The sequence below is a fragment of the Variovorax sp. UC122_21 genome, assembly GCF_044056785.1.
In the GTDB taxonomy this organism is placed as follows: Bacteria; Pseudomonadota; Gammaproteobacteria; order Burkholderiales; family Burkholderiaceae_C; genus Variovorax.
Genome location: NZ_CP172004.1, coordinates 561,188 through 617,391 on the forward strand (window position 1 = coordinate 561,188; position 56,204 = coordinate 617,391).

Below are 56,204 nucleotides of genomic sequence, written 5' to 3' on the forward strand. Positions count from 1 at the left end.
AGCACGCCCGAGCAGTTCGCGAGCGCCTACCGCGCCGAGTTCGACGTCATCACGCGGCGCATGCGCGAACTGAGCATCGAGGCGCAGTGAGCGCCGCGGCTCAGCGCTTGCCGGAGCGGCGCGCGGCCTGCGCCCTGTGGCGCCGCTCGGCCAGCGCGATCGGGATCAGCGCCCAGGCCTTGGCGCCATCGAGCGGCGCCACCGGCACCAGGTTGAGCAGCGCGAACACGAGGTTGAAGTAGCCGAGGAAGGCGATCACCGGGCCGAGGCCGCGCACGCTCGCGAGCGGCGTGGTGGCGGCCAGCGCGATCAGCGGCAGCGCCACCGCGAGCTGCGCGGCAACACCGCCCCAGGCGACGATGGCCTCGTCCTTGTGGCTGTAGGGCTCCTCGTAGTCGCACACGCCATGGATCACGCCGAGGTAGATCGCGAACGGCCGGTAGCCCATGCGGCGGGCGAAGCCCGCGTGGCCGGCCTCGTGCAGGAAGATGATGCCGAAGTAGGAGACGATGGTGACGACCGCGAGCAGCGGCGTACGGATGCACAGCAGGAACAGGCCCAGGCCGAGCAGAAGGGCGGACCAGTGGATGTAGACCCGGGCGCCGAAGACCCGGAGCCTGCGAATCCGCGTGTAGCCGTTCATGGAGGGAGGTCCCGGGTGCGTGACGGTCCGGGCGCGGGCGTGGCCGCCTGCTGCCGGAAGTCCCTGGGCGCGAGTCCCGTCCATTGCAGGAAGGCGCGCGAAAAGCTCTTCTCGTTGCGAAAGCCCGCCGCCAGCGCGACCTGCTTGATCGGCCGGTGGGTGCGCCGCAGCAGGTCGACCGCGAGCTCGTGGCGCACCTCGTTCTTGAGCGCCTGCAGCGAGCTGCCTTCCTCCTGCAGCTGGCGGTGCAGGGTGCGGCTCGACACGTTGAGCAGCGTGGCCAGCGCCTCGGCGGTGGTGGTCTCGGCGGCGCGCGAGCGCAGCAGCTCGCGCACGCGCTGGCCCAGCAGCCGGTCGCGCCGGTACTGCAGGATCGTGAGCGGCAGCGCGCGCTTGAGCATGGTGCGCAGCGCGCGCTCGTCGCGCTGCAGCGGCAGCGCGAGGTAGCGCTCGTCGAAGGCGATGCTCGCGCGCGCGGCGTCGAAGCGCACCTCGGGCGTGAACATCGCCGCGTAGGCGTCGCGGTGCGGCGGCGCGGGAAAGGGAAAGCCGGCCTGCCGCAGCGAGATGCGCGAGTCGATGGCCCAGCACATGTAGCCGTGCATGAAGCGCAGGCTGGTCACGAGGCAGAACTCGCGGAAGGCCGGGTCGAGCGGGCGGTTCTCGCCGATGCGCAGCGTGGCCACGCCGCCCGTCACCTCGAGCGCGAGGCCGATGTCCTCGGTCAGCAGCCGGTGGTGGCGGCACCAGCGCTTGATCGCCACGCCGAGGTCGGGCGAGGTCAGCGAGGCGCGGCACAGCATGCCGTAGCTGCCCCAGGGCAGGCGGCGCGAGAACCAGCCCAGCGCCTCGTCGTCGAGCTCCTGCATCGCGTGGCCCGACAGCGCCTCGAACTGTGCCGCCGTCACGCGCGCGCCGGGCCGCGCGAGCTCGCGCGGCGTGATCTGTGCCGCCTTCAGCGCCTCGGACGGGTCCTGGCCGTAGCGCTCGTAGCCCTTGACGATGGCTCGCACGAAGGCCATCGGCGTGACCGCGCGGGCGGGGCGGAGGAAGGAGGGGGAGGACATGGCGAGGCGGAGCCGGCGTGGCGCAAATTCCAACCATTGTGGCGCCAATTGCGGCGCCGCGAGGCGTAAGCTGGCGCCTTTCCAGCGCGTCGTGGCGCGGGCAGCCCCACGCGCCGGCCCCCTTCAGAGGAGACAACACCCATGCACGATCCCGGCCTGAACTTCGACCTGGGCGAGACCATCGACTCGCTGCGCAGCGCGATCCAGGACTTCGCCGCGAATGAAATCGCGCCCCGCGCCGCCGACATCGACCGCGAGAACCTGTTCCCGCACGACCTCTGGAAGAAGCTCGGCGACCTCGGCCTGCACGGCATGACCGTGAAGGAGGAGTACGGCGGCACCGAGCTCGGCTACCTCGCGCACATCGTGGCGATGGAAGAGGTGTCGCGCGCCTCGGCCTCGGTCGGCCTGTCGTACGGCGCGCACTCGAACCTGTGCGTGAACCAGATCCACCGCAACGGCAGCGAGGCACAGAAGAAGAAGTACCTGCCCAAGCTGGTGAGCGGCGAGCACGTGGGCGCGCTGGCCATGAGCGAGCCCAATGCCGGCTCCGACGTGGTCAGCATGAAGCTCAAGGCCGAGAAGAAGGACGGCTACTACGTGCTCAACGGCGGCAAGATGTGGATCACCAACGGCGGCGACGCCGACACGCTGGTGATCTACGGCAAGACCGAGCCCGAGATGGGCGCGCGCGGCATGACCGCCTTCATCGTCGAGAAGGGCTTCAAGGGTTTCTCGGCCGGCACCAAGCTCGACAAGCTCGGCATGCGCGGCTCCAACACCTTCCCGCTGTTCTTCGACAACTGCGAGGTGCCCGAGGAGAACGTGCTCGGCGGCGAGGGCCAGGGCGCGAAGGTGCTGATGAGCGGCCTCGACTACGAGCGCGCCGTGCTCTCGGGCGGCCCGCTGGGCATCATGGCGGCCTGCATGGATGCGGTGCTGCCCTTCATCCACGAGCGCAAGCAGTTCGGCCAGAGCATCGGCGAGTTCCAGCTCATGCAGGGCAAGATCGCCGACATGTACTCGACCTGGCAGGCCACGCGCGCCTATGTGTACGCCGTGGGCAAGGCCTGCGACCGCAACGACCATGCGCGCACCTTCCGCAAGGACGCGGCCGGCGCGATCCTCTACTCGGCCGAGAAGGCTACCTGGATGGCCGGCGAGGCGATCCAGGCGCTCGGCGGCGTGGGCTACACCAAGGAATTCCCGGTCGAGCGGCTGTGGCGCGACGCCAAGCTCTACGAGATCGGCGCGGGCACCAGCGAGATCCGGCGCATGCTGATCGGGCGCGAGCTGTTCGCCGAGACCGCATAAGCCGCCGTTCCCTCTCCCCGCGGGAGGGCGCAGACCAGGAGACAAGGACATCAACATGACTGCAGCACTGACCGAGAGCTACGGCAAGGGCGCCACCGACGTCCCCCTCATCGAACAGACCATCGGCGACTTCTTCGACGACATGGTCGAGCGGCAACCCGATCGCGAGGCGCTCGTGAGCCGCCACGAAGGCCTGCGCTTCAGCTACCGCGAGCTGCAGGCCGAGTCGGACCGGCTCGCCAGCGCGCTGCTGAAGCTGGGGCTCGCGCCGGGCGACCGCGTGGGCATCTGGTCGCACAACAACGCGCCTTGGGTGCTGATGCAGATCGCCACCGCCAAGGTCGGCCTGATCCTCGTCAACATCAATCCCGCCTACCGCACCGCCGAGCTCGAGTACGCGCTCAACAAGGTCGGCTGCAAGGCACTGGTGACGATGGCGCAATTCAAGACCAGCGACTACCTCGGCATGCTGCAGGAGCTCGGCCCGAAGCGGTTGCCGCAACTGGCCCACACCTTCTGGATCGACAAGGCCGGCGAGGGCGCCGAGGTGCCCGGAATGCGGCGCTTCTCGGCGCTGCTGGCCAGCGGCGACGTGGCCGATCCCCAGGTGGCCGCGGTGCAGAAGACGCTGAAGGCCGCCGACCCGATCAACATCCAGTTCACCAGCGGCACCACGGGCTTCCCCAAGGGCGCGACGCTGACGCACCGCAACATCCTCAACAACGGCTTCTTCATCGGCGAGTGCATGAAGCTCGGGCCGGACGACAGGCTGTGCATCCCGGTGCCGCTGTACCACTGCTTCGGCATGGTGCTCGGCAACCTGGCCTGCCTCACGCACGGCTCGGCCATCGTCTATCCGAACGACGGCTTCGATCCGCTGACCGTGCTCGAGACGGTGCAGGCCGAGAAGTGCACCGGCCTGCATGGCGTGCCCACGATGTTCATCGCCGAGCTCGACCATCCGCGCTTCAAGGAGTTCGACCTCTCGACCCTGCGCACCGGCATCATGGCCGGCTCGCCATGCCCGATCGAGGTGATGAAGCGCGTGGTCAGCGAGATGCACCTCGAGCAGATCACCATCGCCTACGGCATGACCGAGACCAGCCCCGTGAGCTGCCAGAGCAGCACCGACACGCCGCTCGACCGCCGCGTGTCGACCGTGGGCACGGTGCAGCCGCACCTCGAGGTGAAGATCGTCGACCCCGAGACCGGCGAGACCATGCCGCCGGGCCAGTCGGGCGAGCTCTGCACGCGCGGCTATTCGGTGATGCACGGCTACTGGGACGACGAACCCAAGACGCGCGAGGCCATCGATGCCGAGCACTGGATGCATACCGGCGACCTCGCGACCATGGACGCCGAGGGCTACGTCAACATCGTGGGCCGCATCAAGGACATGGTGATCCGCGGCGGCGAGAACATCTATCCGCGCGAGATCGAGGAGTTCCTCTACCGCCATCCCAAGGTGCAGGACGTGCAGGTGGTGGGCCTGCCCGACCGCAAGTACGGCGAGGAGCTCTGCGCCTGGATCATCGCCAAGCCCGGCCAGAGCGTCACCGAGGAAGAGGTGCGCGAGTTCTGCAAGGGCCAGATCGCGCATTACAAGGTGCCGAAGTACATCCGCTTCGTGCCGGCCTTCCCGATGACCGTGACCGGCAAGATCCAGAAGTTCAAGATCCGCGACGAGATGAAGGCCGAGCTCGGCCTGGACGAAGCGCGGACTGCATGAATACGGGGTCCGGACGCAGAGGACGCGAAGGTTTCGCGAAGGACGCAAAAGGACAGCCAAATCTTTTGATTGAATTCTTTCGCGCCTTTTGCGAAACCTTCGCGTCCTCTGCGTCCTGCCCCCGAATTTGATTTCACCATGACCCAACTCGAAACCAAACTCAACGCCCGCTCGGCCGACTTCCAGGCCAATGCCGCCGCCATGCGCGCGCTGGTCGACGACCTGCAGTCGCAGTTCGCCGCGGTTGCGCAAGGCGGCGGCGAGGCCGCGCGCGCCAAGCACACGGCGCGCGGCAAGCTGCTGCCGCGCGAGCGCGTGGCCGAGCTGCTCGATCCGGGCACGCCCTTCCTCGAGCTGTCGCCGCTGGCCGCGCACGGCATGTACAAGGGCGACGCGCCCGGCGCCGGCATCATCGCGGGCATCGGCCGGGTCAATGGCGTCGACTGCATGGTGGTGTGCAACGACGCCACCGTGAAGGGCGGCACCTACTACCCGATGACGGTGAAGAAGCACCTGCGCGCGCAGGAGATCGCCGAGCAGAACCGGCTGCCCTGCATCTACCTGGTCGACTCGGGCGGCGCCAACCTGCCGAACCAGGACGAGGTGTTCCCCGATCGCGAGCACTTCGGCCGCATCTTCTACAACCAGGCCAACATGAGCGCCCAGGGCATCGGCCAGATCGCCGTGGTCATGGGCTCGTGCACCGCGGGCGGCGCCTACGTGCCGGCGATGAGCGACGAATCGATCATCGTGAAGAACCAGGGCACCATCTTCCTGGGCGGCCCGCCGCTGGTGAAGGCGGCCACCGGCGAGGTGGTGACGGCCGAGGACCTGGGCGGCGGCGACGTGCACACGCGGCTGTCGGGCGTGGCCGATCACCTGGCGCAGAACGACCTGCATGCGCTGGCGCTGGCGCGCTCGGCGGTGGCCAACCTGAACCTGTCCAGATCCGTTCGCACTGAGCTTGTCGAAGTGCCGGGACAGGCTTCGACAAGCTCAGCCCGAACGGGTGGAGTGCGCGAGCCCGCGTTCCCGCGCGAGGAGCTCTACGGCGTGATCCCCACCGACACGCGCAAGCCCTTCGACGTGCGCGAGATCATCGCGCGCGTGGTCGACGGCAGCGAGTTCCACGAGTTCAAGGCCCGCTTCGGCGCCACCCTGGTCTGCGGCTTCGCCGAGATCGAGGGCATGCCGGTGGGCATCGTCGCCAACAACGGCATCCTGTTCTCCGAGTCGGCGCAGAAGGGCGCGCACTTCATCGAGCTGTGCTGCCAGCGCAAGACGCCGCTGGTGTTCCTGCAGAACATCACCGGCTTCATGGTGGGCCGCAAGTACGAGAACGAAGGCATCGCGCGCCACGGCGCCAAGATGGTGACGGCCGTGGCCACCGCCAACGTGCCGAAGTTCACCATCATCATCGGCGGCAGCTTCGGCGCCGGCAACTACGGCATGTGCGGTCGGGCCTACAGCCCGCGCTTCCTCTGGATGTGGCCCAACGCGCGCATCAGCGTGATGGGCGGCGAGCAGGCCGCGAGCGTGCTCGCGACCGTGCGGCGCGACGGCATCGAGGCCAAGGGCGGCCAGTGGAGCGCCGACGAGGAAGAGGCCTTCAAGGCGCCGATCCGCCAGCAGTACGAGGACCAGGGGCACCCCTACTACGCCACCGCGCGGCTGTGGGACGACGGCATCATCGATCCGGCCGACACGCGCCGCGTGCTCGCGCTGGGCCTGGCGGCCGCGCGCAATGCGCCGATCCCCGAGCCGAAGTTCGGCATCTTCCGCATGTGAGGAGGAACGCGGCATGAGCGACTTCACCAAGCTGAGCCTCACGATCGACGGCGCCGTCCGCGCGCATCTGGCTCGACCAGCCCGAGTCCCGCAACGCCTTCGACGACGTGGTCATCGCCGAGCTGACGCGCGCCTTCACCGAGGCCGGCGCGGCACCGCAGGTCAAGGCCATCGTGCTGGGCGCCAACGGCCCGGCGTTTTGCGCCGGCGCCAACCTCAACTGGATGCGCCGCATGGCCGACTACAGCCGCGACGAGAACATCGCCGACGCCGGCAAGCTCGCCGCCATGCTGCGCACCATCGCCGAGTGCCCGAAGCCGACCATCGCGCGCGTGCAGGGCGACGTCTACGCGGGCGGCATGGGGCTGGTCGCGGCCTGCGACATGGCCGTGAGCGTGGACAGCGCCTGGTACTGCCTGAGCGAGGTCAGGATCGGCCTGGTGCCCGCCACCATCAGCCCCTACGTGCTGCGTGCCATGGGCACGCGCGCCTCGCAGCGCTACTTCCTCACGGCCGAGCGCTTCGGCGCCGCCGAGGCGTACCGCATCGGCTTCGTGCACGAGGTGGTCGGGGCCGATGCGCTCGATGCCAAGGTCGACGAGCTGCTGAAGGCGCTGACCGGCGCGAGCCCGGCCGCCGTGCGCGCCTGCAAGCAGCTGGTGGCCGACGTGGCGGGCCGCGAGATCGACGACGCGCTGATCGCGAAGACGGTCGAAGGCATCGCCGACATCCGCGCCAGCGACGAGGGCCGCGAGGGCGTGCAGGCCTTCCTGCAGAAGCGCAAGCCGTCCTGGCTTGCGGGCGCGTCGTCCTGACCGGCCCCTTCATCCCATGACCGCGCTCGACATGCCCCAACTGCTCGCCCTGGCCGCCGCCATCGGCTGGGCCAGCGGCGTGCGGCTGTACCTGGTGGTGCTGCTCACGGGCCTGGTCGGCTACCTCGGCTGGGTGCCGCTGCCGGGCGGGCTGCAATTGCTCGCGCATCCGGTGGTGATCGCGGCCAGCGGCTTCATGGTGTTCGTCGAGTTCTTCGCCGACAAGATCCCGGGCCTCGATTCGCTCTGGGACGTGGTCCACACCGCGATCCGCATTCCGGCCGGCGCCGCGCTCGCGGCCAGCGTGTTCGGTGTCGACCATGGCGCGATGGCGCTGGTGGCGGCGCTGCTCGGCGGCGGCTTCGCGGCCACCGCGCATGCGGCCAAGGCCACCACGCGTGCGGCCATCAACACCTCGCCCGAGCCGTTCTCGAACGTGGGCGCCTCGCTGGTGGAAGACACCATGGTGCCCGCGGGCCTGTGGCTGGCCGTGGCGCATCCCTTCGTCTTCCTCGTGCTGTTCGTGCTCGTGCTGGTCGCGAGCGTGTGGCTGATCCGCAAGAGCTGGCGCTTCCTCAGGGCGCTGTTCTCCCGCGTCGCCCGCATCTTCAGCGGCCGGCCCGATCCGGGCGTCGTGCCCGCGTTTCAACTGAAAAAGAATCCTCCGGGAGACTCGTCCAATGTTTAAGAAGATCCTGATTGCGAACCGTGGCGAGATCGCCTGCCGCGTGGCCGCCACCGCGCGCCGCATGGCGATCCGCACGGTCGCCGTGTACTCCGATGCCGACGCGCATGCCAACCACGTGCGCGCCTGCGACGAGTCGGTGCACCTGGGCGGCAGCGCGCCGAAGGACAGCTACCTGCGCTGGGAGAAGATCCTCGAGGCTGCCAAGGCCACGGGCGCCGAGGCGGTGCACCCGGGCTACGGCTTCCTCAGCGAGAACGAGGAGTTCGCGCAGGCCTGCGCCGACGCCGGCCTGGTCTTCATCGGCCCGCCGCCCTCGGCGATCAAGGCCATGGGCCTGAAAGCCGAGTCGAAGCAGCTGATGGAGAAGGCCGGCGTGCCGCTGGTGCCCGGCTACCACGGCCACGACCAGGACCCGGCGCTGCTGCAGCGCGAGGCCGACCGCATCGGCTACCCGGTGCTGATCAAGGCCAGCGCGGGCGGTGGCGGCAAGGGCATGCGCGCGGTCGACAAGGCGGCCGATTTCGAGGCCGCGCTGGCCTCGTGCAAGCGCGAGGCCATCAACAGCTTCGGCGACGACGCGGTGCTGATCGAGAAGTACGTGCAGCGCCCGCGCCACATCGAGATCCAGGTCTTCGGCGACAGCCACGGCAACTACGTCTACCTGTTCGAGCGCGACTGCTCGGTGCAGCGGCGCCACCAGAAGGTGCTCGAGGAAGCGCCCGCGCCCGGCATGACCGAGGCGATGCGCCAGCAGATGGGCGAGGCCGCGGTGGCCGCGGCGCGTGCCGTGGACTACGTGGGCGCGGGCACGGTGGAGTTCATCGTGGAGCAGCGCGAGGGCGGGGAGATGAACTTCTTCTTCATGGAGATGAACACCCGCCTGCAGGTCGAACACCCGGTGACGGAAGCCATCACCGGCCTCGACCTCGTCGAGTGGCAGCTGCGCGTCGCCGCGGGCGGCACGCTGCCCGCGCAACAGTCCGAACTGCGGATCCACGGCCATGCGATCGAGGCGCGCATCTGCGCCGAGAACCCCGACAACAACTTCCTGCCGGCCACCGGCACTCTGCGCATCTACCGCAAGCCGCAGGCCACGGCCTTCCAGCGCAGCCGCGTGCGCATCGACGACGGCGTGCGTGAGGGCGGCGAGATCTCGCCCTTCTACGACTCGATGATCGCCAAGCTGATCGTGCACGGTGCCACGCGCGACGAGGCGCTCGCGCGGCTCGACGCGGCACTGGCGCAGACCCACATCGTGGGCGTGGCGACCAACGTGCAGTTCCTGCGCGGCGTGCTGGCCACCGAGTCGTTCTCGAAGGCCAACCTCGACACCGCGCTGATCGAGCGCGAGCGCGCCGTGCTGTTCGACCGCGAGACCCTGGGCCTGCCGCTGGCGGCGGCCGCGGCCGTGGCGCGCACAGCGCTCGCCGCGGCGCCGGCCGGCAGCGTCGATCCCTTCGCGCGCCGCGACGGCTGGCGCGCGCTCGGCGAGTACACGCGCCGCTTCGACTTCGAATTCCGCGGTGCCGAACAGAGCGCGCTGCTGACCTACAAGCGCGACGGCAGCCTGTGGCTCGAGGCCGGCGGCGTGGCCGGACCGCTGGTCGTCGGCCGCCTGCCCACGGGCGAGATCGAGCTCGAGTTCGCGGGCCAGCGCCAGACGCTCGACGTCTACCTCGACGACGCCACCGCGCACGTGTTCGCCGCGGCCGGCGCGACCCGCATCACCGCCATCGACCGCCTCGCCCATGCCGGCGACACGCAGGCCGAGGGCGGCCGCCTCACGGCGCCGATGCCGGGCAAGGTCGTGTCCTTCGCGGTCAAGGCCGGCGACAAGGTCAGCCGCGGCCAGCCGCTGGCGGTGATGGAGGCGATGAAGATGGAGCACACCATCGCCGCGCCGGCCGACGGCACGGTCGAGGAGCTGCTGTTCGCGCCGGGCGAGCAGGTGGCCGAGGGCGACGAGCTGCTGCGCATGGCCGCAGCGGCCTGAGAAGGAGTGAATGAACCTGCTGCGCGCCCCGATCTCGCATCTGCGGTCCTCGCCGTACGTGAGTACGGCTCCGGTCCTCGACGCGACCTCGGAGCGCTCGCGACGGTTCCTTCACACCTTCTGAATCCGCGGCCCCGGTCACGGGGCTTGCAAGCTGTTACCAGGTGGCGGCGCTGGTTTTAACCCCGGCGCCGCCCACAGGCCGTATCACCGCGATGCCCACTTCCCTTGAAGGATTCTTCATGACGCATCGCCAGCCGCAGCCTTCCTCGTTCTCTCCCTTCCAGCGCCCCGGCGCACGTCCGCGCATGCTGCTGCTCGCGCTGGCCGCGGCCCTGACGCTCAGCGCCTGCGAGCGGCGCGACGCGGCCGCGGAAGTCGATGCCGCCGCGGCCCGGCCCTCGGGCAACTACGCGGCCGGCGGCGCGATGGAGTCCAGTCGCATGCGCATGGCCGAGCCCGCGCCGCCCGCGCCCGTCGCGATGTCGCTCGACCAGCAGGCCGGGAAGCAGGCGGGCGAGAGCGCGCCGCTGCAGCGCTACCTCGCGATCCGCCAGGACCTCAACGTCGAGGTGGCGCCCGACCAGCTCGCCGAATCCTGGGGCAAGGTGCGCGACCTCTGCGGCACCCTGCGCTGCGAGCTGCTGTCGTCCTCGCTGCTGCGCGAGACGCCGCAGCAGGCCGGCAATGCCACCCTCGAGATGCGCGTGGAGCCGGCCGACGTCGAGAAGCTGCTGGCCGGCCTCGCGGGCGTGGCGAAGGTGGTGGCGCACAACACCACCAGCGAGGACAAGACCGCCGAGGTGATCGACGTCGAGGCGCGCATCAGGAACCGCACCGAGTTCCGCGACAGCCTGCGCGTCATGCTGCGCGACACCACCACCAAGCGCACCATGGCCGACCTGCTGCAGATCCAGCGCACGCTGGCCGACACCCAGGCCGAGCTCGATGCCTCGGCGACGCAGCGCAAGGTGCTGCAGCAGCAGACCAGCAAGCAGCACATCCAGATCCAGTTCACCACCGTGCGCGCGCTGGTCGGCGGCGGCGAGAGCTACAACCCGATGACGCAGGCCCTGCGCAACGCGGGCCGCGTGCTGGCCGAGAGCGTGGGCAGCCTGATCACCTTCGTGGCGGCGGTGTTGCCGTGGCTGCTGTTGCTGGTGCCCGTGCTGTGGGGCGTGCGCCGGCTGTGGCTGCGCCGGCGCCAGGCCAGGGCCGCCTGAGGCGGCGGCACCGGCGCGAGGGAAGCGAGGGTGGGCGGGCGGCCGTTCAGCCGACCACCACTTCGCTGATCTGCATCACCGGCGCGATGTCGGTGTAGTTCCTCACATCGCCGAGGATCTCCTTGGCATGCGGGCCGAAGGCGCCCTGGAAGGCCTCGACGGAATCGCAGAACACGTGGCACATCCCGACGTAGGTGGGCTTGGCGCCGGGCGCGCCGCCGGCCAGGCCCTTGTCGATGGTGTAGGACTTGCAGGCGTCGCCCATGCGCGCCTTCAGCAGGGGCATGTGCTTGTCGCGGTAGTAATCGTGGTCGAAGCGGGCGCCTTCGGTGTAGGGGTACATCACACTGACTTTGATCATGGGTAGGGTCTCCGGATTGAACGATCGAGCATAGGAGATGGCGCCAGGGCACACAAGGCGTGGGCTGTCGCCCCCGGCGCTCGTGCGGCGATCTCTTAGACGAACGGAGCGACAGACCGATGACACCCGAACTGCAGGCCCTGAAGGACAAGACCCTCGCGAGCATGGTCGACTACATGCGCAACGACGAGGAGGACGCGGACCACGATCCCGAATTCGACCCCGGCTACACGCAGGCCGAGGTCGACCGCTGCACCGAGATCGTCGACGAGTACCTCGCGACGCTGGCGGCGATCGACGAGGCCTCGGAGGCGAAGCGCGACGCCGCGATCCTCGCGGCCGTCGAGCGCGTGGTGCTGCAGCTCAACCGCCTCAACGAGGACAGCGAGGGCAGCCTGATCGAGACCGACCAGCGCGAGGACCTGTGCGAGCTGATCATCGCGGCCGCGGGCCATGCGGGCCTGGAGACCGAGGGCGAGGACATCACCGAGGAATGGCGCGAGTGGTGAGGAGGGCCGCCTCGGCGACCGCCGCCGCCGCTTGGGGCCTCTAAGATTCGCTCCATGCGAATCACCGTCTACCTCACCGACAACCGTCCCGACCCCTGGATCGAAGGCCTGAAGGCCGAACTGCCCGACGCAGAGATCGAAGCCTGGCGCCCCGGCGCGCCGCAGGCCGACCATGCGGTCGTGTGGGCGCCGCCGCAGCAGTTCATCGACGAGCAGCCCGCGCTGCGCGGCATCTTCAACATCGGCGCCGGCGTCGACGCGCTGCTCAAGCTCCGCATTCCAACCGGCACGCGCATCGTGCGGCTCGACGACGCGGGCATGTCGGTGCAGATGGCCGAATACGTGTGCCACACGCTGATTCGCCACTTCCGCGAGTTCGATGCTTACGAGGCCGATGCGCGCGAAGGCAAGTGGAGCTACCGCCGCCCGAAGGCGCGCAGCGACTTCCCGGTCGGCATCATGGGCCTGGGCGTGCTCGGCGAACGGGTCGCGAAGGCGGTCGCGCAGTTCGAGTTCCCGGTGCTGGGCTGGAGCCGCTCGCCCAAGCAGATCGAGGGCGTGCGCGTGTTCAGCGGCGAGGCGCAGTTCGACGAGTTCCTGTCGTCCACGCGCGTGCTGGTCAACCTGCTGCCGCTGACCGAGGCCACGCGCGGCATCCTCAACCGCGAGACGCTCGGCAAGCTGCGGCCCGAGGGCTACCTGATCAGCATCGCGCGCGGCGCGCACCTGGTCGAGGACGACCTCATTCCATTGATCGACGGCGGCCAGCTCGCGGGCGCCACGCTCGACGTGTTCCAGGTCGAGCCGCTGCCGGCCGAGCATGCCTTCTGGCGCCATCCCAAGATCGTCGTGACGCCGCACGGCTCGGCGCGCACGCTGCGCGAGGAGTCGATCGCGCAGATCGCCGGCAAGATCCGCGCGATGGAGCAGGGGCTGCCGGTCGCGGGCGTGGTCGATCCGGTGCGCGGCTACTGAGCGCCGTTCAGTCGACGCGGATGTTCTTCGCCTTCACGATGCGGCTGTAGATCTCCGCGTCGCGCCGCAGCGCCGCCGCCATCTCGGCCTGCGTGAGGCCCAGCGGCTCGCTGTTGAGCTCGCGGATGCGCTTCGCCAGATCGGGGTCCTTGCTGGCCTCGATCATCACGGCGTTGAAGCGCTGCTGGATCGCGGCCGGCGTCGCGGCCGGCGCCCACAGGCCGTGCCACGAGGTCATCGTGAGGCCCGGCACCACCTCGGCGAGCGTGGGCACCTCGGGCATGGCCGGATGCCGGCTCGGGCCCGAATAGGCCAGCGCCTGCACGCGACCGCTGCTGATCAGCGGATAGCCGGTGGCGATCGGCTCCATCACCGTGTCGACCTGGCCGCCGATCACGTCGGCCACCGGGCTCGCGCGGTAGGGCACGTGCAGCATGTCGGTGCCGGTCTCGTCCTCGAGCCATTCCACGATCAGGTGCGAGGGGCTGCCCGCGCCGTAGGAGGCATGCGAGATCGAGCCGGGCTTGGCCTTCGCGGCGGCCAGCAGTTCCTTGATCGACTTCGCGGGCAGCTTCGGGCTCGCGATCAGCACCAGTCCCTGCCGCATCGTGGTGGCGACCGGCACCAGGTCCTTCTGCGGATCGAAGGGCAGCTTGGCGTAGATGTAGGGGTTGATCGTGAACGCGGTCGAGAGGTTGTAGAGGAAGGTGTAGCCGTCGGGCGGCGCCTTGGCCACGGTGTCGGAGGCGAGGTTGCCGGCCGTGCCCGGCTTGTTGTCGATCACCACCGGCACGCCGAGCTGCTTGCCCATGTAGTCGCCGTAGAGCCGCGCGAAGATGTCCGGCGGCGTGCCGGGCGCGAAGCCCACCACGATGCGGATCGGCTTGTTGGGCCAGGCCGTGCCCTGGGCCAGGGCGAGACTGCAGGCCAGGGCAAGGAAGAGGCCGGCCAGCCATTGGAATCGGGTACGCATGTCTGTCTCCTGTCGCGGGAGGTCCCGCCTTTTTTTTCGAACCGATCAATCGACCTGCGCGCCCGAGCGCTGCACCGCCTCGCCCCACTTGGCGATCTCGGTGCGCGCGAAGGCGTCGAGCTGGTCGGCGTTCATCTCGGCCTGCTCGATGCCCTGCTGCGCGAGCTTCTCGCGCACCTCGGGCTGGGCCAGCACCTGGCGCGTGGCCTCGCGCAGCCGGTCGCGCTGCGCGGCGGGCATGCCGGCGGGCGCGTACAACATGAACCAGGCGACGAGGTCGAAGTCCTTCACGCCCTGCTCCATCAGCGTGGGCACCTCGGGCGCGGCGGCGCTGCGCTTCGCGCCCGAGGCGCCGATCGCGCGCAGCTTGCCCGCGCGCACCTGCGGCAGCACCGCGGCCGGGTGATAGAACATGAACTGCACGTTGCCGGCCATCAGCTCGGTCATGGCCTGCGCGCCGTCGCGGTAGGGCACGTGCATGAAGCTCTTGCCGAGCCGAACGTTGAGCAGCTCGCCGGCCAGGTGGCCCGAGGTGCCGTTGCCGGCCGAGGCGAAGTTCACGTTGCCGCTCGCGCTGCCCAGGTCGGCCACGCGCTTCCACGTCGAGCCGGCGGGCACCACCAGCAGCGTGGGCGTGGCGCCGATGAAGCCCAGCGGCACGAAGTCGCGCAGCGGCTGGTAGCTCAGCCGCTTGTAGAGCGAGGGGTTGATGGCGTGCGTGCCCACCGTGCCCAGCAGAAGGGTCTGGCCGTCGGCGCCGGCGCGCGCGACCTGCTCGCTGCCGATGGCGCCGCCCGCGCCGGGCTTGTTCTCGACGATCGCGCCGGTGCCGAGCTGGCGGCCCAGCGCATCGGCCAGGATGCGGCCGACGATGTCGGTCGAGGTGCCGGCACCGAAGGGCACGACGATCTTCAGCGGCCGCGCGGCGCCCGGCGCCTGCGCGAGCGCCGCGCCCGTGGCCAGCAGCGCGCCGGCCAGCAGCAGGCGGCGCTTCATGCCGCGCTCCCGAAACCGGCGGGCAACTCGCCCTCGTACTGCAGCTCGCGCGTGGCCTGGTAGGACAGCGCGAAGCCGCTCGGCGTCTCGGCCTCCTCGGCCAGGTGCGCGATCAGCCCCGCGGTGCGCGCGAGGATCGGCACGCCGCGCAGCGAGGCCACCGGGAAGCCCACGCCCAGCAGCACGGCCGGGATCGCGGCCGAGACGTTCATGCGCAGCTCGCGGCCCACGATGGCGGGGATGGCGCGTTCGAGCGCCTGCGCGATCTGCACGTAGCGCAGGTCGGCGCCGGCCTCGGTCGCGACCTCGATCAGCCGGTCCACGCGCGGATCGTTGGCCTTGTGCAGCGGATGGCCGTAGCCGGGGATGGCCTGGCGGCCTTCCTTCAGCGCGCGGAGGGTGTCGGCCGCCACGGCGTCGAGCGCCTCGCCCGCGTCGACGCGCGCCGCCACGCCGGCGAACAGCCGGCCCGCGGTCTCCGAGGCGCCGAGGATCACCGAGCCGCATCCCAGGATGCCCGCGGCCACCGCGCCCTGCAGCGCATCGGGCGCGGCCGCGAAGGTCATGCGGCTGGCCTGCACGCTGGGCACCAGGCCGTGCTCGGCGATCGCCACCAGCGTGGCGTCGAGCACCGCGCTGCAGGCGGCGTCGGGGCGCCGGCCGGTGAGCAGCAGGAAGAAGTAGTCCGAGAACGAGACGCGGCCGATCAGGTCGCGGCAGAGGTCCTGGCCGCGCACGACGATGGTGTGTTCGTCCGAGGTGCAGATGGCGGTGCGCGGGACGGTGGATTTGCCGATTTTCATGAGAGGGCGTTCGAGGTGGCGGGTTGCAGATGGAAGTCGTAGTGCGCGGACCAGTACGGCCGCTCGAGCGCGCGGCCGTCGGGCGCGCGGCCCGGCGCATGGGCCTCGAAGTCGACGACGAGGCTGGGCCGCACGCCGAACACCGCGTCGGAGTCGATGTAGGGGCTGCCCGCGACGAACAGGTGCGTGGTCACCGGCACATGGCCCTCGGCCGCCACCTTCATGTGGATGTGGCCGGGCCGGTTCGGATGGCGGCCCATGCCGTCGAGCATGCGGCCCACCGGGCCGTCGACCGGCACCGGGTAGTACGAGGGCTTGATCGACCAGAACCAGTAGCGGCCCTCGGCGTCGGTGCGGATGCGCGCGCGCGCCGCCATGCCCGCGCCCTCGACCTGCATGTCGTAGACGCCCTCGCCGTCGCCCGACCAGACGTCGAGCAGCGCGTTCGCGAGCGGCTCGCCGCGCGTGTCGCTGACGCGGCCGCTGTAGAAGGCCGGTTCGCCGCACACGCCCGGCGCGATGTCGGCGCCCAGCGGCAGCTCGGGCGCGCCGTCCCAGTAGTAGGGGCCCTGCACGGTGGCCTCGGTGGTCTCGGTCGCGGGCAGCGCCTCGCCGTTCTTGCCGGCGCGCGCGGCGGCGCGCAGCTGGTCGAGCATCACCACCATCATCGAGGCGCCCAGCGTGTCCGACAGCAGGATGAACTCCTGGCGCCTGTCGTCGCAGGCCTGGCCGACGGCGGTGAGGAACTCGATGCCGGCCATCCATTCGGCGGGCTGCAGGTCGACCTCGCGGATGAAGGCGTGCAGGTGCTCGATCAGCGACTGCATGATGCGCGCGAAGCGCGGGTCGGCCGCGCCTTCCAGGCGCTGCAGCGCGGCCCGGGTCAGTTCGTCGGCGTTCGATGGGGTCATGGGGCTTTGTCTCCGTTCTCTTCTTCTGGGGTGGGAATGCGTCAGCGCTGCCGCAGGCGTCGGCGTATGGGTTCGACGATCGCCGCGTTGTCGGCGCCCAGCACCGGCGGTGCCGTGACCTCGAGCGCGCGCTCGCCGTCGAAGCTCACGGGCGAGCGGATGGTGCGCCAGTCACCGCCCTCGGGATGGGGCGCGCTGACCTCGAGCTGCAGGTGGCGCGCCTGCGGGTCCTCCATGGCCTCGCGCGTGTCGTACATGGGCGCATGCGGCACGTCCTCGGCCTCGAGCCGCGCGCACCAGTCGGCGCGCGTGCGTGCGCGGAACAGGCCGTCGAGCAGCGCGATCAGGTCGTTCTGGTGCGCGATGCGGCCCTCGCGCGTGGCGAAGCGCGCGTCCTGGAACAGGTCGGGCCGCTCGATCGCGTTGGCCAGGCCCTGCCAGAACTTCTCGGGCGAGGACATGTGCAGCGCGATCCACAGGCCGTCGGCGCACTCGAGCACGTACGACTGCGAGACGCTGGGCCGGCTGAACGGACCCATGATCTCGTTCTCGGAGAAGTAGTGGGTGAAGGCGTCGAGGTTGAAGTGGCACATGGCCTCGAGCATCGAGACCTCGACCTTGCGGCCCTGGCCGGTGCGCCCGCGCTCGACCAGCGCGCCGAGCACGCCGTAGGCCGCGTAGAAGCCGGTCATCGCGTCGGCCACGGCCGGGCCCACCACGCGCGGATTGGCCGGGTTCACCAAGAGCTTGAGGAAGGCGCTGGCCGCCTGCGCCACCGTGTCGTAGGCCGGGCGCGCCGCGGCCGGGCCGGTCTGGCCGAAGCCGCTGATGGCGCAGTAGATCAGCCGTGGATTGAGTTCGCGCAGCCGCGTCTCGCCCGCGCCCAGCCGCTCGGCCGCGCCGGGGCGGAAGTTCTGGATGTAGACGTCCGAATCCTTCACCAGTTCGTCGAACACCGCCGCGTCCTCGGCCAGCTTGGGGTTGAGCGTGACGCTGCGCTTGTTGCGGTTGTAGGTCTGGAAGTGCGGGCTGTAGAGCCCGCCGCGGAACGAACGGAACGGATCGCCGCTGCCGGGCTGCTCCACCTTGACCACCTCGGCGCCGAGGTCGGCCAGGAACATGCCGGCCGCCGGTCCCGTGATGAACGTGCCTTGCTCCAGCACCTTGATGCCGCTGAGGACCTTGTGCACTCGTGTGTCTCCTGCTGTCGTGTCGTGTCATGCCCTCGCGGGATGGGAGCGAACTCTATGCAGGCGGCCCGATTTTTAACAATGATGGTTTTGCATGGATACCATCGACGGCATCGATCGTTCGACGCAACGGAAGGCCTCCATGGAACTGCGGCACCTGCGCTACTTCAGCGCCCTGGCCGGCTCGCTCAACTTCACGCGCGCGGCCGAGCGGCTGCATGTCACGCAGTCCACGCTGTCGCACCAGATCAAGCAGCTCGAGGAGGAGCTCGGCCGGCCGCTGTTCGACCGCATCGGCAAGCGCGTGGCGCTGACCGAGGCCGGCGAGGCCTTCCTGCACCACGCCACGCGCGCGCTGCAGGAGATCGACCGCGGCCTCGGCGCGCTGCGCGAGGACCCGCAGGAGGCGGCCGGCGAGCTGCGCATCGGTTCGACCCACACCTTCAACCTCGGCTTCATTCCTGACTGCATCGCGGGCTTCCAGCAGCGCTATCCGCGCGTGCGCGTGATCGTCGACGAACTCGCGGCCGACCTGATCGGCCAGCGGCTGCAGCAGGGCACGCTCGACCTCGGCATCGCCTACCGGCCGGCCCAGCCCGGGCCGCTGCAGTTCGAGCCGCTCTACAACGAGGAGATGGTGCTGGTGGTGGCGCACGACCATCCGCTGGCGCGGCGCAAGCGGCTGCGCATGGTCGAGCTGCACCGGCTGCCGATGGCGCTCTTGCCCGCGAGCTTCGCCACGCGGCAGATGCTCGACGAGTGCTTCCGCTCCTGCGGCGCCGAGCCGCAGGTGGTGGCCGAGATCAACACGCTGGCGCCGATCATGGGACTGGTGGCGAAGACGCGGCTCGCGGCCATCGTCTCGGCCAATGCGGTGCTGCCGAACTCGGGGCTCGCGACCGTGCGGCTCGAGAGCCCGACGCCGGTGCGCACGCCCGGCATGCTGTGGGCGCCGAAGGCGCGCGAGGCCGCACCCACGCGCGCCTTCGCGGCCATCGTGCGCAAGATGGCGTTCCGCACCAGCATGCTCGAGCGCAGCGACGGTTAGTCCAGATGCGAAGGAGGCTGGCACCATTTGCAACCGCTCTGGCGCGCATTGCTACCTTCCGCGCCTTGTGTACCAAGCAGGCCGGGCCCATCTGCCGGACAATGGATTTTGCTTTTCCATCCTCCCGCGACACCAGAGACAAGCCATGAAACTCCCCACCCGCGTCCAGATCGTCGACGTCGGCCCGCGCGACGGGCTGCAGAACGAGAAGCAGCCGGTTTCGGCCGAGACCAAGATCGGCCTGGTGCACCGGCTGCAGGACGCCGGCCTCGAGGAGATCGAGGTCACCAGCTTCGTGAGCCCGAAGTGGGTGCCGCAGATGGCCGACAACGCCGAGGTGATGCACGGCATCCAGCGCAAGGCCGGCGTGCGCTATTCGGTGCTCACGCCCAACCTCAAGGGCTTCGAGGCCGCCATCGCCGCGCCGCGCGAGGAATGGCCCGACGAGATCGTGGTGTTCGGCGCCGCCAGCGAGGCCTTCAGCCAGAAGAACATCAACTGCTCGATCGCCGAGAGCATCGAGCGCTTCGCGCCCGTGGTGGCCGCGGCGCTCGACAAGGGCATCCGCGTGCGCGGCGCGATGTCGTGCACGGTCGGCTGCCCCTACGAAGGCGAGATCGCCCCGGCCAAGGTCGGCTACCTCGCGCAGCTGATGAAGGGCATCGGCGTGCAGCGCGTCGACGTGGCCGACACCATCGGCGTGGGCACGCCGCGCAAGGTGCAGGCGGCGATGGAGGCCACGCTGGCCCACTTCGGCGTTGATGCCATCTCGGGCCACTTCCACGACACCTACGGGCAGGCGCTGGTCAACACGCTGGCGGCGCTCGAGCTGGGCGTGTGGAACTTCCAGTCGTCCTCGGCCGGCCTCGGCGGCTGCCCCTATGCCAAGGGCGCGACCGGCAACGTGGCGACCGAGGACGTGGTCTACATGCTGCACGGCATGGGCATCGAGACCGGCATCGACCTCGACAAGCTGATCGACGCCGGCGTCTACATCAGTGAGGCGCTGGGCCGCGAGCCGAACTCGCGCGCTTCGAAGGCGATCCGCACCAAGCGCGCGGGCTGAGCGTCTTCAGCGCCCGAAGGCGCGCAGACCGAGCAGCACCACCACCGCCACGGCCAGCAGCACCGTGGTGCATTGCCAGAACAGCACCGGCCGGCGCTCGATCAGCGCCGGCATTCGCGCGCGCAGGAACTCGGTGCCCGGTGACTGCAGGTCGTGCGCGAACTCCGACACCGCCTGCTGCCGTTTCGCGGGCTGCGGATGCAGCGCCTTCTGCAGCACCGCGTCGACCCAGGCCGGCAGCTCGGGCCGGAACTGGCGCAGCGGCACGTAGCGCAGGCGGTTGACATCGGCCTGCGTGCGGATGCGCGAAGCCTGCAGTCCGTAAGGCAGTTGCCCGCTCAGCATGCGGTAGGCGATCACGGCCAGCGAGAACAGGTCGGAGCGCGCCGTGCCGCCCTGGCCCGTGAAGTACTCGGGCGCGGTGTACTGCGGCGTGCCCTCGATCGCGAGCGCGCGCGGTTCGCCGCCGCCGTCGCGGAGCCCGGTCACGTGGGTGGCGCCGAGGTCGATCAGCTTGACCGTGCCCGCGCGGTCGATCATCGCGTTCTCGGGCCGCAGGTCCTGGTGCAGCATCTCCTTGCCGTGCATCGCCTGCAGGCCGCGCGCGAGCTGCGCGACGATGGCGCGCACGCTGTCGAGCGAGGGCCGCGGGTGGTCGACCATCCACTGCGCGAGCGTCTGGCCCTCCACGTATTCCATCGCCACGAACAGGTGGCCGCGCGCACGTTCCAGCGGCCAGGCCTTGAGCACGTGCGGGCTGTCGATGCGCCGCGCCACCCATTCCTCGAGCACGAAGCGGTCGAGGTAGGTGGCATCCTCGCGCAGGTCCACCGAGGGCAGCTTCAGCACCGCGGGGCGGCCGCTGGCGTCGTCGGTGGCGAGGTAGACGTGGCTGCGCGAACTCAGGTGGATCTCGCGCACCAGCGTGAAGCCCTCGAAGCGGTCGCGCGGCGCGAGCACCGGCGGCAGCGCCAGCCCTTCGCGCTCGAGCGCCGGCGCCGGCGCGTCGGGCGCGGGCAGCTCGTCGATGCGCAGCAGCTGCACGGTGGCATCGTCCTGGCCGCCGCGCGCGCGGGCGATCTGCACCAGGCGCTGCGCGGCCGCGTCGAGGTCGCCGGCGCAGCGCACCAGTGCGTCGTTCACGGCGGCGGCATCGAGGTGCGCATGCGCGCCGTCGGTGGCCAGCAGGTAGACCTCGCCGGCCTCGGCCTCCCAGCAGCGATAGTCGATCTCGACGTTCGGGCCCGCGCCCAGCGCGCGGCCCAGGTACGACTCCACCGACGAGACATGCACGCGGTGGTCGTCGGTGAGCTGCTCGAGCGCGCTCGCGTGCACGCGGTAGATGCGCGCGTCGCCCACGTGCAGCAGGTGCAGCTCGCGGCCCTTGAGGATCAGCGCGCTGAAGGTGCAGACGTAGCCGCTGTCCTTGTCGAAGCGCGCGTCGCTGCGCATGGTCTGCGCGTGCAGCCAGGAGTTGGTGGCGCCCAGCACGCGCTGCGCCGCGCGGCGCACCGACCAGGCGTCGGAGGTGGCGTAGTAGTCCTCGAGGAAGCCGCGCACGGCGGCCGCGCTCGCGACCTGGCTCACGCGGCTCGAGCCGATGCCGTCGGCCAGCGCGAGCGCGATGCCCTTGGCGGCGCGCTGCGCGCCCTCGGGCAGCATCGCGCCATGGAAGTCCTGGTTGACCGCCGACCCGACGCCCGCCAGCGAGTGCTGGCCCAGCGTGACGCGCGGCGCCTGGCGCCCGGCGGCCATGGGCGCGCGATCAACCGGCGACGCGCTTGGGCGCCGTCTTGTAGTGCGTGGCGTAGAGCGTGAGGCCGACGAAGCTCAGGCCGCCGACCAGGTTGCCGATCACCGTGGGCAGTTCGTTCCAGATCAGGTAGTCCATCAGCGTGAACTTGCCGCCGAGCATCAGGCCGGTGGGGAACAGGAACATGTTGACGATCGAATGTTCGAAGCCCATGTAGAAGAAGATCATCACGGGCATCCACATGCCGATCGCCTTGCCCGAGACGGTGGTCGACATCATGGCCGCGACCACGCCGGTCGACACCATCCAGTTGCACATCACGCCGCGGATGAACAGCGTCAGCATGCCGGCCGCGCCGTGCGCGGAATAGCCGAGCGTGCGGCCCTCGCCGATGTGGCCGAGCCGCTCGCCGATGGCGTTGGGCGCCTCGCTGAAGCCGAAGGTGAAGATGATCGCCATGAACACCGCGACCGTGAGCGCGCCCGCGAAGTTGCCGACGAACACCAGGCCCCAGTTGCGCATCACGCCGCCCCAGGTGGCGCCGGGGCGCTTGTCGAGCACCGCGAGCGGCGCCAAGGTGAAGACGCCGGTCAGCAGGTCGAAGCCCAGCAGGTACAGCATGATGAAACCGACCGGGAACAGCATCGCACCGACCAGCGCATTGCCGGTGTTGACCGTGATGCTGACCGCGAAGGCCGCCGCCAGCGCGAGGATGGCGCCGGCCATGAACGAGCGGATCAGCGTGTCGCGCGTGGACATCAGCAGCTTGGATTCGCCGGCATCGACCATCTTGGTGACGAACTCGGCGGGGGCTAGATAGGCCATGGGGATCCTTGGGAAGAAATGGAATGCCGGGGAAGGGGGGCAGCGCGGCTCAGGCCAGCGCGACGAGCACGCGGCCCTCGTGCTCGCGCACCGCATGCGCGCGCACCGAGTGCTCGGGCGCCTCGAGGCATTCGCCGCTGCGCAGGTCGAAGTGGTTCTTGTAGAGCGGCGAGGCGACCACGACGCGGTCGCCGAGGCTGCCGACCAGCCCGCGCGAGAGCACGCTGGCGCCGGCCTTCGGGTCGACGTTGTCGATGGCGTAGAGCGTGGCCTCCTGGCCGACGCGGAAGATCGCCACGTGCACGCCCTCGACCAGCGCGCACACGCCGGTGTCGGGCAGGATGTCGGTGGCCGCGCACACGGCGGTCCAGTGCAGGTCTTGCTGGGTCATGGGGATTCCTCTTGGGTGGTCGTGCTTCAGGCCATCGAGACGTCGGCGGCCTCGGCGCGTTCCTCGGCGCGCGCCGGCCGCTTCTGGCCGCGCTCGCTCACGAACACGATGTGCTCGTCGGGCTTGTCGCTGTTGACGAAGGAGCGGAAGCGCTGGCGCGTGGCCGGGTCGTTGACGGCGGTCTTCCACTCGCACTGGTAGGTGTCGACCACGGCCTGCATCTGGGTCTCGAGCTCGGCGTGGAGGCCCAGCGTGTCCTGCAGCAGCACGCCCTTGAGGTAGTCGAGGCCGCCCTCGAGACTCTCGCGCCAGGTGCTGGTGCGCTGCAGCCGGTCGGCGGTGCGCACGTAGAACATCAGGAAGCGGTCGATCAGGCGGATCAGCTCGGCCTTCGACAGGTCGCTCGCGAGCAGCTCGGCATGGCGCGGCTTCATGCCGCCGTTGCCGCAGACGTAGAGGTTCCAGCCCTTGTCGGTGGCGATCACGCCCACGTCCTTGCCCTGTGCCTCGGCGCATTCGCGCGTGCAGCCCGAGACGCCGAACTTGATCTTGTGCGGCGCGCGCAGGCCCTTGTAGCGGTTCTCGAGCTCGACCGCGAGGCCCACGCTGTCGTCCACGCCGTAGCGGCACCAGGTCGAACCGACGCAGCTCTTCACCGTGCGCAGCGACTTGCCGTAGGCATGGCCCGACTCGAAGCCGGCCGCGATCAGTTCCTCCCAGATCGCGGGCAGCTGCTCGACGCGCGCGCCGAACATGTCCACGCGCGCGCCGCCGGTGATCTTGGTGTAGAGGCCGTACTTCTTCGCCACCTGGCCGACCGCGATCAGCCCGTCGGGCGTGACCTCGCCGCCCGGCATGCGCGGCACCACCGAGTAGGTGCCGTCCTTCTGGATGTTGCCGAGGAAGTAGTCGTTGCTGTCCTGCAGCGCGGCCAGGTCCTTCTTGAGCACGAACTCGTTCCAGCACGAGGCGAAGATGCTCGCGGCCACGGGCTTGCAGATGTCGCAGCCCAGGCCCTTGCCGTGCTTGGCGAGCAGGTCGGCGAAGCTGCGGATCTCGCCCACGCGGATCAGGTGGTAGAGCTCCTGGCGCGAATAGGGGAAGTGCTCGCAGAGGTGGTTGTTGACGGCCATGCCGCGCCTGGCCATCTCCATCTTCATGACCTGCGTGACCAGCGGCACGCAGCCGCCGCAGGTGGCGCCGGCCTTGGTGCAGGCCTTCATCGCGGCCGGGGTGCAGGCGCCCTGGCCCACGGCCTCGCAGATCTGCCCCTTGCTGACGTCGTTGCACGAGCAGATCTGCGCGCTGTCGGGCAGGGCCTCGACGCCCAGGCCCGGCTTGGCCTTGCCGTCGCTCGAGGGCAGGATCAGGAACTCGGGATCCTCGGGCAGCGCGATGCCGTTGAGCGCCATCTGCAGCAGGGTGCCGTATTCGGCGGCGTCGCCCACCAGCACCGCGCCGAGCAGCAGCTTGCCGTCCTCGCTGACGACGATCTTCTTGTAGACCTTCTTGCGCTCGTCGATGAACTGGTAGGCGCGCGACTTCGGCGTCTTGCCGTGCGCGTCGCCGATGCTCGCCACGTCCACGCCCATCAGCTTGAGCTTGGTGCTCATGTCGGCGCCGGTGAAGGCGGCCTCGTGCTCGCCCGCGATGTGGCGTGCCGCCACGCGCGCCATGTCGTAGCCGGGCGCGACCAGGCCGAAGGTCTGTTCGTTCCACGAGGCGCATTCGCCGATCGCGTAGACGTTGCGGTCGCTGGTGCGGCAGTGGTCGTCGACCGCCACGCCGCCGCGCGGGCCCACGGCCAGCAGGCACTGGCGCGCGAGCTCGTCGCGCGGGCGGATGCCGGCCGAGAACACGATCATGTCGGTCTCGAGGTAGCTGCCGTCGGCGAACACCATGCGGTGGCGCGCGGCGGCGCCGTCGACGATCTCCACCGTGTTGCGGCCGGTGTGCACGTGCAGGCCCAGCGCCTCGATGCTCTCGCGCAGCGCGCGGCCGCCGCCTTCGTCGACCTGCACCGCCATCAACCGCGGCGCGAACTCCACCACATGGGTCTCCAGGCCCATGTCGCGCAGCGCCTTCGCGCATTCGAGGCCGAGCAGGCCGCCGCCCACCACCACGCCGCTGCGCGAGCGCGCGCCGCATTCCTTCATCGCCTCGAGGTCCTCGATGGTGCGGTAGACGAAGCAGTGGGGCCGGTCGCGCCCGGGCACCGCGGGCACGAAGGGGAAGGAGCCGGTGGCCAGCACGAGCTTGTCGTAGGCCACGACTTCGCCGTCGGCCGTGGTGACGGTGTTGTTGCGCCGCTCGACGGCCACCGCGCGCGCCGCGAGGCGCAGCGTGAAGCCGCTGCGCTCGAAGAAGCCGGGCTCGACCAGCGAGAGGTCTTCGGCCGTCTTGCCCGAGAAGAATTCGGACAGGTGCACCCGGTCGTAGGCCGGCCGGGGCTCCTCGCACAGGACGGTGACTTCCGCGCCGGGAATGCCGAGCGCGTGGAGCTGCTCGAGGAACTTGTGGCCGACCATGCCGTGGCCGATGACTGCGATTTTCATGCTGAGGTCCTGCGGGGGCAGCCGGTCCTCGGAGGCAGGCCACCAGGGCTGTCGGAGGGACAGCGGCAGGAGGCCTCCGCGACGGAACGGATGCGAATAATCGGATGGACAAACGAATCCGGCGGCTCATCGCCATCGGCTCGCTCGAACCCCGCCGTCGTTAGCGGAGGCACTGCGGACCCACCCAGTGCCGGGAGGTCCGCGTTGGGGTCGAGCAATATCCATGCCGCCGAAAAAGACCGGTCGGAGCCCGCGCGCGCACCGCAATCGCACCGAAAGCGGCGCGGCGGCGGTGCGGCGCTGTCCGCATTGGTGCGGTGCCGGAAAGGGTGGCCGCGCGGCCGTGACGCCGGGGCCGGGGCTTTTTCGTATGCTCGGGTGCCTGCAACGCGGGGCGCACGCCCCCACGAACCTCCGAAGACCCAAGCCATGTGCGGCTCCGAACTCCATTCCCTTCCCGACGGTGTCCAGCGCGTCGCGCGCGTGCTCCAGGACGCCGGCCATCCGCATGCGCCGCGCATGCTCGACGACGCCTGCCGCACCGCGCAGCAGGCGGCCGACGCGCTCGGCATCGCGGTCGGCCAGATCGCCAAGAGCATCATCTTCCGGCGCAAGAGCGACGAGGTCGCGGTGCTCGTCATCACCTCGGGCGACAAGCGCGTCGACGAGAAGAAGGTCGACGCGATCGTCGGCAAGACCGGCCGCGCCGACGCCGACTTCGTGAAGGCGCGCACCGGCTTCACCATCGGCGGCGTATCGCCCGTGGGCCATGTCACGAAGCCGGTGGTGCTGATCGACCGCGAGCTTTTCCGCTTCGAGGAGATCTGGGCCGCCGCGGGCCATCCGCATGCGGTGTTCCAGCTGCGCCCGCACGACCTCGAGACGCTCACGGGCGCGCCGGTGGCCGACGTGGTGGTGGCCGCGGCGTGAACGTCGCCGAAGCGCGGGCCCTGGCCGACCGCGCCGCCGAGCTGCGCGAGCGGGTTGAGCCGGTGCCCTCGCCCTGCAGCTCGGTGTGCCGCATGGACCGGCTCAGCGGCTTCTGCGAGGGCTGCCTGCGCACCATCCCCGAGATCGCGGGCTGGAGCCGCATGGAGGACGACGAGCGGCGGCAGGTCTGGCGCGCGATAGAGTGGCGGGCCCGGGCCGGCATCTGGCGGGCGCCGGCCATCGGAGACATCGACGCATGAAGCACATCGACTTCTACCTGGACTTCATCTCGCCCTATGCCTACCTCGCGTTCGAGCAGCTGCCGCAGGCGCTCGAGGGCCTGAGCTACAGCGTGGACTACCGGCCGGTGCTGCTGGGCGCGGTGCTCAAGGCGCACGGCCAGCTCGGGCCGGCCGAGATTCCCGCCAAGCGCGGCTGGACCTACCGCCACGTGCTGTGGCTGGGCCACCAGCACGGCATCGAGATCGCGATGCCGGCCTCGCATCCCTACAACCCGCTCGCGCACCTGCGGCTCGCGCTCTCCACCTGCGACGACGGCCGCGTGAGCCGGCTGGTGGCCGAGACCGTCTTTCGCCACGTCTGGCGCGGCGGCCTCGAGGCGGTCGATCCCGCGCGGCTGGCCGCGCTCACCGCGCAACTGCAACCGCGTCGCGATGCCGGCAGCGACGAGAACAAGGCCCTGCTCCAGCGCAACACCGCGGACGCGATCGCGCTCGGCGTGTTCGGCACGCCGGCCTATGCGGTCGACGGCCGGCTGTTCTGGGGCTTCGACGGCCTCGCGATGCTGCGCGCCTACCTCGCGGGCGATGCCTGGTTCGACGGCCCGCAATGGGCCGAGGCAGACCAGCGTCCGGCCCTGCTGCGCAGCAGCAAAAACTGAGCATCGTCGGCCGCCAGGCTGCATTTCTTACAGGCTGAAACGTGCGTCGAGGGTTTCACCTTAATCCGTAAGCGCCCGTTCAGTTTCGCGAAAGGCTCGGGTCAGTCGCGCCTCCAAGAATGCCCCACGGTCCCGAATTCGGGCGCCGCATGAACGCATACACAGGAGACGATCAATGGCAGCCACACTAGATTCACGGGGAGTGCCGCATCCGGCCCCCCGGCCCATGTCGGCGGAGGAGAAGAAGGTCATCTTCGCTTCTTCGCTGGGAACCGTGTTCGAGTGGTACGACTTCTACCTCTACGGTTCGCTCGCGGCGATCATCGCGAAGCAGTTCTTCAGCGGCCTCGATGCGGGCGCGGCCTTCATCTTCGCGCTGCTGGCCTTCGCGGCCGGCTTCCTGGTGCGTCCGTTCGGCGCCATCGTGTTCGGCCGGCTCGGCGACATGATCGGGCGCAAGTACACCTTCCTGGTCACGATCCTGATCATGGGCCTGTCGACCTTCATCGTCGGCCTGCTGCCCAGCTACGCGACCATCGGCGTCGCGGCGCCGGTGATCCTGATCGCGCTGCGCATGCTGCAGGGCCTCGCGCTCGGCGGCGAGTACGGCGGTGCCGCCACCTACGTGGCCGAGCACGCGCCGCACGGCAAGCGCGGTGCTTACACCTCGTGGATCCAGACCACGGCCACGCTCGGCCTGTTCCTGAGCCTGATCGTGATCCTGGGCGTGCGCGAAGGCCTGGGCGAAGCGGTGTTCAACGACTGGGGCTGGCGCATTCCGTTCCTGGTCTCGATCCTGCTGCTGGGCATCTCGGTGTGGATCCGCCTGTCGCTGTCGGAATCGCCGGCGTTCCAGCGCATGAAGGCCGAGGGCAAGACCTCGAAGGCGCCGCTGGCCGAATCCTTCGGCGAGTGGAAGAACCTGAAGATCGTGATCCTGGCGCTCGTGGGCCTGACCGCGGGCCAGGCCGTGGTCTGGTACTCGGGCCAGTTCTACGCGCTCTTCTTCCTGACCGCGCAGCTCAAGGTCGATGCGACCACCGCCAACCTGATGATTGCCGCCGCGCTGCTGCTCGGCACCCCGTTCTTCGTGGTCTTCGGCACGCTGTCGGACAAGATCGGCCGCAAGCCGATCATCATGGCCGGCTGCCTGCTGGCCGTGGTGACCTACTTCCCGGTCTTCAAGATGCTGACCGAGGCCGCCAACCCCGACCTCGCCCGCGCCCAGGCCACGGCCGGCGTGACCGTGACCGCCGACCCCGCGACCTGCTCGTTCCAGGGCAACCCGGTGGCACGCGAGATCGACTTCCGCAGCTCCTGCGACATCGCCAAGCGCTACCTGGTGCAGAACTCGGTGAGCTATGAGAACGTGGCCGGCGCGCCGGGTTCGAAGGCCATCGTGAAGATCGGCGACAAGACGGTGGAAGCACCGATCGGCAACGTCGTGAACCTCAAGTTCGACGAGACCTCCGCCAAGGAGATCGCCGCCTTCAAGAAGGGCGTGGCCGAGGACCTGAAGATCGCTGGCTACCCGGCCAAGGCCGACCCCGCGAAGATGAACAAGGTGCTGACGGTGCTGCTGCTGTTCTGGCTGGTGCTGCTGGTGACCATGGTCTACGGGCCGATCGCCGCGATGCTGGTCGAGCTGTTCCCCACGCGCATCCGCTACACCTCGATGAGCCTGCCGTACCACATCGGCAACGGCTGGTTCGGCGGCCTGCTGCCGACCACCGCCTTCGCCATCGTGGCCTCCACCGGCAACATGTACAACGGCCTCTGGTACCCGATCATCATCGCGGGCATCACGCTGGTGATCGGCACGCTGTTCATCCGCGAGACCAAGGACGTGGACATCTACGCCCACGACTGAGCGCCACGGCGCCGATGAGAGGAGGGCGCCGCGCGCCCTCCGTTCAACAAAGAGGCTTCATGCCGACCCTCGGCATGAGGCCTTTTTCTTGAACCCAGCACTACCCCTCTCAGGAGACAGAACCCATGTGGAAAATCGCAGTCGGCTTCGCCATCTTCGCGGCCATCGCGCTGTACGTGATCTCGAAGGCCGGCGACAAGGTCGACATGTCGGGCGAGAAGCACGGCGTGGAAGTGCACGAGCCGGCGCCTGCCGCGCCGGCTGCGGCCGCGAGCGCGCCGAAGTAAGCCGCGATGCCCTGCGGCCGCCGCCGGGCCGCCCCAAGGCGGCCGCGCCTCCCCCTCGGGGGGGTGGAGTTACACGCCGCGCAGCGGCGTGAAAAGTCGGGGGGCTCTCATCGCTTGAAGCGGCCGTCGCTCACGATGGAGAGGTCGACGTATTCGATGCCGGTGTGATCGGTCGGCGAGAACGAGATGTCGAGCCCGCCGCCCGGGTCGTACTGGAAGGCATTGAGCGTGGCCAGCAGCCGCGCGCGCGTGGGCTTCGGTCCGGTGCGGCGCAGCGCCTCCACCAGCACCTTGGTCGCCACGAAGCCTTCGAGCAGCGCGGGCGACAGTTCCTCCTGCCCCTTGGCCTTGGCGAGCGCCAGGGCCTCCTTGATCAGCGGATTGCCGAACGAGCGCTCGTAGGGGAACACCTGCGTGACGATCACGCCGCGGCTCGCGCCACCGAGGTCCTTGATGAAGCCCGAGGCCGCGTTGTTCGACAGCGTGACCACCTGCGCGGCCGAGCCCGCGGCGCGCAGCGCCTTCACGCCGTCGGACACCGAGGTGCCCGAGCCGATCCACAGCACGGCCTGCGCATTGGCCTCGACGAGCTTCGGCACGATGGCCGCGAAGTCGGGCTTGTTGCGGTCGGCCAGCGCGATCACCACCGGCTTGAGGTTGGCCTTCTCGAAGCCACGGTTCGCGCCCTCGAGGCCGTCCTTGCCGAAGGAGTCGTCGGCCTGCACCACCGCGATGCGCTGGATGCCCGTGGTCTGCAGGTGCACTACCGCCTTCTCGGCCTCGCGCTGGTAGGTGGAGCGCACGTTGAAGATGTTCTTCTGCACCGGCTTGTGCAGCGCCATCGCGCCGGTCGAGGGGCCGACCAGCGGCACGCCGTGCTTGTCGAGCAGCGGGATCACCGCGAGCGTGTTGGGCGTGCCGCGGTTGAGCAGCAGCGCGACCACCTTCTTTTCCTCGATCAGGATGCGCGAGTTCTCGAGCGAGCGCTTGGCATCGAGGCCGTCGTCCATGCGGATGACCTCGATCTGCTCGCCGTTGATGCCGCCCTGGGCATTCACCTGGTCGATGACCAACTGCGAGCCCATGATCGTCTCCTTCACGCTGGCCGCCACCGGTCCCGACAGGTCGGCCGACTGGCCGATCACGATCTGGGCCGAGGTGCCGGTCGCCGCGAGCGCGATCAGCAACGCAGCGGCGCGCAGGCGCGGGATGCTTTTCTTCTTCTTCATCGACAAAACCTTTCCCGTCGGGATTCGTGCCCATGTCAGCAAATGCAATTATGTGTAGCTAGACGTGACATGCGATTCCTCGTGCAAACCCTGTAAAACCGTTGTTTGCAAAAGCAAAAAGCCGGGCGCTGGGCCCGGCTTCGTCGAGAGGGAAAGGCGGCGCTTCAGCGCTTGAAGCGGCCCTCGCTGATGATCGAGAGGTCGGCGAAATCGATGCCGCTGTGGTCCTGCGGCGTGTAGCTGATCTCGAGGCCGCCGAGGTCGTAGTCGCGCAGGCCGTCGAGCGCGGCCACCACGCGGGCGCGCGTGGGCTTGGGGCCGGCGCGGCGCAGCGCCTCCACCAGCACCTTGGCCGAGGCGAAGCCCTCGAGCGCCGCGGGCGAGAGCTCGTTCTGTCCCTTGGCCTTCGCGAGCGCGATCGCCTCCTTCACCATCGGATAGCTGATCGAGCGCTCGCTCGGGAACACCTGCGTGACCACCACGCCGCGGCTGGCGTCGCCGAGCTGCTTGATGAAGCCCGAGGAGGCGTTGTTCGACAGCGTGACCACCTGCGCCGCCGAGCCGGCCGCGCGCAGCGCCTTGATGCCGTCGACCACCGCGCTGCCCGAGCCGATCCACAGCACCGCCTGCGCATTGGCCTGGACGATGGCGGGCACGATGGCCGCGTAGTCGGGCTTGTCGCGGTCGGCCGGCACGGTGGCCGCGGGCTGGGCCTTGGCCTTGCCGAAGCCGGTCATCGCGCCCTCGAGCGCATCGGCGCCGAAGGAGTCGGTCACGTGCACGACCGCGATGCGCACCATGCCGATGGTCAGCAGGTGCTGCACCGCCTTCTCGGCCTCGCGCTGGTAGGTGGCGCGCACGTTGAACACGTTCCGCTGCACCGGCTTGTGCAGCACCATCGCGCCGGTGGAGGGCCCGATCAGCGCCACGCCGTGCTTGTCGAGCCAGGGAATGATGGCTTGCGAATGCGGTGTGCCGCGGCTCATGAAGAGCGCGAGCACCTTCCTGTCCTCGATCAGCGCGCGGCCGTTCTCGCCCGCGCGCTTGACGTCGAAGCCGTCGTCGAGCCGGACCACCTCGATCTTCTCGCCGTGCACGCCGCCCTGCGCATTGGCGGCATCGATCACGAGCTGCGCGCCGCCGATGGTCTCGTTGACGCTGGCGGCCACCGGGCCCGTCATGCCGGCGGTCTGGCCGATCAGGATCTGCGCCTGCGCGGGCAGCAGAACCAGCGCGCCGAGCGCGATCAGTGCCGCGCGCAGGCGGCCGTGCTTGTTCGTCATGTGTGCTCGTCCCTTCTTTTGCGATGGCGCTGCCACCGTTGCAAACCAACGCCTTATTTGTTTCTAAAAGTATTAAATTCACCATTCGGACAAACCCCTGCGCGGCCACCGTCCTTACAGCGGGGTGCACCGGCGCGTCATGGACCACTCCCTAGAATGTTTGCCCCACCCCCAAGGCACTCATGACACAGGGCTCCATCCGCATCCGTGGCGCACGCCAGCACAACCTCCAGAATCTCGACCTCGACATCCGCACCGGCGAGATGACCGTGGTCACCGGGCCCAGCGGCTCGGGCAAGTCGAGCCTCGTGTTCGACACCCTGTACGCCGAGGGCCAGCGGCGCTACGTCGAAACCTTCTCCGCCTACGCCCGCCAGTTCCTCGACCGCATGGACAAGCCGGCGGTCGACAAGGTCGAGGGCGTGCCGCCCGCGATCGCCATCGACCAGACCAACCCGGTGCGCTCCTCGCGCTCCACGGTCGGCACGATGACCGAGCTCAACGACCACCTGAAGCTGCTCTACGCACGCGCGGCCGACCTGTTCGACCGCGAGACCGCGCTGCCGGTGCGCCACGATTCGCCCGACAGCATCTATGCGCAGATCGTCGAGCGCGCCGCGGCCGCGGGCGATCCGCGGCTGGTCGTGACCTTCCCGGTCGAGCTGCCCGCGAGCACCACGGCCGACGAGGTCACGCAGTGGCTGTCGGCCAGCGGCTTCACGCGCGTGCAGGCCGAGCGCGAGGTGGCCACGCCCACCGGGCCGCGCAAGGTGCTCGACGTGGTGGCCGACCGCTTCCGCGTCTCGAGCGCCGAGCGCTCGCGCGTGGTGGAGGCGATCGAGGTCGCGCTCAAGCGCGGCAGCGGGCGCGTGACGGTGCATGCGACCGGGGCCGAGGAGAACGCTCCGACGGACGTGTGGAAGTTCTCCACGGGCCTGCACTGCCCCGAGAGCGACATCCGCTACGGCGACCCGATCCCCTCGATGTTCTCGTTCAACTCGGCCGTCGGCGCCTGCGACAGCTGCCGCGGCTTCGGCCGCGTGATCGGCGTCGACCTCGGCCTCGTGATCCCGAACGACAAGCTCACCCTGCGCGCGGGCGCGGTCAAGACCATCCAGACCCCGGCCTGGAAGGAGGCGCAGGACGACCTCATGCGCCATGCCGAGGCCGCCGGCATTCCGCGCGACACGCCATGGAACAAGCTCACCGCCGAGCAGAAGCACTGGGTGATCGAGGGCACGCCCAACTACAAGGAGGGCAACTGGAACAAGCAGTGGTACGGCATCCGCCGCTTCTTCGGCTACCTCGAGAGCAAGGCCTACAAGATGCACATCCGCGTGCTCTTGTCGAAGTACCGCAGCTACACGCCGTGCCCCACCTGCGCGGGCGCGCGGCTCAAGCTCGAAAGCCTGCTGTGGCGCATCGGCAGCAAGGAAGACGCCGACGCGGTGCTGCCGCCCGAGAAGCGCTTCATGCCCATCGGCGTGAAGTGGACGCGCGCGCAGCTCGAGGCGCTGCCGGGCCTGTGCCTGCATGACCTGATGCTGCTGCCGATCGAGCGGCTGCGCCAGCTGTTCGACCGAATGACGGCCGGCGGCACCGCCACGGCCGGCGAGACGCAGCGCTCGAGCGCGGCCGGCGAGGTCCAGGCGCTCAAGCTGCTGTTCGAGGAGATCACGACCCGGCTGCGCTACCTGCACGACGTCGGCATCGGCTACCTCACGCTCGACCGCCAGAGCCGCACGCTCAGCGGCGGCGAGGTGCAGCGCATCAACCTCACGACCGCGCTCGGCACCTCGCTGGTCAACACGCTGTTCGTGCTCGACGAGCCCAGCATCGGGCTGCATCCGCGCGACATGAACCGCATCACCGAGGCCATGCTGCGGCTGCGCGACGCGGGCAACACGCTGGTGGTGGTCGAGCACGACCCGGCCGTGATGCTCGCGGCCGACCGCGTGATCGACATGGGCCCGGGCCCCGGCGCGCGCGGCGGCCAGATCGTGTTCGACGGCAGCACCGACGCGCTGCGCGACGCCGACACGCTGACCGGCCAGTACCTGGGCGGGCGCAAGAAGATCGGCATGGGCTTCAAGCGGCTGGTCAGCGAGAACACGCACCGGCTCATCCTCGAGGGCGTGCGCGAGCACAACCTCAAGGACATCAGCGTCGAGTTCCCGCTTGCGCGCCTGGTCTGCGTGACCGGCGTCAGCGGCTCGGGCAAGTCGACGCTGGTGCAGGACGTGCTCGCGCCCGCGCTGATGCGCCACTTCGGCAAGGCCACCGAGACGCCCGGCGCGCACGACCGCCTGCTCGGCGCCGACCACCTCGGCGACGTGGTGTTCGTCGACCAGTCGCCGATCGGCAAGACCGCGCGTTCCAACCCCGCGAGCTACGTCGGCGCCTGGGACGCGATCCGCGAGATCTTCGCCACCGCGCCGATCTCGCGCCAGCGCGGCTACACCGCGAGCAAGTTCAGCTTCAATTCGGGCGACGGCCGCTGCCCCACCTGCGGCGGCTCGGGCTTCGAGCACGTCGAGATGCAGTTCCTCTCCGACGTCTACCTGCGCTGCCCCGACTGCGACGGCAAGCGCTACCGGCCCGAGATCCTCGAGGTGCGCATCGAGCGCCACGGCAAGAGCTTCAACGTGGCCGACATCCTCGAGCTGACCGTGGCCGAGGCCGCGGCGCTGTTCGATGCCGACCGCGACGTGCTGCGCGTCCTGCAGCCGATCTCCGACGTGGGCCTCGACTACGTCAAGCTGGGCCAGCCCGTGCCCACGCTGTCGGGCGGCGAGGCGCAGCGCCTGAAGCTCGCGGGCTTCCTGGCCGAGGCCGCCAAGGGCGCGACCTCGAGCAAGCAGGCAGTGGCGCGCAAGGGCACGCTGTTCCTGTTCGACGAGCCCACCACCGGCCTGCACTTCGACGACATCGCGCGGCTCATGCGCGCGCTGCGCAAGCTGCTCGACGCCGGCCATTCGCTGATCGTGATCGAGCACAACCTCGACGTGATCCGCGCCAGCGACTGGTGCATCGACCTCGGCCCCGAAGGCGGCGAGGGCGGCGGCCAGGTGGTGGCCGAGGGCACGCCCGAGCAGCTGCGCGAGAACCGCGCCTCGCTCACGGGCGCCGCGCTGGCCGACTACGAGCTCGCGATCGGCCCGGGCGCCTACAAGGTGGCCGAGCGCGCGGCGCGCCGCTACATCGCGCAGGCCAAGAAGGCGCCGGGCGCCGACGCGGTCGAGATCGTGAACGCGCGCGAGCACAACCTCAAGAACCTCAGCGTCAACATCCCGCGCGGCAAGTTCAGCGTGGTCACGGGCGTGAGCGGTTCGGGCAAGTCCACGCTGGCTTTCGACATCCTGTTCAACGAAGGCCAGCGCCGCTACCTCGAATCGCTCAACGCGTATGCGCGCAGCATCGTGCAGCCCGCGGGCCGGCCCGAGGTCGATGCCGTCTACGGCATTCCGCCCACGGTGGCGATCGAGCAGCGCCTGTCGCGCGGCGGCCGCAAGAGCACGGTGGGCACCACCACCGAGGTCTGGCATTTCCTGCGCCTCTTGTTCGTGAAGCTCGGCGTGCAGCACTGCGTGAAGGACGGCGCGGCCGTGCAGCCGCAGACGCCCGACAGCATCGCCGCGCAGCTGATGCGCAACTTCAAGGGCCAGCACATCGGCCTGCTCGCGCCGCTGGTGAGCAACCGCAAGGGCGTCTACACCGAGCTGGCCGACTGGGCGCGGCCGCGCGGCTTCACGCACCTGCGCGTGGACGGCGACTTCCTGCCGACCGCGGGCTTCCCGCGCATCGACCGCTTCAAGGAACACAGCATCGAGCTGCCCGTGGCCAGCCTCGACGTGCTGCCCACGAACGAGAACCAGCTGCGCGAGGCGCTCACGAAGGCGCTCGAGCACGGCAAGGGCGTGGTGCACGTGCTCAGCGAGATGGACGGCCTGCGCGCCGCCATGATGGCCGGCGTGACGGCCGCCGGCATCGGCCGCGTCAGCGTGTTCTCGACCCTGCGCGCCTGCCCGGTCTGCAGCACCAGTTACGCCGAGCTCGACCCGCGCCTGTTCAGCTACAACAGCAAGCACGGCTGGTGCCCCGACTGCGTGGGCACCGGCGTCAAGCTCAGCAAGGAACAGCGCAAGATCTTCGACGACTCGGTGATGGCCGACGACCAGAAGGGACGCGAGCAGACCTTCGCCGAGCCCGACGCCGAGGACGTGGGCGACGTGGCCTGCCCGACCTGCAAGGGCACGCGGCTCAACCCCACAGCGCGCGCGGTGCTGTTCGGCGGCGGCGCGGTCCACGCGCATGCCGGCACGCCGGGCTGGGGCGAGGGCGGCATCGGCATCACCGAGCTCGCGCGCATGAGCGTGACCGACATCCGCACCTGGTTCGAGAACCTCTCGCTCGCGGGCCGCGAGGCCGAGATCGCGCGCGACCTGGTGCCCGAGATCAAGAGCCGGCTCGAATTCCTCGAGGAGGTGGGCCTGGGCTACCTCACGCTCGACCGCGGCGCGCCCACGCTCAGCGGCGGCGAGGCGCAGCGCATCCGGCTCGCGGCGCAGCTCGGCAGCAACCTGCAGGGCGTGTGCTACGTGCTCGACGAGCCGACCATCGGCCTGCATGCGCGCGACAACCGCATCCTGCTCGACGCGCTGCACAAGCTCGGCGACAAGGGCAACACGCTGGTGGTGGTGGAGCACGATGAGGACACGATCCGCCGCGCCGACCACATCATCGACATCGGCCCGAGCGCCGGCAAGCGCGGCGGCCGCCTGGTGGCGCAGGGCGCGGTGGCCGACATCGAGCAGGCGGCCGAGTCGCAGACCGGCCGCTACCTGCGCGACGCGATCAAGCATCCGCTGCAGGCGCGCCGGCTGATTCCCTCGCCCGACCCGAAGGCGCCCGACAACGGCCAGTGGCTCACGGTGCGCGGCGCCGACATGCACAACCTGCAGGACGTGACGGTCACCGTGCCGCTGCAGCGGCTGGTGGTGGTCACCGGCGTGAGCGGCTCGGGCAAGTCCACGCTCGCGCGCGACGTGCTGCTGGCCAACGTGCAGGCCGTGGTGCAGCAGCGCAGCACCAAGGCCGGCCGCGACGCCGATGCCGCGGGCAAGCGACCGGCCTGGGCCGGCTGCAAGGGCGTCGAGGGCTACCAGAGCGTGGACCGCGTGCTCGAGGTCGACCAGACCCCGATCGGCAAGACGCCGCGCAGCTGCCCCGCGACCTACATCGGCTTCTGGGACACCATCCGCAAGCTGTTCGCCGACACCCTCGAGGCCAAGGCCCGCGGCTACGGCCCGGCGCGCTTCAGCTTCAACACCGGCGAGGGCCGCTGCCCGGCCTGCGACGGCGCGGGCGTGCGCACCATCGAGATGAGCTTCCTGCCCGACGTGAAGGTGCCCTGCGAGGTCTGCCACGGCGCGCGCTTCAACCCCGAGACGCTGGCCGTGAGCTGGCGCGGCAAGAGCATCGGCGACGTGCTGCAGATGGAGGTGGACGAGGCGGTCGAGTTCTTCGCGAGCATGCCCAACATCAGCCATCCGCTGCAGCTGCTCAAGGACGTGGGGCTCGGCTACCTGACGCTGGGCCAGCCCTCGCCCACGCTGTCGGGCGGCGAGGCGCAGCGCATCAAGCTGGTGACCGAACTGAGCAAGGTGCGCGACGACATCACGCGCCGCGGCCAGAAGGCGCCGCACACGCTCTACGTGCTCGACGAGCCGACCGTGGGCCTGCACATGGCCGACGTCGAGAAGCTGATCCACGTGCTGCACCGGCTGGTGAACGGCGGCCACAGCGTGGTGGTGATCGAGCACGACCTCGACCTGATCGCCGAGGCCGACTGGATCGTCGACCTCGGGCCCGAGGGCGGCAACGGCGGCGGGCGCGTGGTGGCGGCTGCTGCGCCCGAGGAAGTGGTGCGACTGGGCACGCACACGGGCGTGGCGCTGGCACCCGTGCTGGCGCGCTGAAATCCCGAACCGGTCGGGCTGAGCTTGTCGAAGCCTCGCGCGGCGCTTCGACAGGCTCAGCGTGAACGGGTGGAAGGTGTTTCGCGCTTGCTGTCGCCCAACGCCGGACGGTAGCCCCGAACCGTCGGGCGCGGGCGCTTGCCCCTGCGCTCGACGCGGTCGGGGCCTCGGGCCTCGCCGCGGCCGCGCGCGCGGCGCAGAATGGACTCGAACCCTTGGCGCAGGCGCACATCCTGGACCCGCCATGGTGGAACGGATCGGGTGCGGCGCCGGCCGGGGCTCGCAAGGAGTCCTGCCATGACCCGCTTCATCGATGTCCACAGCCTGGTCCGCCTGGTCGATGAGACCGGCGTGCCGCAGTTCCTCACGGCCCTGGCCGACGCGCTGCGCGACGATTTCCTGCGCTGGCGCGAGTTCGACAAGAAGGCCCGCGTGGCCAGCCATTCGCACCTCGGCGTGATCGAGCTGATGCCGGTGGCCGACGACGGCGCCTATGCCTTCAAGTACGTCAACGGCCATCCGCACAACACCGCGGTCGGGCTGCCCACCGTCATGGCCTTCGGCGTGCTCGCCGAGGTCGACACCGGCTACCCGGTGCTGCTGTCAGAGCTCACCCTGACCACCGCATTGCGCACGGCAGCCACCTCCGCCATGGCGGCGCGCGCGCTGGCGCGGCCCGGTTCGCGCAGCCTCGCGCTGATCGGCAACGGCTCGCAGAGCGAGTTCCAGGCGCTGGCCTTCCATGCGCTGCTGGGCATCGAGGAGGTGCGCGTGTTCGACATCGACCCGCATGCCACCGACAAGCTGGTGCGCCATCTCTCGGCCTGCTCGTCGATGGAGATCGTGCGCGCGCGTTCGGTGGCCGAGGCGGTGCGCGGCGCCGACATCGTGACCACCGTCACCGCCCACCAGGGCCATGCGACGGTGCTCGAGCCCGGAATGATCGAACCGGGCATGCACATCAACGCGGTGGGCGGCGATTCGCCCGGCAAGACCGAGCTCGACCCCGGCGTGCTGCGCGGCGCGCGCGTGTTCGTGGAGTACGAGCCGCAGACCCGCGTCGAGGGCGAGATCCAGCAGCTGGCGGCCGACTTCCCGGTGCACGAGCTCTGGAAGGTGCTGCTCGGCGAGGTGCCGGGCCGCGAGCGGCCGGACCAGGTCACGGTGTTCGATTCGGTCGGCTTCGCGCTCGAGGACTACACCGCGCTGCGCTACATCCATCAGCTCGCGATCGAGCGCGGCGTGGGCCGGCAGATCGCGCTGGTGCCCGAGCTCGACGATCCCAAGGACCTGTTCGGGCTCACGGCCGCGGGCCGGCGCCGGGCCGTGCTGCGGCGTGCGGCATGATGGGCGGCTGTCCAGCCACGGCGCCCGCCGCCGACCCCGTTCCATGCTCACCATCTACAACGACCGGCACACACTCCACCAAGGCAAAGTCGAGATGTTCCGCGGCGAGCTCGTGCCGTGCTTCGAGGTGCCGGCGCGCGCCGACCACGTCAAGGCCGAGATCGAGCGCCGCGCGCTCGGCCCGCTGCTCGCGCCCGATGCGCTGCCCGACGCGCTGCTCGCCAAGGTGCATGCGCCGCGCTACCTCGACTTCATCGCCGGCGCCTGGGGCGAGTGGGTGGCGCTCGATCCCGCCAATGCCGAACGCGACGCGCTGCCCTCGTACTGGCCCACGCGCGGCATGCGCACCGACGTGCTGCCCGCGAGCTTCCCCGCGCGCCTGGGCCTGTTCGGCTTCGATGCGGGCACGCCGCTGACGGCCGGCAGCTGGGCCGCCGCGCGGCACGGCGCGGCCAGCGCCTTCACCGCGGCGCAGCGCGTCGTCGGCGGCGAGCGCGCCGCCTTCGCGCTGACCCGGCCGCCGGGCCACCATGCGGGCGCCGACTTCTTCGGCGGCTACTGCTTCCTCAACAACGCCGCCGTGGCCGCGCAGGCGCTGCGCGACGCGGGCATCGAACGCGTGGCCGTGCTCGACGTCGACTACCACCACGGCAACGGCACCCAGGCCATCTTCTACGCGCGCGACGACGTGCATTTCGCGAGCCTGCATGCCGATCCCGTCACCGACTATCCCTACTACCTCGGCCATGCCGACGAGCGCGGCGCCGGCGCGGGGCTGGGCTTCAACCACAACCTGCCGCTGCCGCGCGGCACCGACTTCGCGGGCTGGCGCGCGGTGCTGACGAGCGCGCTCGCGCGCATCGCCGAGGTGAAGGCCGGCGCGCTCGTGGTCTCGCTCGGCGTCGACACCTTCGAGGGCGATCCGATCTCGGGCTTCAGGCTGCGCAGCGACGACTACCTGCGCATGGGCGAGGACCTCGCGCGCGCGGGCCTGCCGACGGTGTTCGTGTTCGAGGGCGGCTATGCGGTGGCCGAGGTGGGCGTCAACGCGGTGAACGTGCTCGAGGGCTTCGAGCAGGCCTGAATGTCCTTGCGGCCTTGAGGAAATCAGGGCTGCCCCGGTTGTCTGGTGCCGATCGGCGGGGCCCAATCGCGCTCTTTCAAATCCAGCCGGGACCCCAGCCGCCATGCTCCGCCGCCACATCTTCCTCCGCACCGCCGCGCTCGCCGCCTGCGGTTTCGCCGCGCCCCTGGCCGCCTTCGCGCAGCAGGCCTTTCCGGCCAAGCCGGTCAAGCTGGTGATCGCCTTCCCCGCGGGCGGCCCCACCGACATCACCATGCGCCAGCTCGCCGACAACGCGAGCCGCATCCTCGGCCAGCCCGTGATCGTCGACAACAAGCCCGGCGCCGGCGGCACCCTGCCTGCGCAGGCGCTGCAGACCTCGCAGGCCGACGGCTACACCATCGCCCAGATCCCGCTCGGCGTGTTCCGCCTCGGCTACACCACCAAGATCAACTGGGATCCGCTCAAGGACATCAACTATGTCATCAACGTGACCGGCTATGCCTTCGGCATCGTCGTGCCCGCGAACAGCCCGTTCAAGACCTGGGCCGACTTCGTCGCCTATGCCAAGGCCAACCCCGGCAAGCTGACCTACGGCTCCACCGGCACCCTGACCAGCCCGCACCTGACCACCGAGCTGGTCGCGCAGAAGGCCGGCATCGAGCTACAGCACGTGCCCTACAAGGGCAGCGCCGACCTGATGCTCGCCGTGGTGAGCGGCCAGCTCATGGCCGCCGCCGACAGCACCGGCTTCGCGCCGCAGGTCGAGGCCGGCAAGCTGCGCGTGCTCAACACCTGGGGCGAGAAGCGCCTGGCCAAGTTCCCCGACGCGCCCACGCTCAAGGAGCTGGGCTACGACATCGTGCAGAACTCGCCCTTCGGCATCGGCGCGCCCGAGGGCACGCCGCCCGAGGTCGTGAAGAAGCTGCACGACGCCTTCAAGCAGGCGATGGAGGAGCCGAGCTACGTCGCCGCGCTCGGGCGCTACGACATGCTGCCCGACTACATGAGCTCGGCGCAGTACACGAAGTTTGCACAGGACACGGTGGCGCGGGAGAAGGTGCTGATCGAGAAGCTGGGGTTGGCGAAGGAGAAGTGAGGCGGGCTCCCTGCTTCTTTGTCAAACATGTTTAAAAGTTGAAGCTTTTTAAACATGACAAGGCGCACATGCATAAGAATCGGCGGTTTCCTATACACGTCCGGCCTTCCGAATGGCATTCGATCGCCTGCAACCCTTCAATGCGCTGCCTTTGCTGCCGCCCGCGATCGAGCTCGAAAGCAAGGCGGTGCTCAAGCAGGCGATCTCCGCCAACCGGGTCCTGGCCAACCTTCGAGGGCTCGCCGCGCAGATTCCGAACCAGGACGTGCTGATCAGCAGCATCGTTCTGCAGGAGGCCCGGCTTTCGTCCGAGATCGAGAACATCGTCACCACCAACGATGAGCTGTATCGCGCGGACGCCGATGCCGATGGCAAGGCCGATGCGCACACCAAGGAAGTCCTGCGCTATCGCGAGGCGCTGTACCTCGGGCTCGAGGCCCTGAAGACGCGCCCGCTGGCCACCAACCTCTTCATCGAGATCGCACAGCGGATCAAGCAGATCGAGTTCGGCGTACGCGCCATTCCCGGCACCGCATTGAAGAACAACGTGGGCGAGGTGATCTACACGCCGCCGGTCGGCGAAGCCGTGATCCGGGAAAAGCTCGCGAACCTGGAGGGCTTCATCCACGGCGACGACGATCTCGACCCCTTGCTGAAGATGGCAGTGATGCACTACCAGTTCGAGGCCATCCATCCCTTTGCGGACGGCAACGGCCGAACGGGGCGCATCCTGAACCTGCTGTTCTTGGTCGACAAGGGATTGCTGGACAGCCCGGTGCTCTTCCTGTCGCGCTACTTCATCGCGAACCGGGCCGGCTACTACGATGGCCTGCGCCGGGTGACCGAGTCGCGGGACTGGGAGAACTGGCTGCTCTTCATGCTGCGGGCGGTGGAGAGCACGGCCCAGCAGACCTTCGATCAGGTGATGCGGATCCGGGCGCTGATGGAGAGGGTCCGGGAGCGGGTGCAGCGGGAGGCGCCGAACGTCTACAGCAAGGACCTGATCGAGGTGATCTTCCGTCACCCATACACCAAGATCCAGTTCGTGGTCGACGCCGGCATCGCCAAGCGGCAGACGGCATCGGGCTATCTTCAGGTGCTGGCCAGGCTGGGCGTGCTGCGCGAAAGCCGCCACGGCCGCGAAAAGTACTATGTCAACGACGCGCTTTTCGACGAACTCGTGGCGTGAGACATGTCGATGTCATCGACATATCGCGAAGACGTGTCGATTTTCGATAGATTTTTAAACATGACTGGCATGGGCATGGCGCTCACTGGCTGATCGCAAACAACTCCCCCACCAGCCGCTCCCCCAGCTCCCCGCGCACCGGCTCCCCCCAAACACCAGCCGGAACACGATCGGCGCGATCAGGTGATCGATCACCTGTTCGGCCGTCGGCGTGGCCTCGCCGCGCGCACGGGCCTGCTCGACCAGGGCCAGCGCCTCGCGGCGGCGGTTGCGCAGGCAGTCGGTGTCCTCGTCGCCGTTGGCCAGCGCGGCCGCGGCCTTCAGCAGCGAGGTGTTGCACGGCTTGGCCAGGTGCTCGATGAGTTCGCGCGCCCAGGCCGCGAGGTCGGCGCGCAGCGTGCCGGTGTCCGGCAGCGGGCGGTCGGGGTCGAGGCGGTGGGTGGCGGTCTCGGCCAGCAGGCCGGAAAGATCGCCCCAGCGGCGGTAGATGCTGGAGGCGCTGACGCCCGCGCGCTCGGCCACGGCCGGCACGGTGACGCGCTCTCGGCCCTGTTCGGCGACCAGTTCCTCGAGCGCGGCGCGCACCTGCGCCTGCACCTGCGCACTGCGCCCGCCGGGGCGCTTGGCTGAAGACGAAGGAACGGCGGACGGGACGGCGGTGTTCATGGTGAATCGACTTTAACGCAAAGATATTTGCTTTAACAGCGGGAGAGGCCTAGAATCGCAAACGCAAAGATTTGTGCGTTAAGAGTCGTTCCGCGCCAAGGAGTTCACCGTGTCCCAATGCCCCGACCTCGCAAGCCGCCCCGGCACCGCCGCCGCTCCCGTCCGCGCGGCGCCGCGGCGCATGCCCGCCGCACTGGCCTTCCCGCTGCTGGCGGCGGTGCTGTTCGCCTTCTTCTTCGCGGCGGCCGCGCCCTCGCCGCTGTTCGTGGTGTTCCAGCACGCCTGGGGCTTCTCGTCCTCGATGCTGACGGTGGCGTTCGCGATCTACGCCATCGCGCTGCTGATCTCGTTGCTGGTCGCCGGCTCGCTGTCCGACCACATCGGCCGCCGCCCGGTGGTGCTCGCGGCGCTGGTGCTGCAGGCGGTGGCGATGGGGCTGTTCCTGCTGGCGGGCGACATCGGCGGGCTGATCCTCGCGCGCGTGGTGCAGGGCGTGGCGACCGGCATCGCGAGCGGCGCGCTGAGCGCGGCCGTGGTCGAGGCGGCACCGGCCGCGAAGAAGCGGCTGGGCGCGCTGATCACCAGCGTGTCGCCGCTCGCGGGCCTGGCGCTGGGCGCGCTGCTCACGGGCATGGCGGTGCGCTGGACCGGGCAGCCGGTGACGTGGGTGTTCGGCGTGCTGGCGCTGGTGTTCGCGCTCGGCGCGGCGCTGGTGCTGTGGATGCCCGAGACGGTGACGCCGCGCGCCGGCGCATTGGCCTCGCTGGTGCCGCGGGTGTCGATCCCCGCGCGGGCGCGCGCCGAGTTCGCGCGCGGGCTGCCGGTGTTCATCGCGGTGTGGGCGCTGGGCGGGCTGTTCCTGTCGCTCGCGCCTTCGCTGATGCACCACGTGTTCAGCATCGACAGCGGCGTGGTCAACGGCCTCACGATCGCGGTGCTGTCGGGCGTGGGTGCCGCGGCGCCCACGCTGCTGGGCCGTCTCGCGGCGCCGCGCCCGGCGATCCTCGGCATGGCCAGCCTGGCGCTCGGGCTGGTGCTGCTGCTGGCGGCGCTCGCCACGCGTTCGCTGGCGCTGTTCTTCGTCGGCACGGCGGTGGCCGGCATCGGCTTCGGCGGCGCCTTCTCGGCGCTGGTGCAGACGCTCGCGCCGCTGGCCCAGTCGCACGAACGCGGCGAGTTGTTCGCGGCGATCTTCGTGGTGAGCTACTTGGCCTTCAGCCTGCCGGCGATGCTCGCGGGCTTCCTGGTCGCGCCGCTGGGGCTGCTCGCGACGGTCGAGGGCTACGCGGGCGTGCTGCTGCTGGTGGCGGCGGTGGGCACCTGGAACCAATGGGCGCCGCTGCGCCGGCGTGCCGCGCCTTAATTCGGTCGCGCCGCGAGGATCGCGGCCACCGCTTCGCCGAAGCCCGCGCCACGCTCGCCGCGCGTCACGTAGTGCGGCAGGAACTCCAGCTGCGGCACGAAGCGCGCGACGTTCGCCACGCCGATGCTGTGCGCGAAGCTGCGGAACATCAGCTGGTCGTTGGTCGAGTCGCCCACGTAGGCCCAGCGCGCGATCTCGTCGTCGAGCCGGCGGCCCCAGAGTTCGCGCACGATCCAGCGCGCGCCCTCGAGCTTGTCGTTGCCGCCGTACCAGCCGTTGACGTGGATGCTGCTCACGGTGGCATGCATGCCCTCGCCGCGCATCAGCGCCACCACGCGCGCGATGGTGGCGTCGTCGAGCCGTACGAACTCGCTGTGGTCGATCGCGATGTCGGTCTCGCGGCCCGGCGAGTCGGTGGCGCGGCCGGCGCCCGGAATCTCCGCCTCGATGCGCGCGAGCACTGCCTGCATGCGCCGGTAGTTGGCGGCGCGCGTGGGCGCGTCCTGCTGGTAGCGCCTGGCGATGCCGCCGCCGGGCAGCGGCAGCAGCGCCACCGCGCCGTTCTCGGCCACGATCGCATCGACCGGCCAGGCGTTGACGAAGGGCTCGCTCCAGCCCACGGGCCGGCCGGTGATCGCCACCACGTGCAGCCCGGCCGCGCGCAACGCGCCGAGCGCGGCCAGTGCATCGGCGGTGATCGCGCCCTCGGTGGTCAGCGTGTCGTCGATGTCGGTGAACACGCCCGCGAGCGTGGCGCGCGCGGCGGCGGGCCACTGCCCGAGCGGCAGCAGGCGGTCGGGCGAGGCGGGGAGGGAAGAAGACGCGGTGGAGGAGGACATGGCGGACGAGGCACGGCAGGAGCGCGGATCGTACCGGTGGCCGTGCGCGCCGCGCTTTCGTGTAGCATCCCGCCCCCGCCGGCCGGTCGCGCAGACCGCCCCGGCGCGGCCCGCCCATGTCCCAGATCGTCGTCGACCGCCTCCTCAAGACCTACCGCATCGCCGAGCGCGACCCCGGCGTGCTCGGTGCCGTGCGCGGCCTGCTGCACCGCCGCCATCGCACGGTCGAGGCGCTCGCGGGCGTGTCCTTCGCGCTCGAGCGCGGCGAGCTGCTGGGCTTCATCGGTCCCAACGGCGCGGGCAAGTCCACCACCATCAAGATCCTCTCGGGCATCCTGCGGCCCGACGGCGGCAGCGTGCGCATCGACGGGCGCGATCCCTTCGCCGACCGCGAGCGCCACGTGGGCCGCATCGGCGTGGTGTTCGGCCAGCGCACCCAGCTGTGGTGGGACCTGCCGGTGGGCGAGGGCTTCGACCTGCTGCGCGACATCTACCGCGTCGACCGCGAACGCTACCGCCGCACGCGCGACGAGCTGGTCGCGCTGCTGAGCCTCGAGCGCGTGCTCGACCAGCCGGTGCGCCAGCTCTCGCTGGGCCAGCGCATGCGCGCCGAGATCGCGGCCGCGCTGCTGCACGAGCCCGAGATCCTGTTCCTCGACGAACCGACCATCGGCCTCGACGCGCCCTCGAAGCTCGCGGTGCGCGACTTCGTGCGCCGCGCCAACCGCGAGCGCGGCACCACGGTGCTCCTGACCACGCACGACATGCACGACATCGAGGCGCTCGCGCGGCGCGTGATCGTGATCGGCCATGGCCGCGTGCTGGCCGACAGCCCGGTCGAGGCGCTGCGCGCGCAGGTGCTGGCCGAGCGCCGGCTGGTGGTCGACTTCGCGCAGGAGGCGCAACTGCCCGACGACCTCGGCACCCACTGGCCCGGCGTGCGCGTGAACGCGCGCGACGGCCGCACGCTGGTGCTCGATTTCGATCCCGCGGCCGTCTCCGCGCCGGCCTTGATCGCGCGCATCGCGGCCGCGCATGCGGTGGAGGACATCCGGCTCGAGGGGCTGGCGATCGAAGCCGTGATCGCGCGCTTCTATGCGATGCATGGAGCGGCCGACGCATGAAGGACGGATGGCGCGAGATCGCGCGTCCCTACACCGCGGCCTTCGCCTCGCGCTTCCTGCAGATGCTGCAGTACCGCACCGCCGCGCTCGCGGGCTTCGGCACGCAATGCTGGTGGGGCGGCATCAAGGTGATGGTGTTCGCGGCCTTCTACGGCGGCGCCTCGGCCGCCGCGCAGGCGCCGATGTCGCTCGAGCACGCCATCACCTACACCTGGCTCGCGCAGGGCCTGCTGGTGCTGATGCCCTGGCTGGTCGATCCCGAGGTGGCGCAGTCGGTGCGCACCGGCTCGGTGGCCTACGACCGGCTGCGCCCGGTCGATGCCTATGCGCTCTGGTATGCGCGCAGCGCGGGCTGGATCGCCGCGCGCCTGCTGCCGCGCGCGGCGCTGATGCTGGGCTTCGCCGCCGTCGCGCTGCCGCTGCTGGGGCTCGGTGCCTGGGCCTGGCAGCCGCCGGTGGGCGTGGCGGCCGCGCTGGCCTTCGCGCTGTCGATGGGGCTGGGCCTGGCGCTGTCGACCGCGATGGTGATGCTGCTCAACGTCGCGACGCTGTCGGCGCTCAACGAGCGCGGCATCAACGCGCTGTCGGCGCCGCTGGTGATCGTGTTGTCGGGCAACCTGCTGCCGCTCGCGCTGCTGCCCGATGCCTGGCAGACGGCGCTGCTGGTGCAGCCGCTGGCCGGGCTGATGGACATTCCCGCGCGGCTGTACTTCGGCCAGCTGCGCGGCGCCGACGCGCTGCTCGGGCTGGCACTGCAATGCTTCTGGATCGCGCTGCTGGTGGCCACCGGCCGCTGGCTGCTGGTGCGCACCATGCGCCGGCTGCAGGTGCAGGGCGGATGAGCGCGGCATGAGCAGGTCCCCCGGATCGATCGCGCTGTTCCTGCGGCTGGTGAAGGCCTCGGTCGGCGCGCAGGCGCGCTACCCGGCCTCGGCGCTGATGCTCACGGTGGGCCAGTTCCTCGTCACCGGCATCGAGGTGGTCGCGGTCTGGGCGATGTTCCACCGCTTCGGCGAGGTGCGCGGCTGGACCCTGGGCGAGGTCGCGCTGTTCTACGGCCTGGTCAACTGCATGTTCGCGCTGGCCGACGCCCTGGGCCGCGGCTTCGACGTGCTGGGCACCGAGTTCCTGCGCAGCGGCGCCTTCGACCGCCTGCTGCTGCGCCCGCGCCCGCTCGCGCTGCAGCTCATGGGCCACGACTTCCGCATCAGCCGCATGGGCCGGCTGCTGCAGGGGCTGGCGGTGATCGGCTTCGCGACCGCGCAGGCCGGCATCGCCTGGACGCCCGAGGCGGTGGCCGTCGCGCTGTTCGCGCTGGCCGGCGGCGTGGCGCTGTTCCTCGGCATCCTGGTGCTGCAGGGCACGCTGTCCTTCTGGACCGTCGAGAGCCTGGAGATCGCCAACGTGCTGACCTATGGCGGCGTGCAGGCGGCGCAATACCCGCTGGCCCTCTACGCGCGCTGGTTCCGGCGCCTGCTCACCTTCGCGGTGCCGCTGGCCTGCGTGGCCTATTACCCGGCGCTGCTGATCCTCGGGCGGCCCGATCCGCTCGGCGCGCCGCACTGGGTGGGCTGGGTGTCGCCGCTGGCGGGCTTCGTGTTCCTCGCGCTGGCGTTCCGCGTCTGGGGGCTGGGCCTGAGGCACTACGCCTCGACGGGCAGTTGAATTCGGACTTCCGGACGCGAAGAACGCGAAGGTTTCGCGAAGGGCGCGAAGAAAACCTTTTTGTTTCTCTTTGGCGTCCTTCGCGAAACCTTCGCGTCCTCTGCGTCCGGCTGCCCGCTTCCCGCGTTATCCCGCGCTCTGCAGCGCCAGCCCCGCGTGTTCGCGCAGCGGGTGGAAATGGATCTTCGGGAAGCGTTCCTGCGCCAGCCGCACGTCGTACGGCGAGGTGCACAGGAAGGCCAGCGTGTCGGCCGCGTCCTTGGCCATGCGCTGCGGATAGGCGTTGACGAACTCGCGCAGCTCGGCCGGCGTGTCGGCCGTGATCCAGCGCGCGCCCGTGTACTGGCAGCCCTCGAGCCGCACGTCGGCGTCGTACTCGGCCTTCAGCCGGTGCTGCACCACTTCGAACTGCAGCTGGCCGACCGCGCCCAGCAGCATCGGGCCGCCGATCTCGGGGCGGAACACCTGGATCGCGCCTTCCTCGCCGAGCTGGGCCAGGCCCTGCTGCAGCTGCTTGGTGCGCAGCGGGTTCTTGAGGATCACGGTCATGAACAGCTCGGGCGCGAAGAAGGGCAGGCCGGTGAACTGCAGGCTCGCGCCGTCGGTGATGGTGTCGCCGAGCTGCACGCCGCCGTGGGTGGTGAAGCCCACGATGTCGCCCGCGTAGGCTTCCTCGACCGCCTCGCGGCGCTGGCTCATGAAGGTCACGACGCTGGTGGGGCGCAGTTCCTTGGCGGTGCGCTGCACCTTGAGCTTCATGCCCGGCGTGTACTTGCCCGAGGCCATGCGCACGAAGGCGATGCGGTCGCGGTGGTTGGCGTCCATGTTGGCCTGCACCTTGAAGACCACGCCCGCGAAGTCCTTGTCCTCGGGCTGGATCTCCTTCACCACCGGCTGGCGGTTGACCAGCGTGGTGCTGGTGCGCGACTGCGGCGAGGGCGCGAGGTCGACCAGCGCGTCGAGCACTTCCATCACGCCGAAGTTGTTCACGCCCGAGCCGAAGAACACCGGCGTCTGCTTGCCCGCGAGGAAGGCCTCGCGGTCCCAGGTGGGCGAGGCGCCAGTGGCGAGTTCCATGCTGTCCATGGCGGTCTCGAAGTCGGCGCCGAAGCGCTTGGCAAGGGTGTCGCGTTCGCTCAGGGGAATGGTCTCGAAGTCCTGCGGCAGGCGTTCGCTGCCCGACTCGAACACCGTCATGGCCTGCGTGCGCAGGTTCATGATCCCGCGGAAGCTCTTGCCCTGGCCCACGGGCCAGGTCATCGGCACGCAGGGCATGCCGAGCTCGCGTTCCACCTCGTCGAGGATGTCGAGCGGCTCGCGCACTTCCCGGTCCATCTTGTTGACGAAGGTGATGATCGGCGTGTCGCGCTGGCGGCAGACCTCGATCAGGCGCCGCGTCTGCGCTTCCACGCCGTTGGCCGCGTCGATCACCATCAGCGCCGAATCGACCGCCGTGAGCACGCGGTAGGTGTCTTCCGAGAAGTCCTTGTGGCCGGGCGTGTCGAGCAGGTTGATCACGTGGTCGCGATACAGCATCTGCATCACCGACGAGGCCACCGAGATGCCGCGCTGCTTCTCGATCTCCATCCAGTCGGAGGTCGCGTGGCGCGAGGCCTTGCGCGCCTTCACCGAGCCGGCGATCTGGATCGCGCCAGAGAACAGCAGCAGCTTCTCGGTCAGCGTGGTCTTGCCGGCGTCGGGGTGGGAAATGATCGCGAAGGTGCGGCGGCGGCGGGTTTCGGAGGCGAAAGACACGGTAGGGCCAGGTAGAAGGGGTCGGTCGGGCGAACCGGCGATTGTCGCAGGCGCGGCGCCTGGCGCGCACGCTCGGTGCCTTCGCCGCGCAGGGGCGCTCCGGTTCGCCGGCTCAGAACGCCTCGGTCACCCCATAGGCCCGCATCTGCGCCTCGACCTGCGCGACGTCCTGGCACAGCACCACGAGGTCGTGCGCGCGGCCCTCGCGGTCCTTCACGTGCTTGCTCAGCAGTGCTTCGGGCCGGAAGCCCAGCGCCTGGAACACCGCGATCGCGCCGCGCTGGTCCACGGTCATCTGCGCCACCACCTTCTCGTGGCCCTGTTCCATCGCGAGCGCGCAGCCTTCCTGCGCGAGCTGCTGGCCCAGGCCGCTGCCGCGCAGGGCAGGCTCGACCAGCACGCGCAGCTCGGCCACGTGGCGCGACCACGAATGCGGATCGCGGATCACCGCCGCGCAGCCCAGCACCTTGTCGTCGCGCACCGCGAGCACGCTGTCGATGTCGCCGCGCGCGATGGCCCGCACCCAGGCGTCCATCACCTTGGGCTGCGTGATGTCGCGCGGCAGGAACAGCAGGTCGTGCGCAGGCAGCGCCTGCGCGAAGGCCAGCACCGCGCCGGCATCGGCGGCGTCCATGCGGCGCAATGCGATCTCGCCGTCGGCATGCGGCAGCGTGCGCGGATAGAGCCGGGTCGAACCCGGGGTCGTCGAGGTGTCTGCGGCATTCGTCATGTGGATCGCACTCCCAGCCATTCGTCGAGCTTCGGCCACAGCCGGCGCACCGCGTTCGGTCCCGCGGCCAGGCTCACATGGCCGCCCTTGAGCACCACTTCCTCCTTGTCCGCCGATCCGATGCCCGCGATCAGCGGCGCGCCCGCCTCATAGGGAACGATGTGGTCGTGCTGCGCGAGCGCATGCAGCACCGGCACCTCGATGTCGGCGAGGCGCACCGGCCGCCCGCCGATCGAGAGCTCGCCTTTCAGCAGCTTGTTGCCCCACATCAGCTCCTTCACGGTCTGGCGGAAGTACTCGCCCGCCAGCGGCAGCATCTCGGCGCCCCAGCGGTCGAACATGCGGTAGGACTTGACGAACTCGTCGTTGGCCATGTTGTCCCACAGCTGCACCAGGCCCGCGCCGCGGCCCGCGGGGCGCAGCATGTCGAAGGAGGCGAACAGCATCTCGGGCGGCACGTTGCCCACGCTGTCCACGAGCCGGTCGACGTCGAAGTAGCGCCTGTCGGACCAGGCATGGAACATGGTCATGCGGCTGAAATCGATCGGCGTGGTGAACAGCGCGAGGTTCTTCAGCGGCCCGCGCGGGTGCAGCGCCGCATAGAGCGTGGAGAGCACGCCGCCCATGCAGTAGCCGACGATGCTCACGTCCTCCTCGCCCGAGCGCTGCTGCACGCGGCGGATCGAGTCGGGGATGAAGTCGAGCACGTAGTCCTCGATGCGCAGCCGCTTCTCCTGCGGCCGCGGCGCATTCCAGTCCATCATGTAGACGTCGTAGCCCTGCCGCAGCAGGTGCTCGACCATGCTCTGGCCCGGCGCGAGATCGAGGATGTAGCCCTTGTTGGTGGTGGCCATCACGATCAGCACCGGCACGCGGTAGATCTCGTCGACCATCGGCCGGTAGTGGTAGAGGCTCAGCGTGCCGCGGCGATGGATCTCGTCCTTGGGCGTGAGCCCGACCGCGGGCGTGGCGCTGGTGAGGAACTCCAGGCCCTTGATGTTGCGCTGGATGGTGCGCTCGATCTCGGCGCGCAGGTCGGGCAGCACCGGCAGCTCGGCGGCGGGCGTGCTCATGGACGCGGGCGGCGGGTGCGGGCCGGGGCCTTCTTCGCGGGTGCGCTCGGCGCGGCGGCGGCCGAGGGCGGCTGCTTCGTGCGCTTCGGCGCCGCCGATGACCGCGGCGCCGGCGCTGGCGCGGCACCGCCCTCCTCGAGCTGCCGCGAGATCCGCGCCAGGTGGTCGTCGATGTGCTGCAGCTGCTCGGACAGCGCCTGCAGGTCGGCGCGCGTGGGCAGGTTGAGCATCGTGAGCAGCCGCGCCATCAGGTCGCCGAGCGCCTTCTGCGCACCCAGCGAGGCATTCATGCCGCCATGCATGCCCTGTCGAAACGGATCGGAGGCCATGGCCTCGTTGGCGAACGCGTTGGTGCTCTTTTCCCATTGCGCGCTGAGTTCGCGCCAGATCGCCATGGGGTCGAGGGGAGAGGAGGACTGGGTCATGGCCGCACACCGAGGTTTGTCGTCGGAAGGCCGCGCCGTGCGCCGGCGCGGCGCCTGGGCCGCGCGCTACTTGCGCTGCAGCATCTTCGTGACCTCGTCGACGTTCGACTGGATGCGCTGGCGCACCACCTCGAAGGCATCGGCCTGCGACTTGGCCGCGAGGTTGGCGAGTTCCTTGATGTCGTCGACCGCGCGCTGGAACGACTGGCGGCCGAGCGCGTCGAGCTTGGCGAGGCTTTCCTTCGGGTCCTTGCCGGGGATGTCCTTGGCGGCCGCCTGCCAGTCGGTGATCGCGCTCTTGATCATCTCGGTCTGGCGCTGCACCACCGTCTGCAGGCCCTGGAACGACTTCTCGTTGGCCTGCATCAGCGCCTGCAGGTCCTTGCGGCCGCTGTCGAGCAGCTTGCTCGCGCCATCGGTCATGTTGAGGTTCTGCAGCCGCTCCGTCATGCCCTTGAGCGGGTTGAGCATGTCGGCCGCGCTGGGCGTCGACTGTCTCGCGGCGCTTCCGCTGCCGCTGGTGCCGGTGCTGGCAGTGGTCTTCTTGGCGGCGGCTTTCTTGGCAGTGGCCATGGTGCGGAATCTCCTGAGGACGTTGGACAAGATGGGGGGCGGGACCGGCAGCGCACGCGCGCGGTCCGCCGCCACGATACGCCGCGGCGACCCTGCCGCGGCGATCGCGGCCGCGGATTTGCCTGGGGGATTTCCCGAAGGGATGGTGTGCGTTGCGGCGCCGGCGATCGATGCGGTGTCGCCGGGTAGCGGCAACGGCTTACATCGGCGGCGTGAAACCGTCGCGGCCGGCCACCACGCGCAGCGCGGTCGGCGTGCCGTTGCGCTCCTGCGCATTGACCAGCACCTTGGCGCCCGGCACCAGCAGCGCCTCGGTGCCGGCGCGGAAGGTCACGACCGGCACGTCGCGCGGCACGATCACGGTCTTCTCGCCGCCCTTGTAGGACAGGCGCAGCTGCTGCCCGCCGTGCACCGAGCGCGGCGCGGCCGCGAGGTCGGCCACGGTGGCGTTGGTCATGGTGCTCTGCGGCTGCAGGTCCCACGGATAGTGGCCCTCGCCGGTGCCGCGCGCGGCCTCGGGGAACACCACCACCTCGAGCGCCTTCTGCGTGCCGTCGGCCTGCGGCATCGCGGCGGTGCCGATGAAGCTGCCCTTTCGGATGTCGGACAGCTTGATGCGATAGACCTCCGACAGCGGCATGTCCGCGGGCCGCGCGAGGCTCACGACCTCGCCGCCGCGGTCCTTGACGACGAGCTTGCTCGCATCGGCGTAGACCAGCGTGCCGCGCACGCGCACCACGGGTTGCGCGGCCTGCGCCTGCTGCGCGAAGGACAGGCCCGGCAAGGTGGCGAGGCCGAGCAGGGCCGCCGTGCAGAGCGCGCGGCGCGCGGTGGACGAAGAGGGGAGGGAAGGGCGGGATGAACGCATCGCAGAGGCTTTCGCGGAAAAAGTAGGCAAGCCGCGTTGTACGCCTCGACTCTGAGCCCTGCATGACGCGGGGTGTTGGCGCGTGCTCGCGTTCCGTGATGTGGGAAGTCCCGGCCGTTGGCGCCCATGTCCGGCACGTCTACAATCCGCCGCTTCCGAGGAGCGTTGCAGCGCCGTCAGGCGTGAGGCTCGGACCCATCGCAACCACGCTCATCCGCTGTTCTCGCGGTGAGTCTTTTCCCCCGATCGCAGTGGCCTCGTTCAAACACAGTTCTGGAGTTCACTTCACATGAGCGCTGTTCTCAAGCCCACCCCTGTTTCGTCCGCCGACCAGGCGATCGCCGACCTCTCGCTGGCCGCCTGGGGCCGCAAGGAAATCCGCATCGCCGAAACCGAGATGCCCGGCCTGATGGCCATCCGCGAGGAATTCGCCAAGAGCCAGCCGCTCAAGGGCGCGCGCATCACCGGTTCGCTGCACATGACGATCCAGACCGCGGTGCTGATCGAGACGCTGCAGGCACTCGGCGCGCAGGTGCGCTGGGCTTCTTGCAACATCTTCTCGACGCAGGACCACGCGGCCGCCGCGATCGCCGCGTCGGGCACGCCGGTGTTCGCGATCAAGGGCGAGTCGCTCAAGGACTACTGGGACTACACCCACGCCATCTTCGACTTCGGTCCCAAGGACTCGAAGGGCGAAGGCCCGAACATGATCCTCGACGACGGCGGCGATGCCACGCTGCTGATGCACCTGGGCCAGCGCGCCGAGAAGGACCTGGGCGTGATCGCCAACCCGGGCAGCGAGGAAGAGCGCATTCTCTTCGCCGCGATCAAGGCCAAGCTGGCCGTCGATGCGACCTGGTACACGCGCAAGTCGGCCGAGATCATCGGCGTGACCGAAGAAACCACCACCGGCGTGCACCGCCTCAACGAGATGAGCGCCAAGGGCACGCTGCTGTTCCGCGCCATCAACGTCAACGACTCGGTCACCAAGAGCAAGTTCGACAACCTCTACGGCTGCCGTGAATCGCTGGTCGACGGCATCAAGCGCGCGACCGACGTGATGATCGCCGGCAAGGTGGCCTGCGTGGCCGGCTACGGCGACGTGGGCAAGGGCTCGGCCCAGGCGCTGCGCGCGCTGTCGGCGCAGGTGTGGGTCACCGAGATCGACCCGATCAACGCCCTGCAGGCCGCGATGGAAGGCTACAAGGTCGTGACCATGGAATACGCCGCCGACAAGGCCGACATCTTCGTGACCACCACCGGCAACAAGGACGTCATCACGCACGACACGATGGCGAAGATGAAGGACCAGGCCATCGTCTGCAACATCGGCCACTTCGACAACGAGATCGACGTCGCGTCGATCGAGAAGTACGAATGGGAAGAGATCAAGCCGCAGGTCGACCACATCACCTTCCCCGACGGCAAGAAGATCATCCTGCTGGCCAAGGGCCGCCTGGTGAACCTGGGCTGCGGCACGGGCCACCCGAGCTTCGTGATGTCCTCGTCGTTCGCGAACCAGACCATCGCCCAGATCGAGCTGTTCACCAAGCCCGACGCCTACCAGGCCGGCAAGGTCTACGTGCTGCCCAAGCACCTCGACGAGAAGGTCGCGCGCCTGCACCTGAAGAAGGTCGGCGCCATGCTCACCGAGCTGACCGACGCCCAGGCCGCCTACATCGGCGTGAGCAAGAACGGCCCCTACAAGCCGGACAGCTACCGCTACTGATCGCCGCGCATGCGAGCCGACCAGTTGCTGGTGGAACGCGGCCTCGCCGCCTCGCGCTCGCAGGCCGTGCGGCTCATCGCCGGCGGCATGCGCTGGCGCGATGCGGGCTCGACCGATGCGTGGCGTGCGGTCGCGAAGAACCGCGACGAGGTGCCCGAGTCGGCCGAGCTCGAGCTCGACGATGCGGCCGAGGCCCGCTATGTCTCGCGCGGCGGGCTCAGAGCTCGAAGGCGCGCTCGAGGCCAGCGGCGTCGATGCCGCCGGCAAGCTGTGCCTCGACGTGGGCCAGTCGACCGGCGGCTTCACCGACTGCCTGCTGCAGCGCGGCGCCGCACGGGTGGTGGGCGTCGACGTCGGCCACGGGCAGCTGCATGCGAAGCTGCGCGAGGACGAGCGCGTGCTCGCCATCGAGGGCGTCAATGCGCGCGCGCTCTCGGCCGACGACCTGCAGGAAGAGGGCGAGGAGCCCTTCGACGAGCGCTTCGACCTGATCGTCGGCGACCTGTCCTTCATCTCGCTCACGCTGGTGCTGCCGGCCGTGGTGCAGTTCCTCGCGGACGACGGCCAGCTGCTGATGCTGGTCAAGCCGCAGTTCGAGCTGC

The 56,204-nt window shown here is 69.9% G+C and carries 48 protein-coding genes, 2 pseudogenes and 1 riboswitch (2 of these 51 running past the window's edge); of the genes and pseudogenes, 28 read left to right on the top strand and 22 right to left on the bottom strand.

The genetic code is table 11. The annotated features are described in order from the left end of the window. Window positions 1–90: the 3' end of a Bug family tripartite tricarboxylate transporter substrate binding protein gene (locus ACHMXE_RS14860; protein ID WP_395349934.1), read on the top strand. 882 nt of this gene lie to the left of the window's left edge; only the last 90 of its 972 coding nucleotides appear in the window; its start codon lies off the left edge, out of view; the stop codon is at window positions 88–90. Window positions 91–100: 10 nt separating this feature from the next. On the opposite strand, the gene ACHMXE_RS14865 is transcribed toward ACHMXE_RS14860, so the two are convergent. Both ACHMXE_RS14865 and ACHMXE_RS14870 read right to left on the bottom strand, forming a co-directional pair. Continuing rightward, entirely contained in the window at window positions 101–643 is a 543-nt protein-coding gene (locus ACHMXE_RS14865) for a hypothetical protein (protein WP_209543855.1), read from the bottom strand. Continuing rightward, window positions 640–1,710, bottom strand: a complete 1,071-nt coding sequence (locus ACHMXE_RS14870; protein WP_395349935.1) for an AraC family transcriptional regulator — start codon at window positions 1,708–1,710, stop codon at window positions 640–642. Before ACHMXE_RS14870 ends, ACHMXE_RS14865 begins: the two co-directional genes overlap by 4 nt. A gap of 141 nt (window positions 1,711–1,851) precedes the next feature. On the opposite strand from ACHMXE_RS14870, the gene ACHMXE_RS14875 reads away from it, so the two are divergent. The 7 genes and pseudogenes from ACHMXE_RS14875 to ACHMXE_RS14905 all read left to right on the top strand — a co-directional run bounded on the left by ACHMXE_RS14875 (window position 1,852) and on the right by ACHMXE_RS14905 (window position 11,260). Further along, window positions 1,852–3,024: an isovaleryl-CoA dehydrogenase gene (locus ACHMXE_RS14875; protein WP_057590699.1), complete on the top strand. Its 1,173-nt coding sequence runs from the start codon at window positions 1,852–1,854 to the stop codon at window positions 3,022–3,024. A gap of 55 nt (window positions 3,025–3,079) precedes the next feature. Beyond that, window positions 3,080–4,753 carry an AMP-binding protein gene (locus tag ACHMXE_RS14880; RefSeq protein WP_395349938.1) on the top strand — a complete coding sequence of 558 codons (1,674 nt, stop codon included), beginning with the start codon at window positions 3,080–3,082 and terminating at the stop codon, window positions 4,751–4,753. Between the two features lie 138 nt (window positions 4,754–4,891). After that, entirely contained in the window at window positions 4,892–6,541 is a 1,650-nt protein-coding gene (locus ACHMXE_RS14885) for a carboxyl transferase domain-containing protein (RefSeq protein WP_395349940.1), read from the top strand. A gap of 13 nt (window positions 6,542–6,554) precedes the next feature. Further along, a pseudogene (locus ACHMXE_RS14890) lies at window positions 6,555–7,356 on the top strand (enoyl-CoA hydratase/isomerase family protein). A gap of 16 nt (window positions 7,357–7,372) precedes the next feature. Beyond that, window positions 7,373–8,044, top strand: a complete 672-nt coding sequence (locus ACHMXE_RS14895; protein ID WP_208510927.1) for a DUF4126 domain-containing protein — start codon at window positions 7,373–7,375, stop codon at window positions 8,042–8,044. Next, window positions 8,037–10,037: an acetyl-CoA carboxylase biotin carboxylase subunit gene (locus ACHMXE_RS14900; RefSeq protein WP_395349942.1), complete on the top strand. Its 2,001-nt coding sequence runs from the start codon at window positions 8,037–8,039 to the stop codon at window positions 10,035–10,037. Before ACHMXE_RS14895 ends, ACHMXE_RS14900 begins: the two co-directional genes overlap by 8 nt. Before the next feature lie 242 nt (window positions 10,038–10,279). Next, window positions 10,280–11,260, top strand: coding sequence for a DUF4349 domain-containing protein (locus tag ACHMXE_RS14905; protein ID WP_395349943.1), 981 nt, complete (start codon window positions 10,280–10,282; stop codon window positions 11,258–11,260). Window positions 11,261–11,306: 46 nt separating this feature from the next. Here the strand turns inward: ACHMXE_RS14905 and ACHMXE_RS14910 are convergent, their stop codons facing one another. Next, window positions 11,307–11,621 carry an EthD family reductase gene (locus tag ACHMXE_RS14910; RefSeq protein ID WP_057590706.1) on the bottom strand — a complete coding sequence of 105 codons (315 nt, stop codon included), beginning with the start codon at window positions 11,619–11,621 and terminating at the stop codon, window positions 11,307–11,309. Window positions 11,622–11,740: 119 nt separating this feature from the next. Here ACHMXE_RS14910 and ACHMXE_RS14915 point away from each other — a divergent pair, with 119 nt between their 5' ends. Next, window positions 11,741–12,130 carry a hypothetical protein gene (locus ACHMXE_RS14915; RefSeq protein ID WP_203203010.1) on the top strand — a complete coding sequence of 130 codons (390 nt, stop codon included), beginning with the start codon at window positions 11,741–11,743 and terminating at the stop codon, window positions 12,128–12,130. Window positions 12,131–12,184: 54 nt separating this feature from the next. Further along, entirely contained in the window at window positions 12,185–13,105 is a 921-nt protein-coding gene (locus ACHMXE_RS14920; protein ID WP_395349946.1) for a 2-hydroxyacid dehydrogenase, read from the top strand. A gap of 7 nt (window positions 13,106–13,112) precedes the next feature. Here ACHMXE_RS14920 and ACHMXE_RS14925 read toward each other — a convergent pair whose 3' ends face one another. From ACHMXE_RS14925 to ACHMXE_RS14945, 5 genes are read right to left on the bottom strand one after another with little or no spacing between them, the layout of a single operon-like run. Then, window positions 13,113–14,078: a Bug family tripartite tricarboxylate transporter substrate binding protein gene (locus ACHMXE_RS14925; RefSeq protein WP_395349949.1), complete on the bottom strand. Its 966-nt coding sequence runs from the start codon at window positions 14,076–14,078 to the stop codon at window positions 13,113–13,115. A gap of 45 nt (window positions 14,079–14,123) precedes the next feature. Beyond that, window positions 14,124–15,074 carry a Bug family tripartite tricarboxylate transporter substrate binding protein gene (locus ACHMXE_RS14930; protein ID WP_395349951.1) on the bottom strand — a complete coding sequence of 317 codons (951 nt, stop codon included), beginning with the start codon at window positions 15,072–15,074 and terminating at the stop codon, window positions 14,124–14,126. Then, window positions 15,071–15,877, bottom strand: coding sequence for a citryl-CoA lyase (locus ACHMXE_RS14935; RefSeq protein WP_296781195.1), 807 nt, complete (start codon window positions 15,875–15,877; stop codon window positions 15,071–15,073). The genes ACHMXE_RS14930 and ACHMXE_RS14935 overlap by 4 nt, the downstream gene beginning before the upstream one ends. Continuing rightward, window positions 15,874–16,788 (bottom strand): dioxygenase, encoded by a 915-nt coding sequence (locus ACHMXE_RS14940; protein WP_395349954.1) that lies wholly within the window; start codon window positions 16,786–16,788, stop codon window positions 15,874–15,876. Before ACHMXE_RS14940 ends, ACHMXE_RS14935 begins: the two co-directional genes overlap by 4 nt. Before the next feature lie 41 nt (window positions 16,789–16,829). Continuing rightward, complete coding sequence (locus ACHMXE_RS14945; RefSeq protein ID WP_209543842.1) at window positions 16,830–17,978, bottom strand: CaiB/BaiF CoA-transferase family protein; 1,149 nt, start codon at window positions 17,976–17,978, stop codon at window positions 16,830–16,832. A gap of 142 nt (window positions 17,979–18,120) precedes the next feature. On the opposite strand from ACHMXE_RS14945, the gene ACHMXE_RS14950 reads away from it, so the two are divergent. Together ACHMXE_RS14950 and ACHMXE_RS14955 are read left to right on the top strand one after the other, a co-directional pair. Beyond that, window positions 18,121–19,026: a LysR substrate-binding domain-containing protein gene (locus ACHMXE_RS14950; protein ID WP_203203003.1), complete on the top strand. Its 906-nt coding sequence runs from the start codon at window positions 18,121–18,123 to the stop codon at window positions 19,024–19,026. 145 nt (window positions 19,027–19,171) lie between these two features. Next, window positions 19,172–20,092 (top strand): hydroxymethylglutaryl-CoA lyase, encoded by a 921-nt coding sequence (locus ACHMXE_RS14955; protein WP_208508655.1) that lies wholly within the window; start codon window positions 19,172–19,174, stop codon window positions 20,090–20,092. A 6-nt stretch (window positions 20,093–20,098) separates the two neighbouring features. On the opposite strand, the gene ACHMXE_RS14960 is transcribed toward ACHMXE_RS14955, so the two are convergent. From ACHMXE_RS14960 to nirB, 4 genes are read right to left on the bottom strand one after another with little or no spacing between them, the layout of a single operon-like run. After that, window positions 20,099–21,847, bottom strand: a complete 1,749-nt coding sequence (locus ACHMXE_RS14960; protein ID WP_395349958.1) for a protein kinase — start codon at window positions 21,845–21,847, stop codon at window positions 20,099–20,101. Window positions 21,848–21,857: 10 nt separating this feature from the next. Continuing rightward, entirely contained in the window at window positions 21,858–22,670 is an 813-nt protein-coding gene (locus tag ACHMXE_RS14965) for a formate/nitrite transporter family protein (protein ID WP_209543839.1), read from the bottom strand. Window positions 22,671–22,719: 49 nt separating this feature from the next. Continuing rightward, window positions 22,720–23,061: a nitrite reductase small subunit NirD gene (gene nirD / locus ACHMXE_RS14970; RefSeq protein ID WP_395349961.1), complete on the bottom strand. Its 342-nt coding sequence runs from the start codon at window positions 23,059–23,061 to the stop codon at window positions 22,720–22,722. 26 nt (window positions 23,062–23,087) lie between these two features. Next, complete coding sequence (gene nirB / locus ACHMXE_RS14975; protein WP_395349963.1) at window positions 23,088–25,616, bottom strand: nitrite reductase large subunit NirB; 2,529 nt, start codon at window positions 25,614–25,616, stop codon at window positions 23,088–23,090. 429 nt (window positions 25,617–26,045) lie between these two features. Between nirB and ACHMXE_RS14980 the strand changes: the two genes are divergently transcribed. The 5 genes from ACHMXE_RS14980 (at window position 26,046) to ACHMXE_RS15000 (ending at window position 29,604) form a co-directional block, all read left to right on the top strand. Next, entirely contained in the window at window positions 26,046–26,546 is a 501-nt protein-coding gene (locus ACHMXE_RS14980) for a YbaK/EbsC family protein (RefSeq protein WP_093348151.1), read from the top strand. Beyond that, window positions 26,543–26,806, top strand: coding sequence for a DUF1289 domain-containing protein (locus tag ACHMXE_RS14985; RefSeq protein ID WP_395349965.1), 264 nt, complete (start codon window positions 26,543–26,545; stop codon window positions 26,804–26,806). The genes ACHMXE_RS14980 and ACHMXE_RS14985 overlap by 4 nt, the downstream gene beginning before the upstream one ends. Beyond that, a complete protein-coding gene (locus ACHMXE_RS14990; protein ID WP_395349967.1) occupies window positions 26,803–27,447 on the top strand; it encodes a 2-hydroxychromene-2-carboxylate isomerase in 645 nt (214 codons plus the stop codon). Before ACHMXE_RS14985 ends, ACHMXE_RS14990 begins: the two co-directional genes overlap by 4 nt. 175 nt (window positions 27,448–27,622) lie before the next feature. After that, on the top strand, window positions 27,623–29,317 hold the full coding sequence (locus ACHMXE_RS14995) for an MFS transporter (RefSeq protein WP_209543833.1): 1,695 nt from the start codon (window positions 27,623–27,625) through the stop codon (window positions 29,315–29,317). Window positions 29,318–29,442: 125 nt separating this feature from the next. Further along, window positions 29,443–29,604 carry a hypothetical protein gene (locus ACHMXE_RS15000; RefSeq protein ID WP_172705265.1) on the top strand — a complete coding sequence of 54 codons (162 nt, stop codon included), beginning with the start codon at window positions 29,443–29,445 and terminating at the stop codon, window positions 29,602–29,604. 107 nt (window positions 29,605–29,711) lie between these two features. Here the strand turns inward: ACHMXE_RS15000 and ACHMXE_RS15005 are convergent, their stop codons facing one another. Further along, window positions 29,712–30,833: an ABC transporter substrate-binding protein gene (locus tag ACHMXE_RS15005; protein WP_395349970.1), complete on the bottom strand. Its 1,122-nt coding sequence runs from the start codon at window positions 30,831–30,833 to the stop codon at window positions 29,712–29,714. A 164-nt stretch (window positions 30,834–30,997) separates the two neighbouring features. Then, on the bottom strand, window positions 30,998–32,116 hold the full coding sequence (locus tag ACHMXE_RS15010) for an ABC transporter substrate-binding protein (RefSeq protein ID WP_395349972.1): 1,119 nt from the start codon (window positions 32,114–32,116) through the stop codon (window positions 30,998–31,000). Between the two features lie 182 nt (window positions 32,117–32,298). Between ACHMXE_RS15010 and uvrA the strand changes: the two genes are divergently transcribed. From uvrA to ACHMXE_RS15035, 5 genes are all read left to right on the top strand, one after another. Continuing rightward, window positions 32,299–38,094: an excinuclease ABC subunit UvrA gene (gene uvrA / locus ACHMXE_RS15015; RefSeq protein WP_395349974.1), complete on the top strand. Its 5,796-nt coding sequence runs from the start codon at window positions 32,299–32,301 to the stop codon at window positions 38,092–38,094. Window positions 38,095–38,391: 297 nt separating this feature from the next. Then, entirely contained in the window at window positions 38,392–39,441 is a 1,050-nt protein-coding gene (locus ACHMXE_RS15020; RefSeq protein ID WP_395349976.1) for an ornithine cyclodeaminase, read from the top strand. A 43-nt stretch (window positions 39,442–39,484) separates the two neighbouring features. Next, complete coding sequence (locus tag ACHMXE_RS15025; protein WP_395349978.1) at window positions 39,485–40,525, top strand: histone deacetylase family protein; 1,041 nt, start codon at window positions 39,485–39,487, stop codon at window positions 40,523–40,525. 103 nt (window positions 40,526–40,628) lie between these two features. Next, window positions 40,629–41,603, top strand: coding sequence for a tripartite tricarboxylate transporter substrate binding protein (locus ACHMXE_RS15030; RefSeq protein WP_395349980.1), 975 nt, complete (start codon window positions 40,629–40,631; stop codon window positions 41,601–41,603). 112 nt (window positions 41,604–41,715) lie between these two features. Then, on the top strand, window positions 41,716–42,792 hold the full coding sequence (locus ACHMXE_RS15035) for a Fic family protein (protein ID WP_203202990.1): 1,077 nt from the start codon (window positions 41,716–41,718) through the stop codon (window positions 42,790–42,792). A 54-nt stretch (window positions 42,793–42,846) separates the two neighbouring features. Here ACHMXE_RS15035 and ACHMXE_RS15040 read toward each other — a convergent pair whose 3' ends face one another. Beyond that, complete coding sequence (locus ACHMXE_RS15040) at window positions 42,847–43,458, bottom strand: TetR/AcrR family transcriptional regulator (protein WP_395349983.1); 612 nt, start codon at window positions 43,456–43,458, stop codon at window positions 42,847–42,849. Between the two features lie 109 nt (window positions 43,459–43,567). On the opposite strand from ACHMXE_RS15040, the gene ACHMXE_RS15045 reads away from it, so the two are divergent. Then, complete coding sequence (locus tag ACHMXE_RS15045; RefSeq protein ID WP_395349986.1) at window positions 43,568–44,821, top strand: MFS transporter; 1,254 nt, start codon at window positions 43,568–43,570, stop codon at window positions 44,819–44,821. On the opposite strand, the gene ACHMXE_RS15050 is transcribed toward ACHMXE_RS15045, so the two are convergent. Further along, window positions 44,818–45,660, bottom strand: a complete 843-nt coding sequence (locus ACHMXE_RS15050) for an HAD-IIB family hydrolase (protein WP_395349989.1) — start codon at window positions 45,658–45,660, stop codon at window positions 44,818–44,820. The two genes, ACHMXE_RS15045 and ACHMXE_RS15050, sit on opposite strands and share 4 nt — an antisense overlap. A gap of 116 nt (window positions 45,661–45,776) precedes the next feature. On the opposite strand from ACHMXE_RS15050, the gene ACHMXE_RS15055 reads away from it, so the two are divergent. The 3 genes from ACHMXE_RS15055 to ACHMXE_RS15065 are packed head-to-tail and all read left to right on the top strand — an operon-like array spanning window position 45,777 to window position 48,449. Continuing rightward, complete coding sequence (locus ACHMXE_RS15055) at window positions 45,777–46,784, top strand: ATP-binding cassette domain-containing protein (RefSeq protein ID WP_203202987.1); 1,008 nt, start codon at window positions 45,777–45,779, stop codon at window positions 46,782–46,784. After that, window positions 46,781–47,626, top strand: a complete 846-nt coding sequence (locus tag ACHMXE_RS15060; RefSeq protein ID WP_395349992.1) for an ABC transporter permease — start codon at window positions 46,781–46,783, stop codon at window positions 47,624–47,626. The genes ACHMXE_RS15055 and ACHMXE_RS15060 overlap by 4 nt, the downstream gene beginning before the upstream one ends. A gap of 7 nt (window positions 47,627–47,633) precedes the next feature. Further along, the gene (locus ACHMXE_RS15065; protein WP_209543814.1) at window positions 47,634–48,449 is read left to right on the top strand and encodes an ABC-2 family transporter protein; all 816 of its coding nucleotides are present in this window, start codon (window positions 47,634–47,636) and stop codon (window positions 48,447–48,449) included. 126 nt (window positions 48,450–48,575) lie between these two features. On the opposite strand, the gene ACHMXE_RS15070 is transcribed toward ACHMXE_RS15065, so the two are convergent. The 6 genes from ACHMXE_RS15070 to ACHMXE_RS15095 all read right to left on the bottom strand — a co-directional run bounded on the left by ACHMXE_RS15070 (window position 48,576) and on the right by ACHMXE_RS15095 (window position 53,873). Then, the gene (locus ACHMXE_RS15070; protein ID WP_395349994.1) at window positions 48,576–50,204 is read right to left on the bottom strand and encodes a peptide chain release factor 3; all 1,629 of its coding nucleotides are present in this window, start codon (window positions 50,202–50,204) and stop codon (window positions 48,576–48,578) included. A gap of 112 nt (window positions 50,205–50,316) precedes the next feature. Further along, complete coding sequence (locus tag ACHMXE_RS15075) at window positions 50,317–50,934, bottom strand: GNAT family N-acetyltransferase (RefSeq protein ID WP_395349996.1); 618 nt, start codon at window positions 50,932–50,934, stop codon at window positions 50,317–50,319. Further along, window positions 50,931–52,007: an alpha/beta fold hydrolase gene (locus ACHMXE_RS15080; protein WP_395349998.1), complete on the bottom strand. Its 1,077-nt coding sequence runs from the start codon at window positions 52,005–52,007 to the stop codon at window positions 50,931–50,933. Before ACHMXE_RS15080 ends, ACHMXE_RS15075 begins: the two co-directional genes overlap by 4 nt. Continuing rightward, window positions 52,004–52,402 (bottom strand): hypothetical protein, encoded by a 399-nt coding sequence (locus tag ACHMXE_RS15085; RefSeq protein ID WP_395350000.1) that lies wholly within the window; start codon window positions 52,400–52,402, stop codon window positions 52,004–52,006. The genes ACHMXE_RS15080 and ACHMXE_RS15085 overlap by 4 nt, the downstream gene beginning before the upstream one ends. Before the next feature lie 96 nt (window positions 52,403–52,498). Continuing rightward, the gene (gene phaP, locus ACHMXE_RS15090; RefSeq protein ID WP_203202981.1) at window positions 52,499–53,005 is read right to left on the bottom strand and encodes a TIGR01841 family phasin; all 507 of its coding nucleotides are present in this window, start codon (window positions 53,003–53,005) and stop codon (window positions 52,499–52,501) included. Window positions 53,006–53,204: 199 nt separating this feature from the next. Beyond that, a complete protein-coding gene (locus tag ACHMXE_RS15095; RefSeq protein WP_395350002.1) occupies window positions 53,205–53,873 on the bottom strand; it encodes a hypothetical protein in 669 nt (222 codons plus the stop codon). Window positions 53,874–54,023: 150 nt separating this feature from the next. Further along, window positions 54,024–54,092, top strand: a riboswitch (S-adenosyl-L-homocysteine riboswitch). Window positions 54,093–54,162: 70 nt separating this feature from the next. Between ACHMXE_RS15095 and ahcY the strand changes: the two genes are divergently transcribed. Both ahcY and ACHMXE_RS15105 read left to right on the top strand, forming a co-directional pair. After that, complete coding sequence (ahcY, locus tag ACHMXE_RS15100; RefSeq protein WP_093348078.1) at window positions 54,163–55,602, top strand: adenosylhomocysteinase; 1,440 nt, start codon at window positions 54,163–54,165, stop codon at window positions 55,600–55,602. A 9-nt stretch (window positions 55,603–55,611) separates the two neighbouring features. Next, window positions 55,612–56,204 (top strand): annotated as a pseudogene (locus ACHMXE_RS15105) (TlyA family RNA methyltransferase) (it continues 197 nt past the right edge of the window).

Coding starts and splice junctions, on each gene's coding strand:
- ACHMXE_RS15075 (WP_395349996.1), bottom strand. CDS start 50,934: ATGACGAATGCCGCAGACACCTCGACGACCCCGGGTTCGACCCGGCTC.
- ACHMXE_RS14915 (WP_203203010.1), top strand. CDS start 11,741: ATGACACCCGAACTGCAGGCCCTGAAGGACAAGACCCTCGCGAGCATG.
- ACHMXE_RS14905 (WP_395349943.1), top strand. CDS start 10,280: ATGACGCATCGCCAGCCGCAGCCTTCCTCGTTCTCTCCCTTCCAGCGC.
- ACHMXE_RS14990 (WP_395349967.1), top strand. CDS start 26,803: ATGAAGCACATCGACTTCTACCTGGACTTCATCTCGCCCTATGCCTAC.
- ACHMXE_RS14995 (WP_209543833.1), top strand. CDS start 27,623: ATGGCAGCCACACTAGATTCACGGGGAGTGCCGCATCCGGCCCCCCGG.
- ACHMXE_RS14895 (WP_208510927.1), top strand. CDS start 7,373: ATGACCGCGCTCGACATGCCCCAACTGCTCGCCCTGGCCGCCGCCATC.
- nirD (WP_395349961.1), bottom strand. CDS start 23,061: ATGACCCAGCAAGACCTGCACTGGACCGCCGTGTGCGCGGCCACCGAC.
- ACHMXE_RS15010 (WP_395349972.1), bottom strand. CDS start 32,116: ATGACGAACAAGCACGGCCGCCTGCGCGCGGCACTGATCGCGCTCGGC.
- ACHMXE_RS14885 (WP_395349940.1), top strand. CDS start 4,892: ATGACCCAACTCGAAACCAAACTCAACGCCCGCTCGGCCGACTTCCAG.
- ACHMXE_RS15000 (WP_172705265.1), top strand. CDS start 29,443: ATGTGGAAAATCGCAGTCGGCTTCGCCATCTTCGCGGCCATCGCGCTG.
- ACHMXE_RS15065 (WP_209543814.1), top strand. CDS start 47,634: ATGAGCAGGTCCCCCGGATCGATCGCGCTGTTCCTGCGGCTGGTGAAG.
- ACHMXE_RS14950 (WP_203203003.1), top strand. CDS start 18,121: ATGGAACTGCGGCACCTGCGCTACTTCAGCGCCCTGGCCGGCTCGCTC.
- ACHMXE_RS14980 (WP_093348151.1), top strand. CDS start 26,046: ATGTGCGGCTCCGAACTCCATTCCCTTCCCGACGGTGTCCAGCGCGTC.
- ACHMXE_RS14965 (WP_209543839.1), bottom strand. CDS start 22,670: ATGGCCTATCTAGCCCCCGCCGAGTTCGTCACCAAGATGGTCGATGCC.
- ACHMXE_RS14875 (WP_057590699.1), top strand. CDS start 1,852: ATGCACGATCCCGGCCTGAACTTCGACCTGGGCGAGACCATCGACTCG.
- ACHMXE_RS15025 (WP_395349978.1), top strand. CDS start 39,485: ATGCTCACCATCTACAACGACCGGCACACACTCCACCAAGGCAAAGTC.
- ACHMXE_RS14925 (WP_395349949.1), bottom strand. CDS start 14,078: ATGCGTACCCGATTCCAATGGCTGGCCGGCCTCTTCCTTGCCCTGGCC.
- ACHMXE_RS15040 (WP_395349983.1), bottom strand. CDS start 43,458: ATGAACACCGCCGTCCCGTCCGCCGTTCCTTCGTCTTCAGCCAAGCGC.
- ACHMXE_RS15060 (WP_395349992.1), top strand. CDS start 46,781: ATGAAGGACGGATGGCGCGAGATCGCGCGTCCCTACACCGCGGCCTTC.
- ACHMXE_RS15035 (WP_203202990.1), top strand. CDS start 41,716: ATGGCATTCGATCGCCTGCAACCCTTCAATGCGCTGCCTTTGCTGCCG.
- ACHMXE_RS14880 (WP_395349938.1), top strand. CDS start 3,080: ATGACTGCAGCACTGACCGAGAGCTACGGCAAGGGCGCCACCGACGTC.
- uvrA (WP_395349974.1), top strand. CDS start 32,299: ATGACACAGGGCTCCATCCGCATCCGTGGCGCACGCCAGCACAACCTC.
- ACHMXE_RS15085 (WP_395350000.1), bottom strand. CDS start 52,402: ATGGCGATCTGGCGCGAACTCAGCGCGCAATGGGAAAAGAGCACCAAC.
- ACHMXE_RS14940 (WP_395349954.1), bottom strand. CDS start 16,788: ATGACCCCATCGAACGCCGACGAACTGACCCGGGCCGCGCTGCAGCGC.
- ACHMXE_RS14920 (WP_395349946.1), top strand. CDS start 12,185: ATGCGAATCACCGTCTACCTCACCGACAACCGTCCCGACCCCTGGATC.
- ahcY (WP_093348078.1), top strand. CDS start 54,163: ATGAGCGCTGTTCTCAAGCCCACCCCTGTTTCGTCCGCCGACCAGGCG.
- ACHMXE_RS14870 (WP_395349935.1), bottom strand. CDS start 1,710: ATGTCCTCCCCCTCCTTCCTCCGCCCCGCCCGCGCGGTCACGCCGATG.
- ACHMXE_RS14955 (WP_208508655.1), top strand. CDS start 19,172: ATGAAACTCCCCACCCGCGTCCAGATCGTCGACGTCGGCCCGCGCGAC.
- ACHMXE_RS14910 (WP_057590706.1), bottom strand. CDS start 11,621: ATGATCAAAGTCAGTGTGATGTACCCCTACACCGAAGGCGCCCGCTTC.
- ACHMXE_RS14935 (WP_296781195.1), bottom strand. CDS start 15,877: ATGAAAATCGGCAAATCCACCGTCCCGCGCACCGCCATCTGCACCTCG.
- ACHMXE_RS14900 (WP_395349942.1), top strand. CDS start 8,037: ATGTTTAAGAAGATCCTGATTGCGAACCGTGGCGAGATCGCCTGCCGC.
- ACHMXE_RS15005 (WP_395349970.1), bottom strand. CDS start 30,833: ATGAAGAAGAAGAAAAGCATCCCGCGCCTGCGCGCCGCTGCGTTGCTG.
- ACHMXE_RS15030 (WP_395349980.1), top strand. CDS start 40,629: ATGCTCCGCCGCCACATCTTCCTCCGCACCGCCGCGCTCGCCGCCTGC.
- ACHMXE_RS14960 (WP_395349958.1), bottom strand. CDS start 21,847: ATGGCCGCCGGGCGCCAGGCGCCGCGCGTCACGCTGGGCCAGCACTCG.
- ACHMXE_RS14865 (WP_209543855.1), bottom strand. CDS start 643: ATGAACGGCTACACGCGGATTCGCAGGCTCCGGGTCTTCGGCGCCCGG.
- ACHMXE_RS15020 (WP_395349976.1), top strand. CDS start 38,392: ATGACCCGCTTCATCGATGTCCACAGCCTGGTCCGCCTGGTCGATGAG.
- ACHMXE_RS15095 (WP_395350002.1), bottom strand. CDS start 53,873: ATGCGTTCATCCCGCCCTTCCCTCCCCTCTTCGTCCACCGCGCGCCGC.
- ACHMXE_RS15055 (WP_203202987.1), top strand. CDS start 45,777: ATGTCCCAGATCGTCGTCGACCGCCTCCTCAAGACCTACCGCATCGCC.
- nirB (WP_395349963.1), bottom strand. CDS start 25,616: ATGAAAATCGCAGTCATCGGCCACGGCATGGTCGGCCACAAGTTCCTC.
- ACHMXE_RS15080 (WP_395349998.1), bottom strand. CDS start 52,007: ATGAGCACGCCCGCCGCCGAGCTGCCGGTGCTGCCCGACCTGCGCGCC.
- ACHMXE_RS14930 (WP_395349951.1), bottom strand. CDS start 15,074: ATGAAGCGCCGCCTGCTGCTGGCCGGCGCGCTGCTGGCCACGGGCGCG.
- phaP (WP_203202981.1), bottom strand. CDS start 53,005: ATGGCCACTGCCAAGAAAGCCGCCGCCAAGAAGACCACTGCCAGCACC.
- ACHMXE_RS15050 (WP_395349989.1), bottom strand. CDS start 45,660: ATGTCCTCCTCCACCGCGTCTTCTTCCCTCCCCGCCTCGCCCGACCGC.